Genomic DNA, 55,671 nt, shown 5'->3' on the forward strand with positions numbered 1-55,671 from the left:
GGCCTCGGCGAGGTACGGGGCCAGGCCCTCGGCGACCACGAGAGCGGGCCGGTCCTTGGGCACGGCCTCCAGCCAGCCCGCCTCGACGGCGGAGGCCGCGAGCATCCGGTAGCCGTCGGTCTCGTCGTACAGCTTGCGGCGCAGCTCGATCACATCGGGCAGGTCCACGTCGAACCACAGGGCGGTGTCCGGCACGTCGAGCCGGAAGGCCCTGCTGTCCAGTCCGCAGGCCAGGTGGAGGACGACCGCGTCGGGGTGCTCGGCGAGGAACGCGTTCGCCCACTCGTCGAGCTTCTTCGCGCGGAAGGGAACCGTGCGGCGGTCACGGCCGGCGAACTTCATCTTGCGCCAGTCGTAGTCGAGCCGCCGCATCAGGCCCTCGGCCGTGGTGTCCCCGAGGACCGGCCGGGGGGAGCGGTTGTCCTGCGCCCGGACGTACAGCGGTGCGAGCAGGGTCTCCTGTACGCCGGTCAGCCGTACCGGTGCGGCCGTGCCGGGCGTCCCCTCGGCGCTCATACCGGCCGGCATTCGAGCATGGCCCAGCGGTACTCGGGCCGGTTGGTCAGCTCGAAGCCGGTGGCGGCGAAGAGCTGCTGCCATTCGGTCAGGGTGCGCTCGCGGCCGCCGAAGAGGACGAGCATGTCGGCGTCGAGGAACTTGCCGTGGTCCCAGCGGTTGTCGGGGGACATCACCACGTCGAAGACGAGCAGCGTGGCCCCGCTCGTCCCGATGGCCGCGCGCAGGCGGTGCAGCAGGTCGAGCACCTTCTCGTCCGACCAGTTGTGCAGCACGCCCTTGAGGAGGTACGCGTCGCAGCCGGCGGGGATGGGCTCGGCGAAGAAGTCGCCGGGGACGACGGTGACGCGGTCGGCCACGCCGGCCTCCGCGAGCAGGGTGCCGGCGGACGCGGCGACCCGCGGAAGGTCCATGAGCACGGCGGTCGACTCGGGCTGGCGACGCAGGACCTCGGCGAGGAACCAGCCGTCGCCGCCGCCCAGGTCGGCGATCCGGCCGAAGCGCTCGAGCCCGAGCCCGGGCAGCTCCTCGGCGACCAGTTTGCGGCTCCAGTGCATCATGAACCGCTCGAAGAACTCGCCGGCCTCCGGGTGGCTTTCGAGGTATTCGTAGAAGGACTGGCCGAAGACCTCGTCGAACGCCGGACCGCCGGTGCGGACGCTGTGCATGATCCGCTCGAACGGCCGCAGGGTCAGTTCCATGTTGTTGTACTTCACGAGCGGGAGGATGCTGCCGGGGTGACCGGGGCGCAGGCCGTCCGAGAGGGGCGTCGCCGAGAAGACCTTCTCCGGGCCCTCGGCGAAGATGCCCACGGACGCCGCGATGCGCAGGATCCGGTACAGCGACAGGGCGTGGGTGCCGGTCGCCTCGGCCAGTTCGTCGACGGCCACCGCGTCGTCGCCGATCCGTTCGGCGATGCCCAGCTCCACCAGCACGTGGACGATCCTGGCCAGCCGGCCGCCGCCGGCCAGCAGCAGCAGGCGCTGGGCGTGGAGGTCGGTCGGCAGCGCCGCGGCCGTCACCTGTTCGCGGGTCGAGGTCATGACGTCTCCTTGGCTGCGCGGGCTTCGATCGCCTGCTTGATCCGGTTCATGTTCTTGCGGCTGGCCCCGTCGATCCGGGCCACCATGGCGGCGTCGTCGAACGGCGCCTCGTCCTTGACCTCGAACTCCTGCACCCACCGCATCTCGACGCCTTCCGGGGTCTGGCGGTAGGACCAGGCGAGGTCCATGTACGTGAAGGGCCCGGTCTCGATCCGGTGGGCGGAGACCGTGAGGTTCTCGCGATCGGGCGTGCGGCGGGAGACCCAGGACCACTCACGCCCGTCGGCGTCGGGCTTGGTGGTCAGCCGGAACTCGATGGCATCGCCGTCGCGGCGCAGAATCTCCGCGGCGGCGTACTCGCCGAACAGCGTCGGCCAGGACTCGACGTCGTTGGTCATCTCCCAGACCAGGTCGAGGGGCGCGTCGATGACGATCGCGTTGTCGGTCCTGGCCATCAGGCGGCCGCCTTCCCGTTGGCGGCGGCCAGCGTGGCGCGCGGGGTCTTGAGCTCGAAGATGTCGTCGTCGGACAGCTCGATCCCGTGGTCGCGCTTCAGCGTCGCGAAGAGCTCGAGCAGGGCGAGCGAGTCGTAGCCGAGGTCGTCGTAGGTCAGGTCGAGGATGTCGCCGTCCAGGTCGGCGACGTCGGAGTCGCCCGCCGACTTACGGAGGGCCTGGACCAGTTGTTCCAGAGACAGCAAAACGGTTCACCTCAAAGGACGTACGGAAAGTAAGGGTGGTGCCGGCGTCAGACGCGGCTGAGGACGACGGCGGAATTGAATCCGCCGGTGCCGCGCGCGACGACCAGGGCGGTCGTCAGCGGCGTCTCACGAGGCTGGCCGAGCACGAGGTCGAGCTCCGGCGGGGCGCTCGCGGTGCCGGTGGTCGGCGGGATGACGCCGTGCTCCAGGGCCAGCAGGGCGGTGGCCATGTCGAGCGCGCCGCCGCCGGCGTAGAGCCGTCCGGTCATGGACTTGGGGGCGGTGACGGGCACGCCCGCCGGGCCGAAGACCCTGGCCAGCGCCTCGACCTCCGCCCGGTCCTGCTCGGGGACGCCGGCCGCGTCGGCGAAGACGACGTCGACGTCCTCCGGCGACAGCCGGGCCTCGTCGAGCGCCAGACGGATCGCCCGTGCGAGCCCCGGGGGCCGGCCGAGGCCGGGCCTGGGGTCGAAGGTCGAGGCATGGCCGGCGATACGGCCGTAGACGCGGCCCGCGCCCCGGGCCCTGGCCCGGTCGGCGTCCTCGACCACCAGGGTCGCGCCGCCCTCGCCGGGCACCCAGCCGGCCGCGTCGGGATCGAAGGGCAGATAGGCGCGCCGGGGGTCCTCCTCGGTGCTCAGCAGCCCGCTGGGAATCTGGGCGACGAGGCCCCACGGGCAGACCGAGGCCTCGAACCCCCCGGTGATCGCCGTCCGCAGCGTGCCCTTGGCCACCAGCCGGACGGCCTCGGCGGCGGCGTCGAGCCCGCCGGCCTGCTCGGCGACCATCACCGAGCTGTGACCGCGGAAGCCGTTGCGAATGGAGATCTGCCCCGTGTTCACCGCGTAGAACCAGGCGAACGACTGGTACGCGCTGACCTCGGCCGGGCCGGTCCGCCACAGCTTCTGCAGCTCCCGCTGGCCGAACTCGAAGCCGCCGGACGCGCTGGCGGTGATGACGCCGGTGGAGCAGTCGTCGAGTTCGGAGGGGGTGAGACCGGCGTCCGCCAGGGCCCAGTCGGTCGCGACCAGGGCGTGCTGGGTCATCCGGTCGGTCTGCGGCAGCAGCCGCCGGGGCAGGTGCTGCCCCGCGTCGAAGTCCAGGACCTCACCGGCGACGCGCACGGGGTAGCCGCCGGCGTCGAAGGAGCTGATGGTCCGCAGGCCGCTGCGCCCTTCGAGGACCGACTCCCAATACGCCTTCTTGCCCGAGGCGTTGGCCGCGATGACGCCGAGGCCGGTGATCCAGGGCGAGGCGGTGCCGGTCATCGCCGCCCCTGTTCCGGCCGGGTGAGCAGCGCGGCGCTCTGGAACCCCCCGAATCCGCTGCCGACACTGAGGACCGTGTCCAGCGTGGCGGTGCGGGCCGTGTTCGGCACATAGTCGAGGTCGCACTCGGGGTCGGGCTCGGCGTAGTTCGCCGTCGGCGGGATCACTCCGTGCTCCATGGCCAGTACACAGGCGGCGAGTTCGACGGAACCGATGGCCCCCAGGGAGTGCCCGATCATCGACTTGATCGAGCTGATCGGCACGTCGTGGGCGCGGGCGCCGAAGCTGCGCTTGAACGCGGCGGTCTCGTGCCGGTCGTTCTGCCGGGTGCCCGAGCCGTGGGCGTTGATGTAGTCGACGTCCGCCGGGGCGCGGCGGGCCTGGTCCAGCGCGGCGTCGATGGCCGCCGCCATCTCCCTGCCGTCCGGGCGCAGTCCGGTCATGTGGTACGCGTTGCAGAAGGTGGCGAAGCCGGACAGCTCCGCGTAGACGCGGGCACCACGGCGCAGTGCGGCCTCGCGCTCCTCCAGCACGAACACCGCGGCGCCCTCGCCGAGGACGAACCCGTCCCGGCGGCGGTCGAAGGGGCGGGAGGCGTGGGCGGGATCGTCGTTGTTCGCCGACGTCGCCTTGATCGCGTCGAAGCAGGCGACGGTGATCGGTGAGATCGGGGCGTCGGTGGCGCCGGCCAGCACCACCTCGGCGCGGCCGTCGCGGATGAGCTCCGCGCCGTGGCCGACGGCGTCGAGCCCCGAGGTGCATCCGGTCGACACCAGCTTCACCGGGCCCTCGGCCCCCACCTCCCATGCGACTTCGCGCGGTATGGAGGTGGGCGAGAAGTAGTCGAAGAGCTGGTCGACGCCGAGCGTGTGGTCGACGAGCCAGTCGGCCCCGCCGTGGCTGACCCGGGCGTACTCGGTGTCCAGGCTCGTCGTGCAGCCGACCGCGCTGCCGATGCTCACGCCCAGCTTCTCCGGGGCCAGCGCGGCCGTCTCCAGGCCGCTGTCCTCGATGGCCTCGCGGACGGAGGCGACGGCGAGGAGGGTGGCCCGGTCCCAGCGCTCGACCTCCCGCGGGGTGAAGCCCTCGGCCAGGGGGTCGAAGTCGATCTCACCGGCGATCCGGGAGCGGAAGGGCGCCGGGTCGAAGGAGGAGATGGTCCGGGTCGCGGTCCGGCCCGAGCTCAGCAGGTCCCAGAACTCCTTGACGCCACGCCCTCCGGGGGCCCGGACGCCGACCCCCGTGATGACCGCCCGGCGGCCGGTCATTCGACGCCCCCGACCTTGGGCGGGGCTTCGCCGGGGTTCGGCACGGGCTCGGTGTCGACGTGGCCCAGCTCCGGCCGGGGGGCCAGCGGGCTGATCTGGAAGACGAAGCGGGCGGGGACCTCGCCCCGGTTCTCGATCCGGTTGCGCTGGCCCCGGGTGATGAGCACCGCCTGGTGTTCCTCCAGGGCGGCCTCGTGGCCGTTGATGGTCACGACCACCGAACCGGTGACGACGTAGAGGTACTTGTCGGAGTACGGGTGGTAGTGCTCGCTGACCCACTCCCCCGGCTCCAGGTCGGTCGTGCCCAGGAAACCGGAGGTGGCGCCCGCCGACTTGGGGGTGAGCAGTGCCCGGGTCCGGCCGCCCTGCCGTGAGCTGGGCGTGACGTCCGCGACCCCGATGATGGGTGGTGGTACCGGCGCGATCATGTCGTTCCTTTCTCAGGCTTCCCAGGTGTAGATGACTTCGGCCTTCGAGTCGGTGAGCTGCTGCCACTGGGACGAGTAGGGCGTCAGGTACTTGCCGACCTCGCTGTTCACGGCCTGGAACCGGGGGTCCGAGCGGGCCTCGAGGAGCTTGGGCATGATGTCCTCGTCGGCCTCGATGAGGTGCATGTACAGATCGTGGAAGCGGAACAGCACCCGGCGGCTGAGCCCGATCTCCTCGGGCAGTCCGGTGCCGTCGTGCTCGGCGAAGGCCGCGGCGACGTGTTCGGCGTCGTCGGGGTCCATGCGGAGCACCATCAGCGCGCGGTAGGCCATGTCAGCGCCCTCCGGTCGGTGCGGCCACGTACGAGAGCGTGCAGGGGATCGACTTGGGCGAGGAGATCCCCCGGCAGAAGGCGAAGTGCTCCTGGAGCCCGGGGTCCGCGTGCATGGCGCGGAAGCTCTCCTCGCTCTCCCACTGCGCGTAGTTGACGACCTGGGTGCCGTCGTGGCTCAGGTGGAAGTTGGCCGAGACGAAGCCGGGCATGTGCCGGATCTTCTCCTCGGTGACCCCGGTCAGGTGCCGGTAGAGCTTTTCCTGGTCGGCGGGTGCGACGGTGAAGACGTTGACCAGTGTGTAGAAGCCGTCGTCGGTGGAGAGGCGGGTCATTTCGGTTACCTCCTACTGCGCGGTGGCCGGCCGGCCCGGGCGGGCCAGGATGCGGTCGAGGACCTCGGTCAGGGCGGCCTGGGGATCGTCGGCCGCCTCGTCGGAGCGCCAGGCGACGAAGCCGTCGGGACGGATGAGCAGGGCGCCGCCGGAACCCAGCCCGGTGGCCTCGGTCAGCGAGTCCTCGGGGTCCGTCAGCGTCGTGCCGAGCACGTGCGCCGTCAGGGGGATGCCGGCCGTCGCCGCCGCGCGCTCCGCGGCGGTCGCCCAGGCGGCGCCGTCCTGGCGCGTCAGCAGCACGAATCCGTCGACCGCGAGGTCGACCGAGGAGACGCGCTCACCCTCCTTGTCGAACCACAGGTGCGGTACGCGATAGCCCGGCTCGCCCTTGAGCGTGAGCTCACGGGGGATCGCGGTGGGGTACCCCGGTCCGGCCACGGCGTCGGAGGAGTACCGGTGGCCGACGGCGACGACCTTGGTGTCGATGAGCTTGGCGCCGAGCTCGCCGTCGTCGTTCAGCCGGAAGGTGTGGCGCATCCACGCCTGGTCGGCGATCTCGGCGCCGACCGCGTGCCGTTCCTGCTGGTAGGTGTCGAGCAGTTCCTCTCCCGCCCAGCCCTTGAGCACGGCGGCGAGCTTCCAGGCCAGGTTGTGTCCGTCCTGGATGCCGCCGTTGGCGCCGAACGCCCCGGCCGGCGGGTGGACATGAGCGGCGTCGCCGGCCAGGAACACCCGGCCGCTTCGATAGGCGTCCGCGACGTTGTGCGACATCTCCCAGGGCTGGGTGAGCTGGATGTCGAGGGGGACGTCGGGGATGTCCAGGGCGGTGCGGACGATCTGTTCACAGCGCTCGGGGCCGAAGTCGTCGCCCCCGGCGCGGTGGGCGTCGCAGAAGAAGCCGAAGATCCACCGGTCCTCGTCGAACGTCTGCAGCACCCCCGGGGCGGCGGGGTTCGCGATGTAGCTGATGACGAACCGGCGACCCTGCAGCACAGGGTCGAAGTCGGCCTTGAACAGGACGCTCATGGCCTTGCCCAGCGAACCGTGCCCGGTGCTGGTGATGTCCAGGGCCTGCCGGATACGGCTGCGGACACCGTCGGCGCCGATGACGTAGGCGGCCCGGACGGTCGTCTGCTCACCCGTCGTACGGTTGGTGATCAGCGCTTCCACATGGTCCGCGTGCTGGGTGAACGACTCGAGCTGGGTGTGGAAGCGGATGTCGGCGCCCCGGCGGACGGCCTCGTCCCGCAGGATGGGCTCCAGCTTGTCCTGGCCGCACCACTGGGAGCGGGTGGGGCTGACATCGGACATGTCGAGGGAGGGCTCCTCGACGATCATGGCCTGTTTGATGTCGGCGAGGTTGCGGGCGCGCAGGACGACCCACGGGATCTGGTCGGTGGGCTGGCCGAGTTCACGCCAGCGCTTGCCTTCGATGAGCTGGAGACTGCGGCCCACCACGGTCTCCTCGAGACCCGCGTTGCGCAGCAGCTCCATCGTGCGCGAGTTGATGCCCGACGCGCGGGTCAGGAACGTCGTGTCCCGGTGCCGCTCCACCAGCAGGCAGTCAACGCCCTGTTGACGCAGGAAGAGCGCGGCGGACAGGCCGGTCAGGCCGCCGCCGACGATGAGAACGGGAACTTCCAGGTGGTCCATCCATCACTCCGGCTCGGTAGGACATCGGTGGTGGCACCTGTGGATACCGCGACGGGAGCACGAGGAGGACGGCGGACGTACGACATACGCGACCAATGACCTGTTCATGGCATCACCCCCCGTATCGCAGATCACTTCAGACTGCTTGGTGCGCTGAGGCCACTTAGGTATCACCCATCACATGAGCCGGGACAGCGCGAATTTCCGGAAGTTGGCTTGTTCCCGCCCTCCCCGCCGACCGCCGCCACTGGGCCGTTGACCTGATTTGACGGACCGGGCCGCACCCTCGCCGCTTATGACAAGGCGGCTGATTTTCGTATGCGGCGAACCGAGCAGTTGATCACTTAGATCCGGCACATCACGGCAGTTCGGACCGCCTTCGTGAAAGGGACGCATAGGTACGTGGCATGGAAATCACGCACCTTTTCCCCTTTCCACCGCATCAAGACGGGGAGACGAGTGCATGCATGTTCAAATAAACGTGCTTCGCGACAATTCACGTCATGCGGCGGGATGACGGGACGAGAAACCCCGAGGGGGCGAACCGCTGTCGCGGTTCGCCCCCTCGGGGTGTCGGTGTCCGGTGGGAAGGCGCTGTGCTCAGCGGAGTCCCAGGCGCCAGAGCGAGGTGACCTCGGCGGATCGGGCGGCGTGCAGGGGGTCGTCCGGGTCGCTCGCCCGTGAGTGCCGCGGCGCGATGTCCAGTCGGCCCAGGACCTGCAGCCCGGAGCGGTCGATGAGCTCCAGCAGGTCCTCACGGGTCCGCAGGCCGAGGTGCTCGGCGAGGTCCGAGAGGATCAGCCAGCCCTCGCCGCCCGGCTCGAGGTGCCGGGGCAGCAGCCGGAGGAACTCGCGCAGCATGCGGCCACCCGGGTCGTACACCGCCGATTCCAGCGCGGAGGTGGGCTTGGCCGGCAGCCACGGCGGGTTGCACACCACGAGCGAGGCGCGGCCCGACGCGGGGAACAGGTCCGCCTCGACCACCCGTACCCGGTCGGCCAGGCCCAGCCGGGCGATGTTGTCCTCCGCGCAGGCCAGGGCGCGCGGGTTCTGGTCCGTGGCGACGACGCTGCCGACCCCGCGCCGGGCGAGCACCGCCGCGAGGACGCCCGAGCCCGTACCGATGTCGAACGCCACCGACCGCGCGGGGTCCCCGGGCGGCAGGGGCGCCTGCGCCACCAGGTCGACGTACTCCCCGCGCACCGGGGAGAAGACGCCGTAGTACGGGTGGATCCTCGCGCCGAGGGCGGGCACCTCGACGCCCTTGCGCCGCCACTCGTGCGCTCCGATCATGCCCAGCAGGGACACCAGCGAGCAGACGAACGGCCGGTCGAGAGGGCAGCCGGCCCCGGCGCAGGCCTCGCGGACGTCCGGGGCGCGCCGCAGGTCGGCCACGGCGCCCGCGTCCAGCCGGATCAGGAGGCTGCCGAGGATGCGGGCGCGCAGCGCGCGGGCCTGGCGGTGCTGGTTGAAGGCGATGGCGGGGTCGTCCGCGAACCGGCGTCGCTTGCGGTCGGCCCGGCGGCCCATCGCCGACAGCAGCTGGCGGGCGTTCTGGAAGTCACCGGTCCACAGGATCGCGGTGCCTTCGGAGGCCATGCGGTAGGCGGTGTCCGCCTTGAGCCGGTCGTCGGCGACGACGACGGTGCGCGGCGGCGGGGCGGCGTTCTCCGCGTACCACAGCGCGGAGTGGGCGAGACCCTTGGCGTCAGTCCAGGTGATCTCGTGCTCAACGTTCGTCATCAGGCCCTGTTTTCCCCTCGCCACCGACCGATCCACCCTACCTGACCTGCCCGGACGTTCCCGGGTCGGCGGCCGGGCGCCGGGGTCGGCGGAGCCGTACGGGGCACGGCTCCGCCGCCGTTCCTCTCCTCAGTGCCCGCCCGGTCCCCGTGCCCCGGGCGGCTGCCGGAACAGGAAGAAGGCGGGCACCAGGCACACCACCATGAGCGCCAGGGAGCAGGTGAACGTCGTGGTGTAGGTGTCCGAGACGAGCTCGAGCGCCGCGCCCCGCCGGAGGGGGTCGGCGAGGGCCTCGGTGGCGACCAGCTGGCCCTGGCTGACCGGCACGTCGAACTGGTCGGCCAGCCCGGCGGCCAGCACGATCGAGACGACCGCGGACCCGATGGCGCCGAACGCCTGCTGAATGATGTTGGCCGTGGTCGAGCCCCGCGCCACGGCGGGCCCCTCCAGCAGCTGCAGGGCGGAGGAGATGACCGGCATCATGGTGCCGCCGACGCCCAGTCCGACGACGAAGAGCCCCGGTGCCAGCACCGTCCAGTACCCGCTGCCGGGGCCGACCCGGGTGAAGACGGCGAGCCCGCTCGCGATCAGGACCAGCCCGGGGACGACCACCTTGCCCGGCCCGATCCGGTCGGCCAGCTTGCCCGCCAGCGGCATCGTCACGACGGCGCCGAGCCCCAGCGGCAGCAGTTGCACACCCGCCTCCAGCGCCGTGAGCCCGCGCACCATCAGGAAGTACGTGGGCAGCACGATCATGACGCCGAAGAAGGAGACGCTGAAGACGGACAGGGTCGAGATGGCGATCGTGAACCGCTTGTTGCGGAACAGCCCCAGGTCCAGCAGGGGGTTCTCGACGCGGGCCGCCCGGACCGTGAATCCCGCGACCAGGGCCAGACCCAGCAGGGCGGGAATCCAGACTCCGGGGGTCACACCGCCGGCCCGAGGGATGTTCGAAATGCCGTAGAGCAGCAGCGCCACCCCCGGGGAGAGCATGAGCATGCCCAGGACGTCGAAGGCGCGGCGGGTCGGCTCGGCGTCACGGGGCAGGTACCGCAGGGTCAGCAGCAGGGCCACCAGGCCGATGGGAACGTTGAGGTAGAAGATCCAGCGCCAGCTGACGGAGTCGACGAGCCAGCCACCGAGGATGGGACCGGCCAGCGGGCCCAGCAGCATCGGCACACCGAGCAGGGACATCACCCGGCCGACCCGGCCCGGGCCCGCGGCCTTCGTCAGGATGGTCATGCCGGCGGGGGTGAGGATGCCGCCGCCGAGCCCCTGGAGGACCCGGAAGACGATCATCGAACCCACGTTCCAGGCCAGCCCGGCCAGGACGGAGCCGGCCAGGAACAGGACGAGCGCGAAGGCGTACAGCCGCTTGGTGCCGAAGCGTTCCGCCGCCCAGCCGGTCACCGGGATGACGGTGGCCAGGGCGAGCATGTAGGCGGTGGTCACCCACTGGATCGTGTCGAAGGACGTCTTGAATTCGACGATCAGGGTCTGGAGGGCGATGGTGACGACCGTGGTGTCCAGGATCGCCATGATCGATCCGGCGATCACCGCGGCGGCCACCTTGAGCAGTGCCCTGTCGATCTTCGTCGGATGCCCGGCCTCGCTCGCGGGCGATGATCCGACGTCGGGTTGTGTTGCTGCCATGTACGGGAAGACTCCTGCGTAGATATCCCCCTCACGGGGGATGCGCGTATGCCCCAGAAGCAACCTGTGGCCGAAGCCGGGAAACTCGTGGGGAAAGGCCGCCGGGCACGCGCCGGGACGCCGAAAGCGTCGGGCCGCATGCGGGAGAAAGCTGCCTAGCGGGCGTACAGCGCATGTGCAGGAGTGACCATGGCGGCAATGTACCACCAGAGGGAGTGTGGAACCACGCCGTCTTCGGACGGAAAAGTCCCACACCCTGAATCGAATGAATTCGGCCGGTCAGCCGTGCGTGAATTCGCCGGCTACGGTCGAATTCCGGCCGCCGGGGTCAATCGAGCGAGGAGCCCTGGTCCATCGCGGCGCGGCAGGCCCGGTAGTCGGGGAGCAGGCCGGCCGCGCGCGCCTCGGCCAGGGAGGGGGCGGCCTCGTCGCGCGGGGACAGCACGGGTGCCACGGCGCCCCAGTCGACGGCCAGTTCGGGGTCGAAGGGGTGGACGGTGTGCTCGCGAGCCGGGTCGTACGGCTCCGAGCAGAGGTAGGACACCGTCGCGTCGTCGGTGAGCGCGCGGAAGCCGTGGCCCAGCCCCTCGGCGAGGTAGACCGCCCGGCGGTCGGTGTCGTCCAGCCGGGTGCTCTCCCAGTGGCCGTAGGTCGGCGACCCCACACGCAGGTCGACGACGACGTCCAGGACCGCGCCGCGCACGCAGGTCACGTACTTGGCCTGACCCGGTGGCACATCGGCGAAATGGATGCCGCGCACCACATCGCGGCGGGAGACGGACAGATTGGCCTGCGCCAGGCGCAAGGGGTGGCCGACCGCCTCGGCGAGCCGGTCGAAGCGGTACCACTCGGTGAACATGCCGCGGTCGTCGGTGTGGAGACGCGGCGTCACCTCCCAGGCGCCCTCGATCGTCATCCGGCGTGTCCTCATGGGCTTCACCGCTCCTGGTGTGCGTCGTCGAGCAGATCGAGCAGGTACCGGCCGTACCCGCTCTTGAGCAGGGGGCGGCTCAGTTCGCGCAGTTGGTGGTCGTCGATGAGGCCGCACCGCCACGCGACCTCCTCCACGCAACCGATCTTGTAGCCCTGGCGCTCCTCTATCACCCGTACGTACTCGGAGGCCTGGACGAGCGCGGGGAACGTCCCGGTGTCCAGCCAGACGGTGCCCCGGTCGAGCACGGTCGCGCTCAGCGCACCACGGTGCAGGTACTCCTCGTTGACCGCCGTGATCTCCAGCTCTCCCCGGGCGCTCGGGCGCAGGGCCGCCGCGATCTCCACGACGTCGTTGTCGTAGAAGTACAGCCCGGCGGCGGCGTACCGGGATCTCGGCCTGGCCGGCTTCTCCTCGATGGAGACGACCGAGCCCTCGTCGTCGAACTCGACGACGCCGTACGCCGTGGGATCGGACACCGGATAGGCGAAGATCCGGCCACCCTTGATGTCGGTGTACCGGCGGAGCCGGGTGCCCAGCCCCCCGCCGTGGAAGATGTTGTCACCGAGGATCAGGGCCACCGGTCCGTCACCGATGAAGTCGGCTCCGAGCACGAAGGCCTGGGCGATCCCCTCGGGGCGCTCCTGGGCCGTGTAGCTCAGCCGCAGGCCGAGGTGCGAACCGTCACCGAGCAGGCGCCGGAACTGCTCCTGCTCCTCCGGGGTGGTGATCACCAGGATCTCGCTGATCCCCGCCATCATCAGCGTGGTCAACGGGTAGTAGATCATGGGTTTGTCGAACACCGGCATGAGTTGTTTGGACACCGCTCGGGTGACCGGCCAGAGCCGGGAGCCGGTCCCGCCGGCCAGAAGGATGCCGCGCATCGATGTCTGCGGACCGGCGGCTCGCGCCTCGGCCCGCTGCCCCCCTTCGACTGAGCTTGAGTTCCCCTCACCTCCGTGACCGGGCACGGGGGCACAAGGCAACTTTCACTTGCATCACTCCAGTCATATCACTATCGCAAGTCACAGCAGCCCCAGTACGGTTGGCGATCATGCGCCTACTCGTCACCGGCGGAGCCGGCTTCATCGGGTCGGAATTCGTCCGGTCCTCGCTCTTGACACATGACGCCGATATGCGGGACGTGCGGATCACCGTCCTGGACAAACTGACCTACGCCGGTGTGCGGGCCAACCTCGCCCCCGTGGCGGACCACCCCCACCACTCCTTCGTCCACGGCGACATCTGCGACACCGACCTGGTCGAGCAGGTGATGCCCGGTCACGACGCCGTCGTCCACTTCGCCGCCGAGTCCCACGTCGACCGGTCCATAGCGGGCTCCGGACCGTTCGTGACGACCAATGTGCAGGGCACCCAGGTGCTGCTGGACGCGGCCGCCCGGCACGGTGTCGGCCGTTTCCTGCACGTCTCGACGGACGAGGTGTACGGCTCGATCCCGTCCGGCTCATGGACGGAGGAGTCCCCCCTCGCGCCCAACTCGCCCTACGCGGCCTCCAAGGCCGCCTCCGACCTGCTCGCCCTCGCCTACCACCGGACCCATGGCATGGACGTCGTGGTGACCCGCTGCTCCAACAACTACGGCCCGTACCAGTTCCCCGAGAAGGCCGTCCCGCTCTTCCTGTCCAACCTGCTGAACGGAAAGAAGGTCCCGCTGTACGGCGACGGGCGCAACGTCCGCGACTGGCTGCACGTGTCGGACCACTGCCACGGCATCCGGCTGGCCCTGCGCCACGGCCGGGCCGGCGAGGTCTACCACATCGGCGGCGGCACCGAGCTGACGAACTGGGAACTGGTGGACATGCTCTTGCTGGCGACGGGGGCGGGTTGGGACATGGTCGAGCACGTCCCGGACCGCCTGGGGCACGACCTGCGGTACTCCCTGGCCTGCGACAAGGCCCGCCGGGAACTGGGCTACGCCCCGCGCGTGCCCTTCGAGCAGGGGCTGAAGGACACCATCGCCTGGTACCTGGACCACCGTGACTGGTGGGAGGCGCTCACGGCGAAGGCGGCGGTCCGGTCATGACTCCCGAAGAGCGCACCCCGCACACGCGCCGCGTCAGGTGGCTCGTGACCGGAGCGGCGGGCAAGCTCGGGCAGGACCTCCTCGCGGTCCTCGGCACGGACCCCACCGCCGAGGTGACCGGACTGCGCCGCACGGAACTCGACATCACCGACGCCGCCGCCGTGCGCGAGGCCGTCGCCGGCCACGACATCGTGGTCAACGCCGCCGCGTGGACCGACGTCGACGGCGCGGAAGCCTCGGAAGCCGCCGCGACAGCGGTGAACGGCACCGGCGTTCGTCATCTCGCCGACGCCTGCGGGAGGGTGGGGGCCCGGCTGCTCCAGGTGTCGACCGACTACGTCTTCTCCGGCGAGGCCCGGACCCCGTACGGCGAGGACGCCGCCACCGCGCCGGTGAACGCCTACGGTCGCGGCAAGCTGGCCGGAGAGCGCGCGGTCGTCGGGCTCCTGCCCGACGCCGGTTACGTCGTCCGCACGTCCTGGCTCTACGGGGAGCACGGCCGCGACTTCGTCACCACCGTCCTGGAGCTCGCCGAAACGAGGGACACCCTGGACGTGGTCGACGACCAGCACGGTCAGCCGACCTGGTCCTACGCGGTGGCCGAGCGGCTCGCCCTCCTGGGCGGCGCCGCGCTGGCGGGCACCGCCCCGCCCGGGATCTACCACGCCACCGCGGGGGGCCGGACCACCTGGATGGGCCTCGCCCGGACCGTCTTCGAGCTGGCCGGCCTCGACCCGCGGCGCGTCCGCCCCACCACCTCGGCCGCCTACGCGCGACCCGCTCCCCGTCCCGCCTTCAGCGTGCTCGGCCACGAACGATGGGCGGCGGCCGGCCTTCCGCCCATGCCGCACTGGCGGACCTCGCTCGAGGAAGCCCTGCGCCGGCCCGCCTTCAGAGCGCTCACGACACCTGGTCAGTAGTGGCGCCCCGCACGTCACACTGACAAAAGTCACGGCCGCTCGAGGACGCTTCGCTCTGCTGCCGGGGCGGGTCCTCCCGTGAGTCTGTACCCATGCAGACACTCACCCCCGCCCCCGCCCCCGCCGCCCCCGCGCCCGCCGGGGAGGGCCGGGCCCTGGCGCAGAGCCTGACGCCGCTGGTCGTGGACGCCGTGGTGCCCATGGCCGGGTACTACGTCCTGACCGACGGTTTCGGCATGGGCACCGTCGCCGCCCTCGCCTGGACGAGCGTCCTCCCGGCGGCGCGCTCGCTCTGGTCGGTCGTCAAGGACCGCCGGCTCAACGCGCTCGCCACCCTGATGCTCGTCGTCAACGCCATCGGCCTGGCGATGAGCGCTGTCACGGGCGACGCCCGGCTGATGCTCGCCAAGGACAGCGCCGGCAGCGGGATGATCGGGGCGGGCGTGCTGGTCTCCGTGCTCGCCGGGCGTCCGATGATGACCGCGGGCCTCAAGCCGTGGATCACCAAGGGCGGCGACCCCGCGAAGACCGCCGCGTGGGAGCGGCTCTCGCGTGAATCCGCGCGCTTCCGCCGCGCCGAGCGCCGCTTCTCCCTCGTGTGGGGCACCGCCCTGCTGGCCGAGTCGGTCTCCCGGGTGGTCGCGGCGTACACCCTGCCCGCGCACACGGTGGTGTGGCTGGGCAACGTGCTCGCGGGGGCGGCGGTGGTCCTCGCGATCGTGATGACGGGATGGCTGGCCGTGGACCCGATGGAGAAGATGGTGGAGGCGGAGGTCCGGTCCCGCTAGGGGCAACGGTGCATCCCCGCGACGCGTGCCGTTCAAGTACGCGACGCCGCCCCGCCACCGGCCGTCGTGAGCATGCCACGCATGAGCGAAACGATCACGGCCCGCCGAGCCGCCGCGACCGTCGTGGCCGCCGTCGCGCTGGTCATGGCGGGTACGGCCGCCACCCCCGCCGAGGCGGCCACCGCGCGGACGTCCGGCACCGCCGGCCTCAAGGGCATCGACCACGACGCGTGGATCCGCGACGTCCGGGCGGTCGTCGACCGGGCCGAGCCCTACGTCGCCGAGCGCGCCGCGCACGCGGACGGGCGGAAGCAGGCCGTCGTCCTCGACATCGACAACACCTCGCTGGAGACGGACTTCCACTGGGCCACCGTGCCCACGCCCGCCGTCGCGCCCGTCCTGGAGCTCGCGCGCTTCGCGCACGAGCGCGGGGCGGCCGTCTTCTTCGTCACCGCGCGCCCCGGCGTGCTCACCCCGGCCACGGAGTGGAACCTGCGCAAGGTCGGCTACCCCGTCGACGGCCTGTACGTGCGGCACCTCCCGGACCTCTTCCAGGACGTGAGCACGTACAAGACCGCCAAGCGGGCGGAGATCGAGGCCAAGGGCTACACGATCGTCGCCAACATCGGGAACAACACCACCGACCTCGTCGGCGGGCACGCGGAGCGGACCTTCAAGCTGCCGGACTACGACGGCAAGCTCTCCTGAAGCCCCACGGGAACGCGGGCGCCCTCAGCGCCGCTTCCGGCGGTCGTACCAGGCGATGCCCAGGGCCGCCAGGACGATCTGGACCACCCAGACGAGCCAGGTGATGCCCTTGGTGTCGTAGAGACCGAGCGGATGAGAGATGAGGGCGCCCACGAAGGCCGCCACGATGCCGATGACGACCGTCATCACGACGCCCACGTGCTGACGGCCCGGAACGACCAGCCGGCCCAGGACACCGATGAACGCGCCGATCACGATCGCACTGACGATTCCCGAGATTTCCATGTCCTCCCCCTTGTGACCGGTTCCTGTCGGTACCACCCTGCCCATCCCACGACGGGTGCATGTCGGACCGCCCACCCGGCGCGATGCCTAGACTGGGGCCTTCCGGGCGTGCGGACCGCCGGGGGAAATCACGGGGATGGGAGAGCGACAGTGACGGCAGGCGTCGGGAGCTTCGGGAGTCTCGAAGGGTCCCTCGACGGCACGTGCGACCCGTCGGCCGAGGTGCTGGCCGAGGCGGCCGCCGCCTTCGGTCTGCTCGCCTCCTCCGCCCGGCTGCACCTGGTCTGGGCGCTGGCCCAGGGCGAGAGCGACGTCAGCGGGCTGGCCGAGCGGGTCGGCGGCGCGCTGCCCGCCATCAGCCAGCACCTGGCGAAGCTGAAGCTCGCCGGCCTGGTGCGCTCCCGGCGCGAGGGCCGCCGGGTCGTCTACCTGGTGGACGACCCCGACGTGGTGACCATCGTCCGGCTCATGGTCGGCCAGCTCGCCGAGCGCAGGGCCGAGACCGCCGACACCGGGGTGAACGCCGGCGCCGGACGCCTCCGTGGCCTGGGCGCCTGAGGCCCGTACGGCCCCCGGCCGGGACACGGGCGGCACCTCGCTGGAGGTGCTGCGCGCCCTGGAGAGCGGGCCCCGAGGGCTGACCGAGGCGGAGGCCGACGCACGCCTCGCGCGCCACGGCGAGAACGTCTTCCCCGGCCGCCGCCCGGCCTCCTGGCCGCGCCGCTTCGCGCGCAGCCTGCGCGACCCCTTCACCGCCGTCCTGCTCTTCCTCGGCCTGGTCTCCTCGGTCATGGCCTCCTGGGGCACGGCCTGCGTCATCGCCGTCCTGGTCACGGTCAGCTGCGTGCTGCGGGCGACCGGCGAGCACCGCGCCGACCGCTCGGCGGCCTCCTTGCGCGAACTGGTCGCCACCACCGCCACCGTCCGCCGCCGGGCCACCGAGTCCGCGCCCCCGGCCACCCGGGAACTGCCCGTCGAACAGCTCGTCCCGGGCGACCTGGTCCTCCTCGGCCCCGGCGACCTCGTCCCCGCCGACCTGCGCCTGCTGCGCGCCACGGGACTGACCGTCCACGAGGCGGCGCTGACGGGCGAGTCGGCGCCGGCCGACAAGTCCGCCCCCGGCGCCACCACCGCGACCGCGCCGGGCCACCTGTGCCTCCAGGGCAGCAGCGTCGTCTCGGGCACCGGCAGCGGCGTCGTCGTCGCCACCGGACGCGACACCGTCCTCTCCGGCGCCCTCCCGGCCGACGGCCGGGACACGGGCCCCGGACCCGGCCGGCGCGGGCGCCTCCCCCGCCCCTTCGACCGGTCGGTCAACGGCATCGCCTGGACCCTCATCCGGTTCATGCTGCTCACCGCGCCCCTCGTCCTCCTCGCCGACGCCCTCGTGCGCGGCCGGGGGCTCGCCACCCTGCCGTTCGCCGTCGCCGTCGCCGTCGGGCTGACGCCCGAGATGCTGCCCGTGATCGTCACCTCCGCGCTGGCACGCGGCGCCGCGCTGCTCGCCCGCGACGGCGAGGTGATCGTCCGCCGGCTGCCCGCCCTCCACGACCTGGGCGCGGTCGACGTGCTGTGCGTGGACAAGACCGGCACCCTCACCGAGGACCGGCCCGTCCTCGCCCTCGCCGAGGACGCCGCCGGCCACGCCGACCAGGACGTCCTGCGCTGGGCCGCCGTCAACGCCCTGTGGACCCTCCACCTGGCCGAGCTGCCCGTGCCCGACGCCCTCGACGAGGCCGTCCTCGAAGCGGCGGACGACGACCCCCGGTTCGCCCTCTTCGAGGGCGTCGACGCGCTGCCCTGCGGGCCCGGCCGCCGGCTGTCCACCGCCGTCGTCCGTCTCCCCGGCGACCCCCGCTTCGCCCTCGCCGGCACCCACACGCTCGTCGTCAAGGGCGCCCCCGAGGACGTCCTGGACCGCTGCGCCCTCGACCCCGCCGAACGGGCCCGGCTCACCCGCCGCGCGAACGACCTGGCCGCCGAGGGCCTGCGCGTCCTGGCCGTCGCCCGCGCCGAGCGCCCCGCGCGCGACCGCCCGTACACCGAGGCCGACGAACGCGACCTGACCTTCACCGGCTTCGTGGGCCTCGCCGACGCCCCCGCGCCCACCGCCGCCGAGGCCCTCGCCGCCCTCGCCCGGAACGGCGTCACCGTCAAGGTCCTCACCGGCGACCACCCGGGCACCGCCGCCCGGGTCTGCCGCGAACTGGGGCTGGATCCCGGCACCCCCATCACCGGCGAGCGCATCGACGAACTCGACGACGCGGAGCTCGCCCGCCTCGCCGCCGGCACCACCGTCTTCGCCCGCTGCGCCCCCGCCCACAAGGCCCGCGTCGTCCGCGCCCTGCGCGGCGCGGGCCACGCCACGGGCTTCCTCGGCGACGGCGTCAACGACCTGGCCGCCCTCCACGCCGCCGACGTCGGCGTCTGCCCGCGCGACGGCGTGGACGTGGCCCGGGAGGCGGCCGACGTCGTCCTCGCCTCGAAGGACCTCACCTCCCTCGACCGGGCCATCGTCGCCGGCCGGGGCGCCACCGCGAACATCTCCGCCTACCTGCGGATCACCCTGTCGTCGAACTTCGGCAACGTGATCGCGATGCTGGTGGCCGGGCTGATGCTGCCGTTCCTGCCGATGCTGCCGGCGCAGGTGCTCGTCCAGAACCTCTTCTTCGACGCGGCCCAGCTCGCCCTCGCCTTCGACCGCCAGGACGACCGCGCCCACACCCGCCCGGCGGTGCTGCGCCCCCGCGCCCTGCTCCGCTTCGTGACCGGCTTCGGCCTGCTCAACGCCACGGCCGACCTCGCGACGTTCGCGGTGCTCGCGCTGGCGGTGCGGTCGCTGGGGGCGGAGGCGGGGCAGGACGCGTTCCACGCGGGCTGGTTCACGGAGAACCTGCTGACGCAGGCGATGGTGATGGCGCTGCTGCGGTCGGGACGACTGCGGGCGCCGCGGCCCGTGCGGGTGGCTGTCGCGGGGCTGGCGGTGGTGGGACTGCTGCTGCCGCTGTCGCCGCTGGGGGCGATGCTGTCGATGTCACCGTTGCCGACGCTGTACTACGGGCTGCTCGGGGTGGTGCTGGCGGTGTACGGCGGGGTGCTGTGGCTGGCCCGGTCACGCGCCGACGCGGAACGGGGGTTCCAGGGGGCGGAGCCCCCTGGGAAACGGTGAAAGGGCGGGGCTGGGGCGTCACCAACCCCCGCCGCCGAAGTCGCCCCCGCCGCCTCCGAAGTCCCCGCCGCCCCCGCCATCTCCCCAACCGCCGCCCCCGAAGTCGTCGGGGTTGAAGTCGGCGCCGGTGTCGTCCCCGCCCTCCGGACCGGAGTAGTCCGCACCGGGGGCCGCGTAGGCCGGGCCCGTCATCAGCCCGCCCAGCATCGTCCCCACCAACAGCCCCGGCAGCAGGCCGCCCCCGAAGTAGCCGCCCGCCCAGGGGCCGTACGCGGGGCCCGCGTTCCAGTAGGGCTGGGGACCGGCCTCGGTCTGGACCTGGCGGGTCATGGGCTCCTGCCCGTCCGCGAGCCGCGCCGCGTCCGCCGCGCAGGCCGGTACGGTGCGGAGCGCGCCGCCGGGCGGCGCCCACTGGACGTCCTGGACGGACGGCCCGTGGCGCGGGTCGAAGAAGCAGGGCAGCCGGCGCTCCGGCAGCGGCGCCCCCGCGCGGCGCGCGGCCAGCGTCGCCAGGGCGAAGCGGCCGTTGTCGAGGGTCTCGGTGACCCCTTGGACCTCCTCCGGCCTCCCCGCCGCCGCCATCCGGGACTTGGCGTCCTCGTACGCGTCCAGCGCCCGCGCGTAGTCCGCGCGCATCTCGTCCGTGACGCCCGCCTCGGAGGGCGAGAAGTCCAGCCGGTCGAGCTCCTCGCCGAACGCGGTGATGTCCTCGTCGACGACCACGCGCAGCTTGTCCAGCTCGGCGCGCTCGCGCTCCTCGCGCCTGCGCTTGTTGCGCCGGTAGAGGGCGTACGCCCCGGCGCCGCCCGCGACGACGACCGCGCCGCCGGTGATCAGGCCCGTGGCGCCGATGCCCTTGGTGCCGCCGCCCCAGGAGCCGGGGGCGTGGCCCCTGGCCGTCCGGTCGGCCTGGTCGACGAAGGCGTTCAGCTGCGTCTTGGCGTCGCCGCCGGACCGCTGGACCGACCCGACGAGGTTGCTCACGGCGTTGCGGGAGACCACCGAGCGGTCGGCGGCCGCGTTGAACTTGTCGCCGAGGTGGACGGCGTAGACGCCCGCGATCCCTACCTTGGTGCGCAGGTCGCGCAGCACCGTGCTCTGCGGGAACTCGGGGGCGTTGGGCAGCACGGCGACGAAGACCGGCTTGTCCGCGTCCTTGATCTTCTTCGCCAGGGCTTCGGCGTCGGCGGCGGGCAGTTGTGCCGCGGCCCTGGGGTCGACGTAGACGGGGCCCTTGCGCAGCGCCTGGGCCGCGGCGTCCAGGCCGGTGTCGGCGGCGTGCGCGGCGGGGGCGTACAGCAGCGCGCCGGCGCAGGTCAGCAAGGCTGCGATCAAGGGGACGAGCCAGGTCCGGAACGGCCTGGCGGGCACCCGGGGGACAGCGACGGCGGACATGGCATGGCTCCTCGGCGTCTTCACGGTCTACTGTGCACCTAACACCAAAACGGATCAATCAGGCATATCGTTTCCCCTGTGTCTCGGACGTCTCGTCCCAGCTCGCCTCAGCTCGTCTCAGCCGTAGGAGAGGTTGGCACAAGGGTCGTCGTCGGCCGAGCGGGCGCCGCCGGGGGCCCCGGACGGCGAGGAGGAAGGCGACGAGGGGGATGAGGAGGGCGCGGGCGCGGCCGAAGGCGCCTCCGCGTAGTCCCGCCCGAGCGTGATCACGACACCGCTGATGTCGGCGCCGCGCACGAACGCCCCGGGGAAGAGCCGGGCGACGGTCCGCGCGTCGCCCGCCGCGCCCGGCCCGAACTCGATCACCGTGCCCGTCGCGTCCTGCGAACCGGCCGTGGAGGTGTCCGTGACCTCGAAGCCGCTGCTCTTGAGGGAGGCGGCGGCGCGGGCGGCGAGCCCGTCGACGGTGGTGCCGTTGCGGACGGAGACCTTCACCCCGGCACCGGAGACGGACTCCGAGGACGAGGGGCCGCCCCCGGCCCCCTTCCGGCCCGCGCCCTTGCCGCCCGCGTCCTTGCCGTCGATCGTCCGGTCCGCCCGGATCGAGGCCCACAGGGCGTCCGCGTCGGGCTGGACGACCGCCACGCGGTTGCCGTCGTAGCGCCAGGGCAAGGTCATGAACTTCATGTCGTGGAGGTCGATGTTCTTCAGCGACATCGCGAACGACAGCATCTTGTCGGCCGAGCCCAGCCCCGGGTCCACGGTCATCGACTTGGTGGCCGCGTCGGCGAGCGGGAGCAGGGTGCCGGGCTTGAAGCCCTGGGAGCGGACCTTCTTGATCATCGAGGAGAGGAAGGCCTGCTGCCGCTGGATGCGCCCTATGTCGGAGCCGTCGCCGATGCCGTGCCGCACCCGTACGTAGTCCAGCGCCTTCTGGCCGGAGACGGTCTGCCGGCCCTGATGGAAGAGGAGTTCGCCGCGCGAGCCGAGGTTGGGGTTGAGGTCGCCCCGGTAGACGTCCTTGGGGACGCACACGTCGACGCCGCCCACGGCGGACGTCATCGCGGAGAAGCCCGCGAAGTCGACGACGATCGTGTGGTCGACGCGCAGCCCGGTGAGGCGCTCGACGGTGTTCTGGGTGCAGGCGGGGTTGCCCTTGGCCGAGCCGCCCACGGTGAAGGCGGAGTTGAACATCACGTGCCGCTGCTCGGCCGTCCAACTGCCGTCGGGGAGCAGGCAGGGCGGGATGTCCACGAGGGTGTCCCGGGGGATGGAGACGGCCACGGCGTGCTCGCCGTCGCCGTAGACGTGCAGCAGGAAGGCGGTGTCCGAGCGACCGACGTCGCCCTCGCCGCCGCCCAGCTCGGCATTGCCGCCGGCCCGTGAATCCGAGCCGATCACCAGGACGTTCCGGCCGGACGCCCCCGCGCCGGGGCGGTTCTTGGACAGGCCGTCGGCGTCGAACGTGCTGATGTTGCCGTCGATCCGCAGGTACACCCATCCGGCGCCGGCGACGAGCAGCAGGAGGAACGACACCGCGGCCACGGTGACGACCCGCATCCGATGCCTCGGCCTGCCTCGCGCGCCCGTCATGTCCGTACCCTCATCGCTCCCCCGGTTCGTGCCGTTCTGCCCGGTAGGACGGGCTGTCACGAACTTTGGTTGTCCAGTTGCGCAATCTAGCAAGTATTGTGTGGACAGCCATCAGGTCGGAACGTCACAAGAGCCGGTAGAGATCGGTAGAGAGGCGGTGGAGCCGTCATGCTGCGGAACGCACTGGAGCCCTGGCATCTCCTCGTGGTCGTGCTCGTCATGGTCGTCCTGTTCGGGTCGAAGAAACTGCCCGACACGGCACGGGCCCTCGGTAAATCCATGCGCATTCTCAAGAGCGAGACGAAGGCGATGAAGGACGACGCCGCCGGAGCGCCCGCCCCCGCCTCCACCACCGCTCCCGACAGCGCCCGGTGACCTCCAGGTCACCTGTACGACCCCCGCGGTACACCCGCCCCTGGTGTCCTTCGTGCGTCCGAGCACCCCGCCCGGACCTCCAGGAAGGAATATCCCATGGGTTCTCGTCCGTACCGACGCCGTCTCGCGTGGGGCGCCGCCGCGCTGCTCGTCGCCGGGATCGCGGTGCCCGCCGCGGCCTCGGCGGCCGAGCACCACGGCCCGTCGGACGTCGCGGGCCGCACCCCGAAGAACGCCAAGAACGTCATCCTGCTGATCGGTGACGGCATGGGCGACTCGGAGATCACCCTGGCCCGCGACTACACCGTGGGGGCGGGCGGCCGGCTCAACATGGACAAGTTCCCGATGACGGGCGCCTACACGACGTACTCCGTCGACAAGGACGGCAAGCCCGACTACGTCACCGACTCCGCCGCCAGCGGCACCGGCTGGGCGACCGGCCGCAAGACGGTCAACGGCCGGATATCCAAGACGCCCGGCACCGACAAGCCGATGACCACCATCCTGGAGCTGGCCCAGCGGAACGGCCTGGCCACCGGCAGCGTCACCACCGCCGAGCTGACCGACGCCACCCCGGCCGTCCTCGCCTCGCACGCCACCGACCGCAGCTGCCAGGGCCCGGCCGACATGAAGGCATGCCCGAACGACACGATCGCCAAGGGCGGCCCGGGCTCGATCGCCGAGCAGAGCGTCAACCACAAGGTCGACGTCCTCCTGGGCGGCGGCAGGAACCGCTTCGACCAGAAGATCACCGAGGGCCGCTACCAGGGTCTGACCGTCACCCAGCAGGCCGAGAAGCTGGGCTACCAGATCGTGACCGACACCAAGGGCCTCTCGTCGGCAAAGGCCGGCAAGCCGGTGCTGGGCCTCTTCGCCCCCGGCAACGTCCCCGTCGAGTGGACCGGCAAGAACGCCGCCGTCGGCGGCACCGCCGCCCAGCGCTGTGTGACGAGCAACCCCGAGCGCAAGGCCGGCACCCCGGACCTGGAGAGCCAGACCCGCAAGGCGCTGGAGCTGCTGAACACCGGCAAGGGCAAGAAGAACGGCTTCTTCCTCCAGGTCGAGGGCGCCTCCATCGACAAGCGCGACCACGCCGCCGACCCCTGCGGCCAGATCGGCGAGACCGCCGCCTTCGACCGCGCGGTCAAGGCCGCCCGCGAGTACGCCGCCAAGCACCCCGACACCCTGGTCGTCACCACCGCCGACCACGGCCACAGCAGCCAGATCGTGCCGCTGGAGGCCAACCCGCCCGGCCTGTCCTCGACCCTGGTCACCAACGAGGGCCAGCAGCTGAAGGTGAACTACTCCACCAACACGCCGGGCCAGTCCCAGGAGCACACCGGCACCGAGGTCCGGATCGCCGCCCAGGGCCCGCAGTCCCAGCGCGTCCTCGGCGTCACCGACCAGACCGAGCTGTTCACGACGATCCGCACGGCGCTGTCGCTGCGCTGACCCACCGTTGGGTGACCGACCCGTAGGGTCAGGGCCCGGCCGCCCCGGCGGCCGGGCCCTGTGCGTTTCTCACCACTTACCCGCCGGAACATTGGCGGATCGCGTACCCCTCCGCCGCCGTGCGGCGTTGAAACTGGGAGATCCCGATTCCGCGCCCGCAGGAGGAACGCCGATGACCGGGTCCCGTGTACTGGCCCTCGGCCACTACCAGCCGGCCAGGGTGCTCACCAACGACGAGCTGGCCGCCATGGTCGACACCAGCGACGAGTGGATCCGCACCCGCGTCGGCATCCGCACCCGCCGGGTCGCCGAGCCCACCGAGACGGTCGCCGACATGGCCGTCCAGGCCGCCGCCAAGGCCCTGGCCAACAGTGGGCTGACCCCCGCCGACATCGACCTCGTCCTCGTCGCGACCTGCACCGCCGTCGACCGCAGCCCCAACACGGCCGCCCGCGTCGCCGCCGCGCTGGGCCTGCCCTCCCCGGCCGTCATGGACATCAACGTCGTCTGCGCCGGCTTCACCCACGCCCTCGCCACCGCCGACCACGCCATCCGCGCCGGGTCGGCGACGAACGCGCTGGTCGTCGGCGTGGAGAAGTTCACGGACGTCGCGGACTGGACCGACCGCACCACCTGCGTCCTGGTCGGCGACGGCGCCGGCGCGGCCGTGGTCACGGCCTCGGCCGAGCCGGAGATCGGCCCGGTCGTCTGGGGCTCGGTGCCGGAGATGGGCCACGCCGTACGGATCGAGGGCACGCCGTCGCGCTTCGCGCAGGAGGGCCAGAGCGTCTACCGCTGGGCCACGACGCAGCTGCCGCCGATCGCCCGCACGGTCTGCGAGCGGGCCGGAGTCGCCCCGGAGGAGCTGGCGGCGGTCGTCCTCCACCAGGCGAACCTGCGCATCATCGAGCCGGTGGCCCGGAAGCTGGGCGCGGTGGACGCGATCGTCGCCAGCGACGTCACCGAGTCCGGCAACACGTCGGCGGCGAGCATCCCGCTGGCGCTGTCGAAGCTCGTGGCCTCCGGCCGGGTGGCGCCGGGCGCGCCGATCCTGCTGTTCGGCTTCGGCGGCAACCTGTCGTACGCGGGTCAGGTCATCCGCTGCCCGTAGGAGGGGTACGGGCTCTCAGGGCTGCTCACGCAGGTAGAGCGCCCCGCAGGAGTGGCACATCGGCACGTCCGGGCGGCCCCAGTCGTCCGTCGACCGCGCGGCGGCGGCGCCCTCCAGCTCCCGTCCGCACATCGCGGTCGTCGCGCCGTCCTCCCGGACCACGTGCCAGATCTTGATCTCGGCCCGGGGGTCGGCGGCGGCCCTGCCGTCGATGTACTCAGCGCGCAGCTCATGCTCCATGGCACCCACGATGCCCGGCGAGGCGCCGCCCCGCGAGTCAGCCCCATCCCCCGGGGGCACCCCGCGTCAGAAAACAGACCACCCGGTAAGAGTCGTGAAGTGGTCCAGCGCCGCGACGCCCGCGACCGAGTTCCCCCGGGCGTCGAGCCCCGGGCTCCACACACACAGCGTGCAGCGTCCCGGTATCACGGCGACGATGCCGCCGCCCACGCCGCTCTTGCCCGGCAGTCCCACGCGGTAGGCGAAGTCGCCGGCCGCGTCGTACGTGCCGCACGTCAGCATCACGGCGTTGATCTGCTTGGCCTCGCGGCGCGGCAGCAGCCGCGTCCCGTCGGCCCGCAGCCCGTGCCGGGCCAGGAAGCCGCTCGCCAGCGCCAGGTCCCGGCAGCTCATCTCGACGGAGCACTGCCAGAAGTAGTGCTCCAGAACCGTCGGCACGGGGTTGTCGAGATTGCCGTAGCTGGCCATGAAGTGGGCCAGCGCCGCGTTGCGGTCGCCGTGCTCGGACTCGGACCTGGCCACCGCCGCGTCGAAGGAGACGTCCGGGTTGCCGCTCTCCGCCCGCAGGAACTCCAGCATCGTCGTGCTGGCGTCCCCGGTCAGCGTCTGCAGCCGGTCGGTGACGACCAGCGCACCGGCGTTGATGAACGGATTGCGCGGAATGCCGTGCTCGTACTCGAGCTGCACCAGCGAGTTGAAGGGGTTGCCGGAGGGCTCGGTGCCCACCCGCTCCCAGATCCGGTCGCCGCCCTCGGCCAGCACCAGCGCGAGGCTGAACGCCTTCGAGATGGACTGCACCGAGAAGGGCCGCTCCCAGTCCCCCACGCCGTACACCTGACCGTCGACATCCGCGACGGCGATGCCGAACTGCCCGGTGTCCACCTCGGCGAGGGCGGGGATGTAGTCGGCGACCTGCCCGCGACCGATCAGCGGCCGGGCGAATTCGGCGACCTCTTCAAGGACGGCCTGGTAGTCCAATGGTGCTCTGCGCTTTCCTGGCGGTGTCACCGACGTCGTCGTCGGCGACCGCAAGAGTACAAAATGGACTGCGTGACCAGCGACAATCCCCCCGCCACGGCCGGTCTCGCGGCGCTGCGGCCGTGCCTGCCCTCCCCGCTCACGGAGCTCGCGGACGACCGCTTCGCCGAGCGGGGCCTGCGGCTGCTGCTCAAGCGGGACGACCTGATACACCCGGACCTGCCGGGCAACAAGTGGCGCAAGCTGGAGCCCAATCTGCGGGCGGCGGCCGCGTCCGGCGCCCGGACGCTGCTCACGTTCGGAGGGGCGTACTCCAACCACCTCCGGGCCACGGCGGCGGCCGGCCGCCTGCTGGGCTTCGGCACGATCGGCGTCGTCCGGGGCGACGAACTGGCCGGCCGGCCCCTCAACCCGTCCCTGGCCCGCTGCGCGGCGGACGGCATGCGGCTGCGCTTCGTCGACCGCGCGACGTACCGCCGCAAGGCGGAACCGGAGGTCCTGGCGTCCCTGGCCCCGCCGGACGCGTTCGTCATCCCCGAGGGCGGCAGCAACGCGGCGGCCGCCCTCGGCTGCACCGAGCTCGGCCGCGAGCTGCGCGGCGTCGCGGACGTGGTGGGCGTGGCCTGCGGCACGGGCGGGACGCTCGCGGGTCTGGCGGCGGGGCTGTCCGCCGGACAGCGGGCGATCGGCTTCCCGGTCCTGAAGGGGGGCTTCCTGGAGGCGGAGATACGCGACCTCCAGGAAGGGGCCTTCGGGGGCCGGCGCGGCGACTGGATCCTGGACGACCGCTTCCACGGCGGCGGCTATGCGAAGAGCACGCCCGAGCTGGACGAATTCACAAGGGACTTCACCGACCGGCACGGCATCGCGCTGGAACGCGTGTATGTGGCGAAGATGCTGTACGGGCTGACGACGCTCGCCCGCGAGGGCGCGTTCGCACCCGGCACACGGGTGGTGGCCGTCATCACGGGGGCGCCGTAAGGGCCTCAGCCCTCGCCCTCCCCCTCCCGGTACGCCGCCGCCTCCTCCAGGTCCAGCCGCCGCAGCAGCGTCCGCAGCATCTCGTCGTCGATGCGGCGCGCGTCCCGCAGCGCCACGAAGACCTCCCGCTCCGCCCCGATCACCTCGCGCGCCAGCCGCCGGTACGTGTCGTCCACGGACTCCCCCGTCCGCTCGTCGACCGCGCCCAGCCGCTCCCACACCGCGTTGCGACGCCGCTCCAGCACCGCCCGCAACCGCTCGGCCAACGGCTGCGGCAGCGCGTTCCGCTCGCCGTCGGCGAGGAGCTCCGCCAGGCGCCGCTCCGCCGCCGCCGACGCCTCGCTCTGCGCCTGCGCCTCCACCAGCGTCTCCGCGCCCACGTCCCGCGCGGGCAGCCGCAGCCGCCGGATGAGCGGGGGCAGGGTGAGCCCCTGCACCACCAGCGTCCCGATCACCGTCGTGAACGTCAGAAAGAGGATCAGGCTCCGAGCGGGAAACGGCGACCCGTCGTCGGCGGCGACGGGAATGGAGAAGGCGATGGCCAGCGAAACCACCCCCCGCATCCCGGCCCACCCGACCACCACCGGCGCCTTCCAGTCCGTGTCGGGCTCCCGCTCCCGGATCCGCGGGAACAGCATCCGCGGCACGAACGTCCCCGGAAAGACCCACACGTACCGCGCGACGACGACCGCGGCGAACACCACCGCCGCGTACCCCAGCGCCTCCCCCACCCCGTACGCCCCCAGGTCCCGCAGCACGATCCGCAACTGGAGCCCGATGAGGGCGAAGACGGCCGACTCCAGCAGGAACGAGACGACCTTCCACACGGCCGCCTCCTGCAGCCGCGTGGCGAAGTCGACCTGCCAGGACCGGTGCCCCAGGTACAGCGCGACCACCACCACCGCGAGCACCCCGGACGCGTGCACCTGCTCTGCCGCGGCGTAGGCGACGAAGGGGATGAGCAGCGAGAGGGTGTTCTGCAGCAGCGGGTCCCGCAGGTGGGTGCGCAGCCAGTGGATGGGCACCATGAGGATCAGGCCGACGCCGATGCCCCCGACGGAGGCGAGGACGAACTCCCGGATGCCGTCGGCCCAGGTCGCGCCGGTGCCGACGGCGGCGGCGAGGGCGACCTTGTAGGCGGTGATGGCGGTCGCGTCGTTCACCAGGGACTCGCCCTGGAGGATCGTGGTGATCCGGGACGGCAGCCCCAGCCGCCGGGCGATGGCGGTGGCGGCCACCGCGTCCGGCGGGGCCACCACCGCGCCCAGGACGAGCGCGGCGGCGGGCGGCAGCCCGGGCACCGCGCGGGAGGCCACATAGCCGACGGCGAGGGTGGCGAAGAGGACGTACCCGACGCTGAGCAGCGCCACGGGCCGCAGGTTGGCCCGCAGATCGAGGTAGGAGCTCTCCAGGGCGGCGGTGTGCAGCAGGGGCGGCAGCACCAGCGGCAGCACGATGTGGGGGTCGAGGGTGTAGTCCGGTACGCCCGGGAGGTACGAGGCGACGAGGCCGGCCGCGACGAGCAGCAGCGGCGCGGGCACGGGGGTCCTGCGGGCGGCTCCCGCGACCGCGGCGCCGCCCGCGATCAGCGTCAGCAGCGGCATGACGTCCATGGCTCCTCCACCCTCTCCGCCCGGCGCTCCGCGCGCGCTCTAACCTGGCCATCATGATCGAGTGTTCGCATGTGGACGAGATGCCGCGCCCCGAGCCGGCGCCGCTGACCTTGACCTGCCCGGAGTGCGAGGCGGCGGGCAGCCACCCGGTGCAGCTGCGGCTGTGCCTGGTGTGCGGGCACGTGGGCTGCTGCGACTCGTCCCCGTACCGCCACGCCACCGCGCACTTCCAGGAGACGGGGCACGCGGTGATGCGGAGCTTCGAGCCGGGCCAGAGCTGGCGCTGGTGCTACGTGGACGAACACATCGTCTGAGATCATGCCCGCATGATCCGACCCGCGACTCCGGCCGACGTCCCCCACATCCACGCGATGGTCCGCGAACTGGCGGAGTACGAAAGGGCGCTGGACGAGGCGCGGGCGACCGAGGAACAGCTGCGCGACGCCCTCTTCGGCGCGGACCCGGCGGTCTTCGCGCTGATAGCGGAGAGTGACGCGGACCGTCGGGAAACGGTGGGCTTCGCCCTGTGGTTCCGCAACTTCTCGACCTGGACGGGTACGCACGGTATCTACCTGGAGGACCTCTACGTGCGCCCGCACGCCCGCGGCGGCGGCCACGGCAGGGCGCTCCTGGCGGAGCTCGCCCGGATCTGCGTGGAGCGGGGCTATCAGCGTTTCGAATGGTCAGTGCTGGACTGGAACGCGCCGTCGATCGCCTTCTACGAATCGCTGGGCGCGGAGGCGATGGACGAGTGGACGGTCCGCAGGTTGTCAGGAGAACCGCTCCAGGCCCTTGCGGCGCTCGCACAGAGTGACGAAAATCCCAACAGGCCGACCTCGCTTTCGATTTGAGGCCGCACAGCCCTACCCACCGTCTGTGCTTACGGGTTTACCATGAGTGACAGTCGTGGGCCTGCGGCGCGGAACCGCAGATCGCGATAGCGTCTCAGCCGGACCATGTGCCGCACCGGCCCGCGCCGCCCTCGTCCGGGGGCCGTGGGACCGGCGCTCCCGACAGCTCAATGAGCTTGTGCCACCTTGGAGGTGAGGGTGTCCCCAATCGCTGGCGAGCCTGGGACGACCCAGGACTTCGTGGAAGTCCGGCTGCCCGCTGCGGGTGCCTACCTGTCGGTGCTGCGGACGGCGACAGCCGGACTCGCGGCCCGGCTGGACTTCACCCTCGACGAGATCGAGGACCTGCGCATCGCCGTGGACGAGGCCTGCGCCATCCTGTTGCAACAGGCCGTTCCCGGTTCCGTGCTCAGCTGCGTCTTCCGCCTCGTCGGGGACGCGTTGCGGGTGACCGTCTCGGCGCCGACGACGGACGGCCGCGCCCCCGAGCGCGACACCTTCGCCTGGACGGTGCTCTCCGCCCTGGCCGGCGAGGTCGACTCCACCGTCGCGGAGGACCGGACGGTGAGCATCAGCCTGCACAAGAAGCGCGGCGCCGGCCCCGGGCAGCCGTGACGGAAGAGGGGGCTCCGTGAGTACTGCGTCATCGCGGGGAGTGCGCGCTCCGGCCATCCCGCAGCAGCCTGCCCGGCCCGATCCGGAAGACCTCGATCCGGCCACCGCGCCGGACCCGGCCGCTCCTGTGGATCCGGCCGTCCCGGCGCCGGAGCAGGTGGCCGAGCGGGTGAGCGACCCATCGGAACGGGCGGACCACCGGGCGGACCACATGGATCAGCACCAGCGCCGGCAGCGCCACCAGCACGGGGATCCGCACGACCGCAGCGGCGCCCGCGCCCTGTTCATCGAGTTGCGGCAGCTCCCCGACGGCTCCGTGGAGCGGGCCGAGCTGCGCAACCACCTGGTGCGGATGCATCTGCCCCTCGTGGAGCACCTGGCCCGGCGCTTCCGCAACCGCGGCGAGCCGCTCGACGACCTCACCCAGGTCGCCACGATCGGCCTGATCAAATCCGTGGACCGCTTCGACCCGGACCGCGGGGTGGAGTTCTCCACCTACGCCACCCCCACGGTGGTCGGCGAGATCAAGCGGCACTTCCGCGACAAGGGCTGGGCGGTGCGGGTCCCGCGCCGGCTCCAGGAGCTGCGGCTGTCGCTGACGACGGCCACGGCCGAGCTCTCCCAGCGGCACGGCCGCGCCCCCACCGTCCACGAGCTGGCGGAGCACCTGGGGATCTCCGAGGAGGAGGTGCTGGAGGGCCTGGAGTCCGCCAACGCCTACTCGACGCTCTCGCTGGACGTCCCCGACACGGACGACGAGTCCCCGGCCGTCGCGGACACCCTGGGCGCGGAGGACGAGGCGCTGGAGGGCGTGGAGTACCGGGAGTCCCTCAAGCCGCTGCTGGAGGACCTGCCGCCGCGCGAGAAGAAGATCCTGCTGCTGCGCTTCTTCGGCAACATGACGCAGTCGCAGATCGCCCAGGAGGTGGGCATCTCCCAGATGCACGTCTCCCGGCTGCTGGCCCGCACGCTCGCCCAGCTCCGGGACCGCCTGCTGATCGAGGAGTAGTCGAGGAGCGGTAGGGGAACAGGCTCAGGACTCGCGCGGGCCGACGCCGAGCGCCTCGGTCGCGGTGGGGTTCACCAGCAGGACGAGCGTGGCCACGGCGGTCAGCGCGAGCGCCACCGCGCCGGCGATCAGCGCGCCGGCGCCGCCGTTGTAGAGCGTCCAGGCGACCGGCAGCGCCATGATCTGCGTGATCATGGCGGGGCCGCGGCTCCAGCGCCGCAGCAGCCACAGGCCGCGCGCGGCGAGGAGCGGCAGCGCGGCCAGCGCGAGGACGGTCAGCCCGCCCGTCTCGGCCTGCTGCGGGCTGTCCGGCTTGCCCAGCAGCCCCATGATCAGCAGATAGAGGCCCGAGCCGGCCAGGGCCAGCCCCTCCAGGGCGACGAGGGCGGCGGCCGCCGTCAGCCGGGCGGGCCGGAGCCGGGGCGCGACCGGGGCCGGGGAGGCTCCCTCGGACGCCCCCTTGGACGCACCCTTCCGGGCGGATTTCGACGCGGACTGCTTGCTGCTCACCCCTGCAGGGTATCGGTACGCAAATCCTTCGAAGCCGGGCCTGGGACGGGCCGTGTACCCACAGGTAGGTAGGCTGGCGCGCATGCGTGCGCTTCTTGTGGTCAATCCTTCGGCCACCACCACCAGTGCCCGTACTCGCGATGTCCTGGCGCACGCCCTGGCCAGCGACCTGAAGCTGGACGTCGCCACGACCGAGTACCGGGGTCACGCACGCGACCTGGCGCGCCGGGCGGCCGAGAGCGGCAACGTCGAGCTGGTCGTCGCGCTCGGCGGGGACGGCACGGTCAACGAGGTCGTCAACGGACTGCTCCACTCCGGGCCCGACCCGGAGGGCCTGCCGCGGCTCGCGGTGGTGCCGGGCGGCTCCACCAACGTCTTCGCCCGCGCGCTGGGCCTGCCCAATGACGTGGTGGAGGCGACGGGCGCCCTGCTGGACGCGCTGCGGGAGGGCTCGGAGCGGACCGTGGGGCTCGGCCTCGCGGCCGGGACGCCGGGCTCGGAGGACGAGGCGGTGCCGGCCCGCTGGTTCACGTTCTGCGCGGGCTTCGGGTTCGACGCGGGCGTCGTCGGCCGGGTGGAGCAGCAGCGGGAGCGCGGCAAGCGTTCGACGCACTCCCTGTACGTGCGACAGGTGATGCGCCAGTTCTTCGGAGAAACGAACCGGCGGCACGGCACGATCACCCTCGAACGGCCTGGCGAGCAGCCACTCGAGAATCTCGTCATGTCGATAATCTGCAACACGGCCCCGTGGACGTACTTCGGCAACCGGCCGATGTACGCGCTGCCGCAGGCGTCCTTCGACACGGCGCTTGACGTGCTGGGATTCACCAAGCTGTCCACTCTGGCGGCCACCCGCTACGGCACCCAGCTGCTGACGTCGACGCCGGAGCGCGGCCCGCAGGGCAAACACGCTGTGTCACTGCATGACCAGGACTCGTTCACCTTGCATTCCCAGGCCCCCCTGCCCTTCCAGATGGACGGCGACCACCTCGGACTGCGCACGAGCGTGACGTTCACAGGCGTTCGCCGTGCACTGCGTGTGATTGTGTGAGTGCTAGGGCCTAAAGTCCTTCCACTCGAACGTTTAGACTGGGTTCCACCCCCTGGAATGACGGCTGTGACCTAGCCGACACCGAGGAATCAAAAAAAACTTTCCAGAAGGGGTTGTATCCGTCGCCGAGGTTTGCGAGTCTTTTCGTGGCGATCGGGACAGCCCGCCATCAAGGCTTCCCCGAAGAGCCCGAACCCCCTCCTTTAACTCCCTGGACCGCACCAGTCTGCCTGGCTGGAGGTCGGCCCTTCCCTTGCGGGGGGATTCGTGAAAGCGTTCACATTCACAAGCCACGTAGCCGTAACACGAGGAGATGGAGCAGCCATGGACTGGCGTCACAACGCCGTTTGCCGCGAGGAAGACCCCGAGCTGTTCTTCCCCATCGGCAACACCGGTCCTGCGCTGCTGCAGATCGAGGAAGCCAAGGCCGTCTGCCGCCGCTGCCCCGTCATGGAGCAGTGCCTGCAGTGGGCGCTCGAGTCCGGCCAGGACTCCGGCGTCTGGGGTGGCCTCAGCGAGGACGAGCGCCGCGCCATGAAGCGCCGTGCCGCTCGCAACCGGGCGCGTAACGCGACCGCCTGACACCCCTCGGCCCCCGAGCCGCAGCGCGCAGCACCCCCCACCCGTGCGCTAAGCACAACAAAGCTTTGAGCCCCGGCCCCCTCTTCCGAGAGGGGGCCGGGGCTCAGTGCTTTTCCGTACGCCGCGCGAAGGCGTTACGGCTTCTCCGCCACCACGGGAAGGTCGAGCACCACGCGCGTTCCCTGCCCGGATGCGGGCACCATGTCGAACGTTCCGCCCAACTCGCCCTCCACCAGGGTGCGTACGATCTGGAGCCCCAGATTGCCGGCGCGCTGGGGGTCGAAGCCCTCGGGGAGGCCACGCCCGTCGTCCTGGACGGAGATCAGCAGCCGGGCGTCCCGGCGGGTGCCCCCACGGACCGCGGTGACCTCGACCGAGCCCTGCTCCCCCGGCCCGAAGCCGTGCTCGAGGGCGTTCTGCAGCAGCTCGGTCAGGACCATCGACAGCGGCGTGGCGACCTCGGCGTCCAGCACCCCGAAGCGGCCCGTGCGCCGCGTCGTGACCCGGCCCGGGGAGATCTCGGCGACCATGGCGAGGACCCGGTCGGCGATCTCGTCGAATTCGACCCGTTCGTCAAGGTTCTGCGACAGCGTCTCGTGGACGATCGCGATGGAACCGACCCGGCGGACCGCCTCCTCCAGCGCCTCGCGACCCTCGGCGGAGCCGATCCGGCGCGCCTGGAGGCGCAGCAGGGCCGCCACGGTCTGGAGGTTGTTCTTCACCCGGTGGTGGATCTCCCGGATGGTGGCGTCCTTGGTGATCAACTCGCGTTCGCGCCGTCGCAGTTCGGTCACATCGCGCAACAGTACGAGCGAACCGATGTGGCTGCCCTTGGGTTTGAGCGGGATCACCCTCAGATGAATGACCCCGTCATTGGCCTCCACCTCGAACTCGCGGGGCGCCCAGCCGCTGGCGAGCTTGGCCAGGCCCTCGTCGACGGGTGCGCGCGAGGGTGCCAACTGAGCGGTGGTCTCGCCCAGATGATGCCCGACGAGATCGGCGGCGAGGCCGAGCCGGTGGTAGGCGGAGAGGGCGTTGGGGCTGGCGTACTGGACGACACCGTCGGCGTCCAGCCTGATCAGCCCGTCGCCGGCGCGGGGCGAGGCGTCCATGTCGACCTGCTGGCCGGGGAAGGGGAAGGTGCCGCCGGCGATCATCTGCGCCAGGTCCGAGGCGCTCTGGAGGTAGGTGAGCTCCAGCCGGCTGGGCGTCCGCACGGTCAGCAGATTGGTGTTCCGGGCGATGACCCCCAGCACCCGCCCGTCCCGGCGGACCGGGATGGACTCGACCCGCACGGGAACCTCCTCCCGCCACTCCGGGTCGCCCTCCCGGACGATCCGGCCCTCGTCGAGGGCGGCGTCGAGCATGGGGCGGCGGCCGCGCGGGACGAGGTGGCCGACCATGTCGTCGTGGTAGGACGTCGGCCCGGTGTTGGGCCGCATCTGGGCGATGGAGACGTACCGGGTGCCGTCCAGGGTGGGCACCCAGAGGACCAGGTCGGCGAAGGACAGGTCGGAGAGCAGCTGCCACTCCGAGACCAGCAGGTGCAACCACTCCAGATCGGAGTCGTCGAGTGCGGTGTGCTGGCGTACGAGGTCGTTCATGGAGGGCACGGTGGTGAGCCTAGTTCTTTTCCGTGGGGCGTGGGACGGGCCGGTGGGCGGAGGACACATGATGATCGGCATACCCAGGGAGTCCGTGCGGCAACAGCATGGACAGCGATGAATGGTCTAGTCCACAATGGGCGCCAAGACGTCCGCCCTCCCCGCACAGGAGGGCGGAGCGAGGCCCGGCCCGCCCCACGGCGGCCGGGGCCTCCCGTCGGCCGACCCGGCCGTGGGGCCCGCACACCCCACGAGCGCCGGTCCGGCCGATTCGCTCCGGGCTGCGGTGCCGGCTGGGTTGAGGGTCCCGGCGGGCGCCGCGGCCCGTAGTCGTTTCCGGGGACGTTTTCGGGGGTCGTTTCGGGTGGCCTCGCCCCTGCGCGCACCCACCCCCGCCGACCGGGCCAGGCGGTGCCCATTCTGCTAAATTGGTCTATACCACCACCCTCTCCAGATCGGCAGGCCCAGCGTGGAAGTTGTCATCGTCCCCGACGCCCAGGCAGGCGGCGAGCTCATCGCGGAGGCCATGGCCGCCCTGCTGCGCCGCAAGCCCGAGGCGCTGCTCGGCGTTGCCACCGGCTCGACCCCGCTGCCCGTCTACGAGGCGCTCACGGCCAAGGTCCGCGCCGGCGAGGTGGACGTCTCGCGCGCCCGCGTGTGCCAGCTCGACGAGTACGTCGGACTGCCCGCCGACCACCCCGAGTCCTACCGCTCCACGGTCCTGCGCCAGGTCGTCGAGCCGCTGGGGCTGCCGACGTCCTCCTTCATGGGCCCCGACGGCACCGCCGAGGACGTCCAGGCCGCGTGCGAGGCGTACGACCGGGCGCTGCGGGCGGCCGGCGGCGTGGACCTCCAGCTGCTCGGCATCGGCACCGACGGGCACATCGGCTTCAACGAGCCGTGCTCCTCCCTGGCCTCCCGCACCCGCATCAAGACGCTGACGGAGCAGACCCGCGTCGACAACGCGCGCTTCTTCGACGGCGACATCGACCAGGTGCCGCACCACGTCATCACCCAGGGCATCGGCACCATCCTGGAGGCCCGCCACCTGGTGCTGCTGGCCACGGGCGAGGGCAAGGCCGACGCGGTGGCCGCGTCCGTCGAGGGCCCCGTCGCCGCCCTCGTCCCCGCCTCGGCCCTCCAGCTCCACCCGCACGCGACGGTCGTCGTGGACGAGGCGGCGGCGTCCAAGCTGAAGCTGGCCGACTACTTCCGGCACACGTACGCGAACAAGCCGGTGTGGCAGGGGCTGTAGTTCTCTCCGGGGGCTCCGCCCCCGGACCCCCGCTCCTCAAACGCCGGAGGGGCTGGATCCCAGCCCCTCCGGCGTTTGGCCTACTCCCCCACGATCGCCTCGGCGGCCGCCACCCCACAAACCCGCGCCGCCCCATGCGTAGCGATATGCAGCGCACCACTCGGCGGGGCTTCGTTCAGCCCCATCTCCACGACGATCGTGTCCGGCCGGGCCGCCAGCAGGATGCCGAGCGCCCGCGCCATCCACGGGTGCCGGTGGACGTCCCGCACGACCGCGACGATCCGCCGCTCCCCCGCCGCCGCGAGCACCGCCTCCGCGCCGGCCGACTCGGGCCCGTACGTCTCGGTGAGCGTTCCCGGCCGCAGCCGGGTCAGCTCGGCGCCCACGCCCCACGGCGTCTCGTCGCCGACGGCGATGTTGGCGACGGGCGTGAACGCGGCGACGTACACGGCCCCGGCGGGCGGCTCGTACGCCGGGCCCGCGCCGGAGCGCGTGACCCGCAGCGCGCGCCGTGCCGCCACGAGCCCCACCTCGGGGTCGGTGGCCGACGCGTCCGAGCCGGCCACCGACGAGGTCCAGCCCGCCAGCGCCCGCACCCGGGCCGCCGCGTCGGCGAGCCGCTCCTCCCCCAGCTCCCCGTCGCGCACGGCGGCGACGAGCGCGTCGCGCAGCCGCAGCACCGTCCCCTCGTCGGCCAGGCCGCCCCCGACGCAGATCGCGTCGGCGCCCGCCGCGATGGCCATGACGCTGCCGCGTTCGATGCCGTACGTACCGGCGATCGCCCGCATCTCCATCCCGTCGGTGACGATCAGGCCGTCGAAGCCGAGGCCCCCGGCCGTGACGGGCGCGCGCAACAGCCCGTGGAGAGCGCGCGGGCTGAGCGTGGCGGGCAGGGCCGGGTCGAGCGCGGGCAGCAGGATGTGCGCGCTCATCACGGCCTTGGTGCCGGCCGCGACGGCCGCCCGGAAGGGCACCAGCTCGCGGGCGTGCAGCGTGGCGAGGTCCGCGTCGATGCGGGGCAGGTCGTGGTGGGAGTCGACGGCGGTGTCGCCGTGGCCGGGGAAGTGCTTGGTGCAGGCGGCGACCCCGGCGGCCTGGAGCCCCTCGACGTACGCGGCGGTGTGCCGGGCGACGAGCGCCGGGTCGGCGCCGAAGGACCGGACGCCGATGACGGGGTTGTCGGGGTCGGAGTTGACGTCCCCGGAGGGCGCCCAGTTGAGGTTGACGCCGCAGGCGGCGAGGCGGCGGCCCAGCTCGTGGGCGACGGCCCGGGTGAGCCCGGTGTCGTCGACGGTGCCGAGGGCGAGGTTGCCGGGGAAGGAGGAGCCCGTACGGACCTCCAGCCGGGTGACGTCGCCGCCCTCCTCGTCGATGGCGACGAGGACGTCCCCGCGCTCGGCGCGCAGCCGCTCGGTCAGGGCGGCGAGCTGTTCGGGGGAGGTGATGTTGCGGCCGAACAGGCCGACGGAGGAGAGGCCCTCGCCGAGCCGGCGCAGCAGCCAGTCGGGGGCGGTCGTCCCGGTGAAGCCGGGCTGGAGGACGGTCAGGGCGTCCCGGGTCAGGGTGTCCGGGTGCGGGGACCGGTGCTGGGTGAGGATGGTCATGTCGTAGCTCCTAGCCCTTCACTGCGCCGGACGTGAGGCCTCCGACCGCCTTGCGCTGGAGGATGACGAACAGGACGAGGATGGGGATCGCGAAGAGCGAGGAGGCGGCCATGGTGGCGCCCCAGTCGTCGCCGAAGGTGGTGCGGAAGCCGGTCAGCCACAGCGGGAGGGTCTGCGATCCGGGGTCCTTGTTGAGGATCAGGACCATCGGGAACTCGTTCCAGACGGTGATGAAGCCGAAGAGCGAGGTGGCCATCAGGCCGGGCGCCAGCAGCGGGAAGATGACCTTGATAAAGGCCTGGGTGCGGGTGCACCCGTCGACCATGGCGGACTCCTCCAGCTCCTTGGGCACGGCGGCGACGTAGCCGCGCAGCGTCAGGACAGTGAAGGGCAGCACCATGACGGTGTAGATGGCGATGAGCGGCGGCAGGCTGTTCAGCATGTCCACGTCGCGCACGATCATGTAGTACGCGATGACCATCACCTCCCAGGGCGCCATCTGGGCCATCATCATCACGAGGATGAAGCTCTTGCGGCCCTTGAAGCGCATGCGCGCGACGGCGAAGGACGCCAGCAGCGCGATGACGAGCGACAGGGCCACGGCCACCAGGGTCACGGTGAGGGAGTTCCCGACGAACGTCCAGAAGCCGTCGGCGCTCACCGCCTTGTCGAAGTGCTCGAAGGTGGGGCTCGTGGGGAACCAGACGGGGGTGTCACTGACGATGTCCTTGTTGGCCTTGAAGGCCGTGGCGAACATCCAGTAGACGGGGAACGCGAAGACGGCGAAGAGGGCGATCGCCGTCGCCCCCGGCCACACCCGGCTGACGGTTCTGGGCAGCGTGCGCCTCACAGCTCGTCCTCCTCTTGCTTGAGAACCAGTCGCAGGTAGTAGGCCGTCAGCGCCAGCAGGATGACGATGGTGAGGATGGAGATCGCCGCGCCCATGCCGAAGTGCTGGCTGCCCATGCCCTCCTGGAAGGCGTAGACGGGCAGGGTCTCGGTGAGCCGGTCGGGGCCGCCCTCGTTGATCGCGAAGACCTGGGTGAAGGCCTTGAAGACCCAGATGACCTCAAGGAACGTGGTGGCGAGGAAGAACGGCTTGAGGAAGGGGAAGGTCACCGAGGTGAACTGCTTCCAGGTACCCGCGCCGTCGAGCGAGGCGGCCTCGTAGAGCTCCTTGGGGATCGTGGTCGTGGCGGCGTAGAGGTTTATCGCCACGAAGGGCACAGACTGCCAGACGATCAGCACGGTGATCACGAAGAAGGTGGAGAACTGGCCGCTGGTCCAGTTGTAGCCGGCCATGGAGTGCCAGCCGAGCGCGTCGAGGAGGTAGTTGACGACGCCGAAGCGCTGGTCGAAGAGCCACTGGAAGACGGTGGTCGCGGCGACGACGGGCATGGCCCAGGCGAGGACGAGGCCGAGCGAGAGCAGCAGCCGCAGCTTCGTGCCGAGCCGGGCGAGCAGCAGGCCGATCAGACAGCCGACCGCCATGATCAGGACGACGTTGGCGGCGGTGAAGACGACCGAGCGGCCGGTGACGTGCCAGAACTCGGAACTGCGGAGGACGGTGTCGTAGTTGTCGACGCCGGTCCACTCGGTGACGCGCTGGATCAGCTGGCGCTTGTTGAGGTTCTGGAAGGACAGCAGGCCGTTCTTCACCAGCGTCCAGCCGAGCAGCAGGACGACGGCGGCGACGGTGGGGAGGATCAGCAGGTAGGGCACGCTTCCGGCCCCGCCTCCCCGGCCGCGGCGGGGCGGCGCGGCGCCGCCCTTGCCGATCCGGGGCGCCGGGCCGGTGGCCGCCGCCTCTTCGATCTGCGCTGACATCGTCGTCCGCCTTCTCCCCTGTGGAACGGTTGTGCGTGGTGCGGGGTCCCGTACGGGCCGCCCCCACGGCGGCCCGTACGGAATTCACTGCCGCTCAGGCCCTACTGCTTCTGGGCGAGCCGCTTGTTCATGTCGCCCTCGACCTGCTTGGCGGCCTCCTCCGGCGACTTGCCGCCCAGGACCGCGGTCATATAGGCCTTGATCGGGTTCGGCGCGTTCTCCACGTTGGCCCACTCGGGGATCAGCGGAGTGGTGCCACCGGTCTTGGCGGCGGGGGCGGCGGCCTCGGCGGCCGGCTGGCCCTTCAGGCTGGGCAGCAGCGCGTCCTTGTTGGGCAGCGAGCCGACCTCCTTGGCCAGCGCGCCCTCGTTCTTGTCGGACAGCGTGATCTTCAGGAACTCCTTGGCGAGGTCCTTCTTCTTGCTGCCCTCGGAGATCGCGAGGTTGGAGCCGCCGAGGAAGACGCCCTCGGGCTTGTCGGCGGTCTCACCGGGGATGGTGAAGTAGCCGATCTCCTTCTCGATCTCCGGGTTCGCCTTGACGGCGGTGGCGGCCTCCCAGCCCATGCCGATGAAGGCGCCGGTCTTCCCCTTGGCGAAGACGTCGGCCTGCTGCGGGGTGGCCTCGTCCTTGTCCTTGGGGGCCTTGCTGAAGGACTGGTACTTCTTGTAGATCTCCATGGCCTTGGCGACCTTGGGGTCGGCGAGGTTGGAGACGTACTTCTTGCCGTCCTTCTTCACCAGGTCGGCACCGGTGCCGATGGTCAGGCCGTCGAAGAAGTACCAGTTCTGGCCGGGCAGGTAGAGCGGCTCGGCGTCGCCCTTCTGCTGGATGGCCTCGAGGTCCTTGAAGAACTCGTCGCGGGTCTTCGGGGTGTCCTTGATGCCCGCGTCGGCCCAGACCTTCTTGTTGTAGATGACGACGCGGCTGGCGGCGTACCAGGGGGCCGCGTACTGCTTGCCCTCGAAGACGGACGGCTTGTTGAGGGACTCGGTCCAGTCCCCGCCGATCTCCTTCTTCAGGTCGTCCAGCTGGGCGAGGCCACCGGTCTGGGCGTAGGAGGGCGTCTGGGTGTTGCCGATCTCCACGACGTCCGGCGGGCTGGACTCGGAGAGGGCGGTGGTGAGCTTCTGCTGGATCCCGTCCCACTTCTGGACCTGGACGTTGAGCTTCGCACCGGTCTTCTGTTCGAACTCGGCCTGGACGGCCTTCGTCCAACCCGGTGGATTCGAGCCATCCATGAACCAGACCGTGAGGCTCTTGCCCTTGGAACCGCCGTCGGCCGATCCCTTGTCACTGTCGCTGGACCCACAGGCAGCAACACTCACCATCATGGCCACGACACCCGTCGCCGCTATGAGCCCACGCTTCACAGCACTCTCCCTTGAGGACCGAATGTGGTCTTTAATGGTTTAGACCAGTGCCCGCAGCTTGGCCTAGACCTTTTGGGGTGTCAAGGGTGTATAAGAGTCGCTGTCGGCTCCGTTACCGGACCGACACCTCGAGGTCGACGCGGGTATCTCCGGTCTCCTCGGGCTCTGCCCGTGCCACCATGTGACCGCTATAGACGGAGGAGCCGGTGACGGCAGCAGGATCATCGGAGTCGGGAAGGTCGGGAAGGCACGCCATGGCGACCGAGGGCGAGACGGCGGAGGGCGGCAGCACCGCGAGCGGCGGACGGACCGCGCGCGTTCCCAAGTATTACCGGCTCAAACGGCACTTGCTGGACATGACCGAAACCATGCCTCCCGGCACTCCGGTACCGCCGGAGCGCACCCTGGCCGCCGAGTTCGACACCTCCCGCACGACGGTGCGCCAGGCCCTCCAGGAACTGGTGGTCGAGGGCCGGCTGGAGCGCATCCAGGGCAAGGGCACGTTCGTCGCCAAGCCCAAGGTCTCCCAGGCCCTCCAACTCACCTCCTACACGGAGGACATGCGCGCCCAGGGCCTGGAGCCCACCTCCCAGCTCCTCGACATCGGCTACGTCACCGCCGACGACCGCCTCGCCGGGCTCCTCGACATAGTGGCCGGCGGCCGCGTCCTGCGCATCGAACGCCTGCGGCTCGCCAGCGGCGAGCCGATGGCGATCGAGACCACCCACCTGTCGGCGAAGCGCTTCCCGGCCCTGCGCCGGAGCCTGGTGAAGTACACCTCCCTCTACACCGCGCTGGCCGAGGTCTACGACGTCCGCCTCGCGGAGGCGGAGGAGACCATCGAGACCTCCCTGGCCACCCCGCGCGAGGCCGGCCTGCTGGGCACGGACGTGGGCCTGCCGATGCTGCTCCTCTCCCGCCACTCGCTGGACGCGGAGGGCAGGCCGGTGGAGTGGGTGAGGTCGGTGTACCGGGGCGACCGCTACAAGTTCGTCGCGAGACTGCGGCGGCCGGTGGCGGAGTAGGAGCCGGTGACGTAAGAGCCGGTGGCGGAGTAAGAGCGGCGTGAGGAATCACCCGTCGACTTCATGACCATTCGATGAGCGTTCCGCAAACACGACCTTGGTGCGGGCCCGTTGTCAGTGGCACCCCCTAGCCTGAGGGCATGTCATGCAACGCGACCCTGACCCCGACCCAGGAGCAGCTCAACCACGAGATACGCACGTTCCTCACGGCCCGCAGCGGCCGCACGCTGACCAGCGCCGAGCGCGGCGTCTACGAGCGGCTGCGGGCCGAATGGCTGGCCGCGGGGCGCCGGGCCCGTTACGGCACGGCGCCGGCTCCCCGGCCCGCTCGCCCCTCGGCGTGCGGGGCACGTACGGTATCCGAATGAGCCACGCCGTCGACGCGGTCGATGCCGCCGCGATCGCCCTGAACGACCGTTCCTGGACCCCCTCGCACCACGAGCTGACCCTCGCGCGCGATTTCTTCACACGTCGTGACGCCATACCTCAGCGCCTGCTGCCGGGCATGCCCCAGTCCCCCAGCCCCCAGGGCTGGGTCACCCAGCACGTCCTGTGGCTGGAAGACGTCGCCCACCTCGCCGGCGAACTGCTGACCGCCTGGCGCGCCTGGCTCCCGGACGGCCACATGATCGCCCTCCTCGGCGCCTACGGCGGCCTGGCTCGCACCGCCGTCCCCCTCGCCACCCGGCTGGGCCGCGACTGGTCCGCCGAGTGGCAGGCCCCACCCTCGAAGCAGGACACCTCCTCCTGGGAGGACTGGCACCTCCCCACCGAACAGCGCCAGCAGCTCGACGCGCTGACGGACCGGCTGGTCCTGATCGGCGCCGTCATGGTCATGGCGGTCAACCGCGGCGAGACGGGCCACTGACGGCTGCGTCCTGACGCTCACGCGGTCACGGTGAGCTCGACGTCCAAGGTGACACCGTCGGCGGCGGCGAGCCGGAGGATGTACGTACCGGGGTGCGCGTCGGCGCGGATCGCCGGGAGGGTGATCACACCGTCGGGGCCGGGCGGGGGCAGGACCAGGGTACGGATGGCCTTGCCCACCGCGTCCGTGAAATACGGCCCGAGGGTGTTCTCGGCGGCGTTGTCCTTGCTCACGACGAAGGTCGCGGTGAGCACGGTGCCGAGGGCGGCCTGCCCGTAGCGGGTGGCCTTGACCTGAAGTCTCCCGGCGAAGATACCGTCGGCCGATGCGTTCAGGGGCTGATCGCCGGCCCGTGTCAGAGCGTCGGCGGTGGCGGAGTCGGAGAGCCGGGCCTCCACCCGGAACGTCACGTCCTTGCCCGCCGCGCTCGCCATGACGACGAAGCCGCCCGGTCTGTCACCGACGCGCAGCCGAGGCGCGGCGGCGATGCCCTGGGCGTCGGTGCTGACGGTGACGGTCGTGGCGTCCCCGTACCCGGGGAAACGGGCGTCGGTGGCGGCGCCGACGATCTCGAAGGTGACGTCCGCACCGGGGACGGGATCCCCATGGGCATTGCTCGCCCGGACCCGCGCGACCTGGTCGAGGTCCTGTCCGGTCTCGGCGTCGCGGCTCTGCTCCCCGAGGGGGGTGAGCCGGGTGACGGTACGGGGACCGGGCTTGGGCCGGGGCTCGGGAGTGGGGCCGGGCTTGGGAGTGGGGCCGGGCGTGGGTTCGGGCGCGGGCTTCGGCAGGGGCTCGGGCTGTGGCTCGACGGCCGACGAGCCGGAGGCCGACGTCCGTGTGACCGCACGCGTGGGGGTGCCGGACCGCCCGTCGGCCGGATCCGGGTGGTGGGACACGGCCGGGGTGTCATCGGGGACGGCGGTGACCCTGGCACCCTGGTACGTACGCATCCACTCCAGGACGGCGTTCACGTATTCACGCGAGTTGTTGTAGCTGAGGATCGCCTTGTCGAGGTCGGCGGGATCCGTGAGGTTCCGGTCGCCGGCGCAGAGATAGCGGGCGGTGCCGAGGGCGGCGTCGTAGATGTTGTTGGGGTTCTCGACCCCGTCGCCGTTGCCGTCGGCGCCCCAGGTGACCCAGGTGGAGGGGATGAACTGGGTGGGGCCGACGGCACGGTCATACTCGGTGTCGCCGTCCCAGCGTCCGCCGTCGGTGTCGCGGATGAGCGCGAACCGCTTCCCGTCCAGCCGCGGCCCCCGGATGGGCCGCTCCGTGGACCCGTCGGAACGCAGCCCGTACCCGGAGGCGTGCACGGACTCCACCCGCCCGATCCCGGCGACGAGCTCCCATGGGATCCGGCACCCCGGCTGGCTCGTGGCCAGCGCCCGCGCGGCCTTCTTGTACGCGTCCAGGGCGGTGGCCGGAATCCCCGCTTCACCGCCGACCGACGGGCCCGGCTGTGCGGGCTTCCGCAGATCGGGGAGGACGAGATGGGGTACGCCCCGGGGCAGCACGCCCTGTGCGCTGCCCGGCCCGGGCGCGGCGGGGTCCGCCCGAGCGGTGAGCGGCCCGGCGGCCGCGGCGGTGGAGAGGGAGACCACTAGGGCGGCGCCGCACAACCCGCGTCGGGTACGGCTGGCGAGGCGGAGGGGAGGGAGCTGCACGGGGAGGCGGTTTCCTGACGTAAGTACTGCTTGCGGGCGTGGGGCCGGCGCACCGGGGCCGGCCCCACTGGGGGGATCAGCGCTTCAGGTCGCTGTTCCAGACCTTCACGGGGGCGTTGAAACCGCTGCCGTTGCTGGTGAAGGACCACAGACCGACCGACGTACGGCCGTCGGCGCCCTGCCCGTAGTCGTAGGTGACGCCCATGTCGGCCTTGCCGTCGCCGTTGAAGTCACCGACGGCGAGCTCGCTCGCGGCCCAGTTCCAGCTGTCGACCGTGGTGCCGCTCTCCCAGACCTTGCGCGGGTCGGCGAAGCCGTCCTTGGTACCGGAGAAGATCCACAGGCCGGTCTTGTTCTTGCCGGCGACCTTGCCGTAGTCGTACAGGACGGCGATGTCGGCCTTGCCGTCACCGTTGAAGTCACCGGCCGCGACCTTGCTGGCCTCCCAGCTCCAGCTGCGGCCCTCCCAGGTGAGGCTGTTCCAGACCTTGCGGTGCTCGACGAAGCCGTTGCTGTTGTCGGCGATGAGCCACAGGGCCGTCTCGTTGCGGCTGTCGGAGGTCGTGCCGTTGCCGTAGAGGACGGCGATGTCGCTCTTGCCGTCGCCGTTGAAGTCGCCGGCGACCATCTTGCTGCTGTTCCAGTTCCAGCTGGTCGACCCGCTCTCCCACGCCTTGCGGGGTTCGGCGAAGCCGTTGCCGGTGCTGGTGAAGGTCAGCAGGCCGCTCTCGTTGCGGGATCCGCTGTTGCCGTAGTTGTAGAGGACGGCGATGTCGGCCTTGCCGTCGCCGTTGAAGTCACCGGCGGCGAGCTTGCTGGCGTCCCAGTTCCAGCTCTTCCAGGAGCTGGAGGAGCTCTCCCAGACCTTCACGGGGGCGTCGAAGCCGGTCCCGGTGCTGGTGAAGGTGAACAGACCGGTCCGGTAACGGCCGTCGGCGGTCTTGCCGTAGTTGTACAGCGCCCCGATATCGGTCCTGCCGTCACCGTTGAAGTCACCGGACGTCAGCTTGACGGCGTCCCATCGCCAGCTGTCCGAGCCGTTGTCCCACACGGCGCGCGGCTCCTTGAAGCCTTCGCCGGTGGCGGTGTGGACCCACAGCGCCACCCGGCCCCGGCCGTCCTTCGACGAGCCGTAGTCGGTGAGCATGGCGACATCGGCCTTGCCGTCGCCGTCGAAGTCGCCGGTGGTCGTCGCGTAGCGCTTGGGGAGACCGCGCACCTGCTGGACCCAGAAGCCGACGTCGTCGGTCCGGGTCGCGACGGCGCCCTTGCGGGTCTCGGTCTCGTTCCCGAAGCAGCCGCCCTGCCAGGAAGCGCTGCTGACGCCGACCAGCTCCTCCCGCCCGTCGCGCTCGCGGACCACCGGCCCTCCGGTGTCGCCCTTGCAGACGGCCCCGTCCTTGCCGGTGATGTCGAGGCTGGTGCCCTTCACGGCCTCGACACCGAAAGCGCCCGAGTGCACGCGGTCCGGCACCCACTCGTCCTTGGTACGGCCGTAGCCGGCGACCCGCAGCACGTCCCCCTTCGCGGGAGCGCCGCCGCCCAGCGCGGCGGGCTTGACGTCGGCGACGGGGGCGGCGAGCCGCGCCATGACGAGGTCGCGGTCGTCGCGCGGGACGAGCTCGACGACGTCCCGCACCTGCCCAGCCTCGGTGGCGAGATCCGCCCGGCCGACGGTCGCCCTGGTCTTCAACTGCGGCGCCCCGGCGGCGACCTCGCCACCCGGCTGCGCGCTGTCGGCGAAGCAGCTGCCGGCGGTCAGCACCCACTGCTCGTCGACGAGCGTGCCGGTGCAGGCGCGCCGGCCCTCGCCGATGTCGAGCTTGACGGTGGAGACGTACTGACCGTCCTTGGCCACGTCGCCGGTGACCGCGTGCGCGGGGGCGGTGGCGGTGGCCGTGACCAGTGCGCTGGTCGCGATGACAGTGGCGAGGAAACCGGCTGCCCACGCGGCGCGCGAACTACTGCGGTTCATGTGTCTTTCCTTGGGAGTGGTGGGCGGGCGTGGGCAGGACACGCTCAGGTCCGGCCGCCACCGTTCACTTACGGCAGCGACGGCCGGACCGTGGTTGATGTACGTCGGCCGGTTCAGCCGACGAGCTGGACCTCACCGTGCGTGCCGGCGGCGTCGACGCCGGGGTAGTAGCTGACGTTGCCGTCGTTCCAGCCGACGAGGACGTCGTTCGGCCCCTTGCCGGGGGCGGTGAAGGAGCCGACCGTCAGGGTCTGGGCGTTCTGCCACGCCGAGCCGACGGGCCGGACGGTGATCCGGCTGCCGTGGTAACCGGCGGTGTCGACACCCGGGAAGATCTGCGCCTGACCGTCGTTCCAGCGGATGAGGAGGTCGGCGGTCTTCTTGCCGGTGAACTCGCCGGCGCTGATCTGGACGGCGTTCTTCCATCCGTTGTCGGCCTTGGTCAGCTGGGTCCAGCCGCTGAGGCCCTTGGTGCCGATGTCGGAGTACATCGACGTCGAGCCGTCCTCCCAGAGGACGAGCAGGTCGTCACGGAGGGAGTTCTCCGTGAACCGGCCCGCCGTGATCAGCCGGGCGTTCTTCCAGAACGGGTTGTCGCCACCACCGGGGCGGAGCGTCTTCTCGTCGTGGACGCCGTTCTGATCGACGTGCATGTACGTCGACACCTTGCCGCTGGCCCAGCGGACGGTGATGCCGTCGGAGCCGTTCTCGGTGAACTTGCCGCCGGTGACCGCGCGGGCGTCCTGCCAGTAGCTGCCCTTGTCGGCGATCTTGTACTCGGCGGAGAAGGGCTGCTTCGGGTCGTCGTGGTCGGCACCCTGGAAGAGCGTCGCCTCGCCGTCCTTCCAGACGACGAAGAGGTCCATGCGGCGCTTGCCGTCGTTCGAGCCGCCGGTGAAGTAGCCGGACGCGGTGTAGGAGGCGTACTTCCAGCTCGAGCGCGGCAGCAGCGTGCGGGAGGACACGGACTGGATCCACCCGGCGATGTCGTCGGCCCGTGCGTCGACGGCACCCTTGCGGGTCTCGTCCTCGTTGCCGAAGCAGCCGCCCTGCCAGGAGGTGCTGTTGACACCGACCAGCTCGTAGCGGCCCCCGACCTCGCGGAAGGCGGGGCCGCCGGTGTCGCCCTTGCAGACGGCGGCGTCGGCGCTCGCTCCGTCGAGCTCGACGGAGCCGTCCCGCAGGGCACTCACGGTGAACTTCGCCGAGTGCGGCTTGTCGGGTACCCACTCGTCCTTCGTGCGGCCGTAGCCGGCGACGCGCAGCTCCTCGCCCTGGGCGAGCGGCTTGAAACCGATCCCGGCGGGGGTGATGCCGGTGACCGGCTTGGTCAGCTTGGCCATCACCAGGTCGCGGTCCTCGCGCGGGACGAGCTCGACGACATCGGTGGCACGACCGCTCAGGGTGGCAGTGGTCTTGAGCTTGGGGGCGCCGGCGGCGACCTTGCCACCCGAGGTGGAACCGTCGGCGAAACAGCTGGCCGCAGTGACGAGCCACTGCTTCTCGACGAGGGCCGCGGAGCAGCTCCGCTCTCCGCCGACGTTGAGCTTTGCCATGAACGCATACGAGCCCTCGTCGGCACTGCCGCCCGCGACAGCACTCGCCGGCGCGGCAGTCAGCAGACCGGCTCCTACAGCCGCCGTGAGAAGCCCCGCTGCCCACACAGTGTGCGAACGCCTTACAGACATGTGTATTCCTTGATCGGTATTCATGGGCGTCGTCTACTTCCCGGTGACGATTTCCACGAGTACGTGCTCGCGCCCTGCCGGGTCCGTGGTCTCGCCGATGCCCTTCCATGCGTTCTTGGCGACGTCGTAGGACTTGGTCTTACCGTCGACGGTCATCGCAACGTGTGCCGTGTGGTCCTTGGTCTGCACTCCCGTCACGGCAGGCACCTCAAGACTGAGGTATCCCTTGGCACCCTTGACACGGAAACAGAAGTCGTCCCGGTCCCGGCCGATGAACTGCAGCAGGTCGGGCGAGCTGCCGCATTCGGCCAGCGTGATATTGCCGTCTCCGCGCTTGAGCTTCAGATTCTTCTCGGCGAGGATTTTTTCCGCGTTGGGGTACGAGAAGTCCTCGACGGCGTAGGGCATTTGGGCAGCGTCGCCGGACGCGCCGGCCTTCGCGCCCGCAGACGCCGCCGATGTCCGGGTGTCGACCGCGTAGGCCGCTCCTGCCAGGGCCAGGGTGCAGCCGGCCAGGGCCAGGGCCAGCAGGCGTGAAGAGGTCTTCATCAATAGCTCTTTCATCCAGGTACAGCCCACCTGTCATCAGTTCACGGTGAAGATGGGCAAGCAGTCACGGAACCGGTCCGCCGAGGGCGCGCCGGGCACTCCAGGCCCTACCGGCAGGGCTAACTGACTACCACCGGGCTTGCCGTGGCGACAATTTCCGGAAGGTGCCGAAGATCACATCGCAGGCATCCCCGCATTCGCACCGGGCGCCGCTCGGGACCAAAGTCACACGCCCAACTCGGCTCCACACGGCAGGCATTCCCCACTCATCGAACAGAGCACATGAGGGGGCGTCGGGACTTTAGTCCTCTTTTACCTTGACTTTAACTTCGCTTGACCGCATGTGATCATCGAATTCGGCGTCGAATGCGCCCACGGGAAGATCGTTCAGCAGAATCCGGTTAGCGAATACTTGACATGAATCAGACAGAGTCGATACGCCATCAAGTGGGTCGGTCCAGACGCCGACTCACGTCACTCACAGCACTGACGGTCTCTGCGCTTGTCCTGGGAACCGCTGTCGCTCAGGCGGCCCCTCCGGAGCAGGCCGCGTCCACAGTCAATTCCCGGGCCCAGGCCGTCGACGCCTGGATGCGCGGTGATGCGGGAGTGAAGCGTGCCGCTGCCAAGGCTCTCACCGGAAGCGATGCCGACCTGCAGGAATTTCTTGCGCGAGGGCTCCGCCGAGCCACGGTCGACGACGCGCGCATCGCGATCCTGCAGATGCTTCCCACCGCCGGTAAGGGGGTGAGCGAGGCGGGTCAGAAGGCGTTGTCCGGAAGCGACCAGGACGTTCTCGACTTCGTGAAGTCCGGGTTCGAGAAGCCTTTGTACGACGACCGGCGCGTCGACGTGCTGCGGACGATGAGTCAGGGTGGTCGAGGCGTCAACCGAGAGGGTCAGAAGGCTCTCAACGACGGCTCGGCGAAGGCTCTGGAAGAGTTCTTCGAGAAGCGCTTGCCCAAAGCCGAGGACGAGGACAACCGGGTCCGGGTACTGGCCCTGATGGAGTCCGGCGGCGGCGCGATGAAGCAGGCCGCCACGCGGGCGATGAACGGAACGCCACAGGACAGGATCCAGTTCCTGGAGACCGGGCAGCACCTGGCTCGCGCCCGGGACCAGGAACTGATGACCGTGACCCAACTCGCGGAAGCGGCCACAGCGGCGGGTAAGCGCGCCCAGGCCGAGACCGAGGAGGCCAAGGCGGCGGCCGGCCGTGCCGACAAAGCGGCCTCCTTGGCCAAGGAGGCTGCACAGAAGGCGGCGGAAGAGAGCCGGGCGGCGAAGGGTGACGCGGACAGAGCCGGGCGAGCCGCCACCCGCGCCGCCCAGGCCGCCGAGGGGGCGGCGACCGCTGCCCGTACGGCGATCCAGGCTTCGAACACTGCGGTAGCCGCGTCCCGCACTGCCGCACAAGCCGCCGCCAACGCCGCGTATGCCGCTACCGCGGCCGGACAGGCGGCCGCCAGGGCATACCGGTCGGCGAATGCCGCCATCAGTGACCGCAACCAGGCGGCGAACGCGCGAAAGGACGCCCAGACAGCCCGTGATGCGGCCGCCGGCGCCCGCACCGCGGCTCAAGCCGCCTCCCATGCCGCAGACGCGAGTGCCGCAGCCGGGGACTCCGCTGCCGCCGCAGCCCGCGCCGGGCAGAACGCGGCCGCCGCTGCCGAGGCCGCAGCCGTTGCAAGCGAGCAGTCCGGGGTCGCCGCCGGCGAAGCCGCGCGGGCGCGACGGGCAGCAGCCCAGGCCCGCTCAGCGGCAACACAGGCCACTCAAGCCTCTGATCGCTCCCAGCGGCTTGCCAACCAGGCCGCCGCGGCGGCCCGGGAGGCCCGTCAGGCCGCCGAGTCCTCGGTCGGTCATGCCGAGGCAGCCGCGAAGGCGGCAGAGGACGCCGCTCAGCATGCCGGCGAGGCCGACGCCGAGGCGAAGAAGGCCACCGCGCACGCGAACGCCGCCCTCAAGGCGGCGGAGCAAGCCGCGTCCGCGACCGCTCAGGCTCAGCAGGTCGAGAAGGTGGCCCGCGAGGCCGAGAAGTACCTCCTTGAGCAGGAGGGGGCGAAAGCGGTCGCGGATGCCGAACTGCTGAAGTCTCTGGACGACGAGGCCGCGGCCACCAACCAGTACGTGCGGACACAGGCCGCCCGCATGGACGAAGAGACGAAGAAGCTCCTCGCGGAGGGAGCGGACAAGGTCACGTCAGCCCCTGCGACGGCAGCCGCCCTTGCCCGCAAGGCCGCGGTCAATCTCCTCAGCGGTAACGGCGTCTGGACCAGTGAGGCTGCTGGCCAGGCACTGTCCGGCACCGATGCCGACATGCTCGCCTGGCTCACGACCGACCGTCTCACCGCGCAGCGGGAAGACGATCGCGAGACCGCCCTCCACCTTGCCCGGATCGGCACCCCGAAGACGGCTGACGCGGCAGAAGCCGCACTCGCCCGGGGCCCCGAGGCAGTCGAAGCGTTCTTGACCGACGGAGTGGTGGAGAGCCAGCGCGACGAGTACCGCATCCAGACCCTGCAGGCGATGGAAGACGCGGGCAAGGCCGTCACCGCAGCAGGCGGCGCGGCCATGAACGACGGCTCGGCCAAGGCCCTCAACGCCTTCCTCCTCAGCGGATACCCGAAGGCCCAGGCCGAGGACGACCGGGTCGAGACCCTGCGGATCATGGAAAAGGGCGGCCCGCACGTCAAGGCCGCCGCCCGGACGGCCATGGCCGGACCCCGTTGGATGCCGGGCGTCTTCGTGACACGCCTCCAGTACAAGGCCGCGCAGGCCGACCAGGACACCGCCGCCCACGTCGCGGCTGTCAGTGCGCAGATCAGCATCGCCGCCAAGGCCGCAGCCGATGCCTACAAGGACGCCGGCACCGCCGCCGAGGCAGCCGCCCACGCCAGGGGCAAGGCCGATGAGGCGAACGGCTACGCCAAGCAGGCGGAGCAGGCTGCGCGCGAAGCGGGCGACCACGCCGCACGGGCACGCGAGAGCTCCCAGGCCGCGGACAAGTCCGCCGCAGCGGCCGCGGACTCCGCCGCACGCGCGAAATCCGCAGCTGCTACCGCACGCAAGGCCAGCCGGGCCGCGAACTACTCGGCCAGCCAGGCCACGGACTCCGCTGCCCAAGCCAGCGTTTCGGCCGGCAACGCGGCCGCGTCCGCCCGCCGAGCCCGGGAGGCTGCCCTGGACGCGGGCCGGGATGCCGCCACGGCCGGGCAGGCCGCACGCGACGCATACGCCATCGCCACGGAGAAGCGCCATCAGGAACAGCAGGCAGCGGCGAAGGCAGCCCGGGAAAAGGCGCACAAGGACGCGGAAAGCAAGTACCGCCCCCAGGACGACCCCAAGAATGACAACGTCGTCTTCGAAAAGCACAGCAACGCCGGAGTTCCCGACGGCGTACGCAATACTGTCGGATTCTTCAGCCTACGAGGGGCATTCGACGGTGTCGCACTCACCGTGCTGGGCCGCACCGACGAGGCCAAGGAATCCTTCAAGGGATTCATCGGCCCCTTCTTCGCGGGGCAACTCGGAGGGTATGTCAGCAGCTCTGCCGCCGAGATGGGAAAGGGGGCAGTTCTGGGTAGACTCGGCGTCAGGGCGTTCGGGTGGCCGGTGGCCTTCGGCGCAACGGTCGTCGACTACCTGCTGCCCGAGGGCGGTCCGGTACGTTATGTCGCACCCAGTCCTTTCGAGCGACGCCCCATCGCTCCCATCGCATGAGTGGTGAAGTACATGGTCAACAAGGAAAGCCGACTGGACTCGCGAAAAGGCGGGGGTTTCAAGAAAGGTCCCGCCGCCGGACTCGGTGAAATGCTCGGCAACGTTCTCCTCGGCTGGCGCTCTCTATTCCTCGGCTGCGCGGGAACCGTGGCCGGTTTCGTCGGTGCCGTCACCAACAGCGGGCTCGCCACAAGGGCAGTCCTCTTGGCCATCGGCGTCGCTTCCCTCGCACTTGCATGGGTGACGTTGCACCACATGAAGCACCGGCGGAACACGCGCAACGGTCCTCAATAGCTTTTTATGATCTCCTAGTCAAAAGTGGATGTGTACCCGTGAAGTTGACCCGCGTTTCCACGGCCGTCGTGGCCGCCGCGCTGGCCCCGGCCGTGCTGTTCTCCTCGCCGGCGGTCGCCGCCGATGGCGTCAAGGCGGCTGAGGTCGCCGCGCCGGAGAAGGCCGCTGAGGTGAAGCCGGAGGAAGGCGCCGGCAAAAAGCAGGCCGAAGAGGACAAGGCCGCGATTCTGAAGATCCTCGGCGAGGGGAACATCGGCCGCGGTCTCAAGACGCGCGCGGAGAAAGCGCTCAACGGCACCCCCGAGGAGATGCGCGCGTTCCTCACCACCGGCCAGTACGCGGCCCGTGACGAGGACAACCGCATCGCGATCCTGCGGATCCTCGGGCTGGGCAAGGACGTCGGTCCGGGCGTCACCGAAGCCGCGAACAAGGCGCTCAACGGTACGCCCGAGGACCGGGTGAAGTTCCTGGAGAGCGGTTATAAGGCGGCTCGGACCGCGGATGACCGCGTCCGTACCGTGCAGATCCTGAGCGTCGGCGGGCCCGCCGTGCGGGAAGCCGCGAAGAAGGCGCTCAAGGGCACGCCCGAGGACATCCGGCACTTCCTTGAGGTGGGCCAGTTCGAGGCGCGGGCCAAGGATGAGGCCGCCGAGAAGGCCGCCAAGGAGGTCAAGGAGAAGGAGCAGAAGGAAAAGAAGGAGAAGGAGGGGAAGGACGGCGCCGGCAGCGACAAGGGCGGCAAGGACGACAAGCCGTCCACCGGCGACCGCGCCAAGCCGGAGAACGGCGGCGGCAGCGGCAGCGGCAGCGGCAGCGGTGCCAAGTCGACGGCCGACATCGCCGGGAAGCCCGTCGCGAAGGACACGGACCAGGGCGGGCAGATGGCCGCCACCGGCGCCGACGCCGCGCTCCCCTGGGCCGTGGGCGGCAGCGCACTCGCCCTCGCCGCCGGTGCGGGCATGGTCCTGACGGCACGGCGACGCCGCGCCGCGAACTGACGCACGGCGCCCCCAACGGAAAGGGGGGAGGGGCGGAGCGCCGCCCCTCCCCCCTTTTTTCCGCTACTGCCGGACCCGTACCGCCTCCGTCCCCTCCGCGTTGTGGCGTTCCGCCCATCCCTCGAGGGCCGTGCGGCACGCGTGGTCCAGGTGGCGGGCCTCCGACAGGTCGAGTTCGACCGGGCGGTCCTGCGGGAGGGCCTCCAGGGTTTCCAGCAGGCGCGGGAGGCGCAGGAACGTGGCGTGGCCCGTGATCGTCACGATCAGGCGGCCGCCGGTGAGTTCACGGGTCTCGACGTGGACCTTCGAGACCTCCCACGCCGTCTTGACCACCGCCAGCAGCAGGCCCAGCATCACGCCCTCGAACATGCTGGTCGTCACGATCGCGATCGCCGTGGCCGCCAGCACCAGCGCCTCGCCGCGGTGCTCCCGCCACAGCGGGCCGATCTCCTTGACCGGCACCAGCTTGCAGCCCGCGTGCACCAGGACGCCCGCCAGTGCGGCCAGCGGGATGACGCCGATCGCTGCGGGCAGTGCGACAGCGAAAATCAGCAGCCACACACCGTGCAGCACTCGGGAAAGCGATGTCTTGGCACCCGCCTGGACGTTGGCCGCGCTGCGGACGATGACGGCGGTCATGGGGAGGGCGCCCAGGGCGCCGCAGATCGTGTTGCCCACGCCCTGGGCCAGGAGCTCCTTGTCGTAGTGGGTGCGTGGGCCCTGGTGCATCCGGTCGACCGCGGCGGCGCTGAAGAGGGACTCCGCGGAGGCGATGAGGGTGAAGGCCAGGATCGTGCCGAGGACGGCGACACTGCCGAGCGAGGTGAGGTCGTTGAGGCCCGGGGGCTGGATGGCGTCGGTGAGACCCTTGACCTCTACATGGGCGATGTCCAGGCCGGCGGCCGCGGTGACCGCCGTGGCCGCGGCGACGGCCACCAGCGGGGCGGGCACGAGCCGGGCCTTCCCGGGGAGCTTCTTCCACAGGACGAGGACGGCGATCGTGCCCGCGCCCACCGCACACGCGGCGATGGAGTCGCGGTCGGTCACCGCGTCCACCACCAGGCCCGGCAGCCCGGCGATC

Annotated in this window: 54 protein-coding genes (2 of these 54 only partly in view); 23 read left to right on the top strand and 31 right to left on the bottom strand. The window is 71.2% G+C overall.

What is annotated here, in order from left to right:
* The 14 genes from IE096_RS12315 to rfbA form a co-directional block, all read right to left on the bottom strand.
* Positions 1–516, bottom strand: the 5' portion of a protein-coding gene (locus IE096_RS12315) for a class I SAM-dependent methyltransferase (protein ID WP_189451465.1). 321 nt of this gene lie to the left of the window's left edge; only the first 516 of its 837 coding nucleotides appear in the window; its start codon is at positions 514–516; its stop codon lies off the left edge, out of view.
* The gene (locus tag IE096_RS12320) at positions 513–1,559 is read right to left on the bottom strand and encodes a methyltransferase (RefSeq protein WP_189451466.1); all 1,047 of its coding nucleotides are present in this window, start codon (positions 1,557–1,559) and stop codon (positions 513–515) included. Before IE096_RS12320 ends, IE096_RS12315 begins: the two co-directional genes overlap by 4 nt.
* The gene (locus IE096_RS12325; protein ID WP_189451770.1) at positions 1,556–2,017 is read right to left on the bottom strand and encodes an SRPBCC family protein; all 462 of its coding nucleotides are present in this window, start codon (positions 2,015–2,017) and stop codon (positions 1,556–1,558) included. Before IE096_RS12325 ends, IE096_RS12320 begins: the two co-directional genes overlap by 4 nt.
* Positions 2,014–2,259, bottom strand: coding sequence for an acyl carrier protein (locus IE096_RS12330; RefSeq protein ID WP_229820124.1), 246 nt, complete (start codon positions 2,257–2,259; stop codon positions 2,014–2,016). Before IE096_RS12330 ends, IE096_RS12325 begins: the two co-directional genes overlap by 4 nt.
* A gap of 47 nt (positions 2,260–2,306) precedes the next feature.
* Positions 2,307–3,527, bottom strand: coding sequence for a ketosynthase chain-length factor (locus IE096_RS12335; RefSeq protein WP_189451467.1), 1,221 nt, complete (start codon positions 3,525–3,527; stop codon positions 2,307–2,309).
* A complete protein-coding gene (locus tag IE096_RS12340) occupies positions 3,524–4,795 on the bottom strand; it encodes a beta-ketoacyl-[acyl-carrier-protein] synthase family protein (protein ID WP_189451468.1) in 1,272 nt (423 codons plus the stop codon). The genes IE096_RS12335 and IE096_RS12340 overlap by 4 nt, the downstream gene beginning before the upstream one ends.
* Positions 4,792–5,223 carry a cupin domain-containing protein gene (locus tag IE096_RS12345; RefSeq protein WP_189451469.1) on the bottom strand — a complete coding sequence of 144 codons (432 nt, stop codon included), beginning with the start codon at positions 5,221–5,223 and terminating at the stop codon, positions 4,792–4,794. The genes IE096_RS12340 and IE096_RS12345 overlap by 4 nt, the downstream gene beginning before the upstream one ends.
* Before the next feature lie 12 nt (positions 5,224–5,235).
* Positions 5,236–5,556, bottom strand: coding sequence for a TcmI family type II polyketide cyclase (locus tag IE096_RS12350; RefSeq protein ID WP_189451470.1), 321 nt, complete (start codon positions 5,554–5,556; stop codon positions 5,236–5,238).
* A 1-nt stretch (position 5,557) separates the two neighbouring features.
* Positions 5,558–5,890 (bottom strand): antibiotic biosynthesis monooxygenase family protein, encoded by a 333-nt coding sequence (locus tag IE096_RS12355; RefSeq protein ID WP_189451471.1) that lies wholly within the window; start codon positions 5,888–5,890, stop codon positions 5,558–5,560.
* 12 nt (positions 5,891–5,902) lie between these two features.
* A complete protein-coding gene (locus tag IE096_RS12360; RefSeq protein ID WP_189451472.1) occupies positions 5,903–7,543 on the bottom strand; it encodes an FAD-dependent oxidoreductase in 1,641 nt (546 codons plus the stop codon).
* A gap of 600 nt (positions 7,544–8,143) precedes the next feature.
* Positions 8,144–9,286, bottom strand: coding sequence for a methyltransferase (locus IE096_RS12365; RefSeq protein ID WP_189451473.1), 1,143 nt, complete (start codon positions 9,284–9,286; stop codon positions 8,144–8,146).
* Positions 9,287–9,415: 129 nt separating this feature from the next.
* Positions 9,416–10,939 carry a DHA2 family efflux MFS transporter permease subunit gene (locus IE096_RS12370; protein ID WP_189451474.1) on the bottom strand — a complete coding sequence of 508 codons (1,524 nt, stop codon included), beginning with the start codon at positions 10,937–10,939 and terminating at the stop codon, positions 9,416–9,418.
* Positions 10,940–11,267: 328 nt separating this feature from the next.
* A complete protein-coding gene (locus IE096_RS12375; protein WP_189451475.1) occupies positions 11,268–11,870 on the bottom strand; it encodes a dTDP-4-dehydrorhamnose 3,5-epimerase family protein in 603 nt (200 codons plus the stop codon).
* Positions 11,871–11,875: 5 nt separating this feature from the next.
* Complete coding sequence (gene rfbA, locus IE096_RS12380; RefSeq protein ID WP_189451476.1) at positions 11,876–12,754, bottom strand: glucose-1-phosphate thymidylyltransferase RfbA; 879 nt, start codon at positions 12,752–12,754, stop codon at positions 11,876–11,878.
* A gap of 170 nt (positions 12,755–12,924) precedes the next feature.
* On the opposite strand from rfbA, the gene rfbB reads away from it, so the two are divergent.
* The 4 genes from rfbB to IE096_RS12400 all read left to right on the top strand — a co-directional run bounded on the left by rfbB (position 12,925) and on the right by IE096_RS12400 (position 16,330).
* Entirely contained in the window at positions 12,925–13,914 is a 990-nt protein-coding gene (gene rfbB / locus IE096_RS12385) for a dTDP-glucose 4,6-dehydratase (protein ID WP_189451477.1), read from the top strand.
* A complete protein-coding gene (rfbD, locus tag IE096_RS12390) occupies positions 13,911–14,834 on the top strand; it encodes a dTDP-4-dehydrorhamnose reductase (RefSeq protein ID WP_189451478.1) in 924 nt (307 codons plus the stop codon). Before rfbB ends, rfbD begins: the two co-directional genes overlap by 4 nt.
* A 92-nt stretch (positions 14,835–14,926) precedes the next feature.
* Positions 14,927–15,622: a VC0807 family protein gene (locus tag IE096_RS12395; protein WP_189451479.1), complete on the top strand. Its 696-nt coding sequence runs from the start codon at positions 14,927–14,929 to the stop codon at positions 15,620–15,622.
* An 81-nt stretch (positions 15,623–15,703) separates the two neighbouring features.
* A complete protein-coding gene (locus IE096_RS12400; RefSeq protein ID WP_189451480.1) occupies positions 15,704–16,330 on the top strand; it encodes an HAD family acid phosphatase in 627 nt (208 codons plus the stop codon).
* A 24-nt stretch (positions 16,331–16,354) separates the two neighbouring features.
* On the opposite strand, the gene IE096_RS12405 is transcribed toward IE096_RS12400, so the two are convergent.
* Positions 16,355–16,615, bottom strand: coding sequence for a GlsB/YeaQ/YmgE family stress response membrane protein (locus IE096_RS12405; protein ID WP_126915997.1), 261 nt, complete (start codon positions 16,613–16,615; stop codon positions 16,355–16,357).
* Between the two features lie 150 nt (positions 16,616–16,765).
* On the opposite strand from IE096_RS12405, the gene IE096_RS12410 reads away from it, so the two are divergent.
* On the top strand, positions 16,766–17,173 hold the full coding sequence (locus tag IE096_RS12410; RefSeq protein WP_189451481.1) for an ArsR/SmtB family transcription factor: 408 nt from the start codon (positions 16,766–16,768) through the stop codon (positions 17,171–17,173).
* Complete coding sequence (gene mgtA, locus IE096_RS12415; RefSeq protein ID WP_189451482.1) at positions 17,157–19,784, top strand: magnesium-translocating P-type ATPase; 2,628 nt, start codon at positions 17,157–17,159, stop codon at positions 19,782–19,784. The genes IE096_RS12410 and mgtA overlap by 17 nt, the downstream gene beginning before the upstream one ends.
* Before the next feature lie 18 nt (positions 19,785–19,802).
* On the opposite strand, the gene IE096_RS12420 is transcribed toward mgtA, so the two are convergent.
* A complete protein-coding gene (locus IE096_RS12420) occupies positions 19,803–21,179 on the bottom strand; it encodes a hypothetical protein (RefSeq protein WP_189451483.1) in 1,377 nt (458 codons plus the stop codon).
* Positions 21,180–21,296: 117 nt separating this feature from the next.
* Positions 21,297–22,772, bottom strand: coding sequence for an LCP family protein (locus IE096_RS12425; protein ID WP_189451484.1), 1,476 nt, complete (start codon positions 22,770–22,772; stop codon positions 21,297–21,299).
* Between the two features lie 168 nt (positions 22,773–22,940).
* Between IE096_RS12425 and tatA the strand changes: the two genes are divergently transcribed.
* The 3 genes from tatA (at position 22,941) to IE096_RS12440 (ending at position 25,710) form a co-directional block, all read left to right on the top strand.
* Complete coding sequence (gene tatA, locus IE096_RS12430; protein WP_189451485.1) at positions 22,941–23,147, top strand: Sec-independent protein translocase subunit TatA; 207 nt, start codon at positions 22,941–22,943, stop codon at positions 23,145–23,147.
* Between the two features lie 96 nt (positions 23,148–23,243).
* A complete protein-coding gene (locus IE096_RS12435; RefSeq protein WP_189451486.1) occupies positions 23,244–24,599 on the top strand; it encodes an alkaline phosphatase in 1,356 nt (451 codons plus the stop codon).
* A gap of 172 nt (positions 24,600–24,771) precedes the next feature.
* Positions 24,772–25,710: a beta-ketoacyl-ACP synthase III gene (locus tag IE096_RS12440; RefSeq protein WP_189451487.1), complete on the top strand. Its 939-nt coding sequence runs from the start codon at positions 24,772–24,774 to the stop codon at positions 25,708–25,710.
* 15 nt (positions 25,711–25,725) lie between these two features.
* On the opposite strand, the gene IE096_RS12445 is transcribed toward IE096_RS12440, so the two are convergent.
* Positions 25,726–25,950: a hypothetical protein gene (locus IE096_RS12445; RefSeq protein ID WP_189451488.1), complete on the bottom strand. Its 225-nt coding sequence runs from the start codon at positions 25,948–25,950 to the stop codon at positions 25,726–25,728.
* Positions 25,951–26,016: 66 nt separating this feature from the next.
* Entirely contained in the window at positions 26,017–26,928 is a 912-nt protein-coding gene (locus IE096_RS12450) for a glutaminase (protein ID WP_126915988.1), read from the bottom strand.
* A gap of 63 nt (positions 26,929–26,991) precedes the next feature.
* Here IE096_RS12450 and IE096_RS12455 point away from each other — a divergent pair, with 63 nt between their 5' ends.
* Complete coding sequence (locus IE096_RS12455; protein WP_189451489.1) at positions 26,992–27,909, top strand: 1-aminocyclopropane-1-carboxylate deaminase/D-cysteine desulfhydrase; 918 nt, start codon at positions 26,992–26,994, stop codon at positions 27,907–27,909.
* 5 nt (positions 27,910–27,914) lie between these two features.
* Here the strand turns inward: IE096_RS12455 and IE096_RS12460 are convergent, their stop codons facing one another.
* Positions 27,915–29,522: a Na+/H+ antiporter gene (locus IE096_RS12460; protein WP_189451490.1), complete on the bottom strand. Its 1,608-nt coding sequence runs from the start codon at positions 29,520–29,522 to the stop codon at positions 27,915–27,917.
* A 53-nt stretch (positions 29,523–29,575) separates the two neighbouring features.
* Here IE096_RS12460 and IE096_RS12465 point away from each other — a divergent pair, with 53 nt between their 5' ends.
* The 4 genes from IE096_RS12465 to IE096_RS12480 all read left to right on the top strand — a co-directional run bounded on the left by IE096_RS12465 (position 29,576) and on the right by IE096_RS12480 (position 31,997).
* Positions 29,576–29,836 carry a UBP-type zinc finger domain-containing protein gene (locus IE096_RS12465; RefSeq protein WP_189451491.1) on the top strand — a complete coding sequence of 87 codons (261 nt, stop codon included), beginning with the start codon at positions 29,576–29,578 and terminating at the stop codon, positions 29,834–29,836.
* A gap of 12 nt (positions 29,837–29,848) precedes the next feature.
* The gene (locus tag IE096_RS12470; RefSeq protein WP_189451492.1) at positions 29,849–30,373 is read left to right on the top strand and encodes a GNAT family N-acetyltransferase; all 525 of its coding nucleotides are present in this window, start codon (positions 29,849–29,851) and stop codon (positions 30,371–30,373) included.
* A 198-nt stretch (positions 30,374–30,571) separates the two neighbouring features.
* Positions 30,572–30,988, top strand: a complete 417-nt coding sequence (locus IE096_RS12475; protein ID WP_126915983.1) for an ATP-binding protein — start codon at positions 30,572–30,574, stop codon at positions 30,986–30,988.
* A 16-nt stretch (positions 30,989–31,004) separates the two neighbouring features.
* Entirely contained in the window at positions 31,005–31,997 is a 993-nt protein-coding gene (locus tag IE096_RS12480) for an RNA polymerase sigma factor SigF (protein WP_229820126.1), read from the top strand.
* A gap of 24 nt (positions 31,998–32,021) precedes the next feature.
* Here the strand turns inward: IE096_RS12480 and IE096_RS12485 are convergent, their stop codons facing one another.
* On the bottom strand, positions 32,022–32,507 hold the full coding sequence (locus IE096_RS12485) for a hypothetical protein (RefSeq protein WP_189451493.1): 486 nt from the start codon (positions 32,505–32,507) through the stop codon (positions 32,022–32,024).
* Between the two features lie 82 nt (positions 32,508–32,589).
* Here IE096_RS12485 and IE096_RS12490 point away from each other — a divergent pair, with 82 nt between their 5' ends.
* A complete protein-coding gene (locus tag IE096_RS12490; RefSeq protein WP_189451494.1) occupies positions 32,590–33,558 on the top strand; it encodes a diacylglycerol/lipid kinase family protein in 969 nt (322 codons plus the stop codon).
* A gap of 324 nt (positions 33,559–33,882) precedes the next feature.
* Entirely contained in the window at positions 33,883–34,140 is a 258-nt protein-coding gene (locus tag IE096_RS12495; RefSeq protein WP_004937597.1) for a WhiB family transcriptional regulator, read from the top strand.
* A gap of 134 nt (positions 34,141–34,274) precedes the next feature.
* Here the strand turns inward: IE096_RS12495 and IE096_RS12500 are convergent, their stop codons facing one another.
* A complete protein-coding gene (locus IE096_RS12500; RefSeq protein WP_189451495.1) occupies positions 34,275–35,744 on the bottom strand; it encodes a sensor histidine kinase in 1,470 nt (489 codons plus the stop codon).
* 469 nt (positions 35,745–36,213) lie between these two features.
* Between IE096_RS12500 and nagB the strand changes: the two genes are divergently transcribed.
* A complete protein-coding gene (gene nagB / locus IE096_RS12505) occupies positions 36,214–36,999 on the top strand; it encodes a glucosamine-6-phosphate deaminase (RefSeq protein WP_189451496.1) in 786 nt (261 codons plus the stop codon).
* A gap of 80 nt (positions 37,000–37,079) precedes the next feature.
* Here the strand turns inward: nagB and IE096_RS12510 are convergent, their stop codons facing one another.
* The 4 genes from IE096_RS12510 to IE096_RS12525 all read right to left on the bottom strand — a co-directional run bounded on the left by IE096_RS12510 (position 37,080) and on the right by IE096_RS12525 (position 41,803).
* A complete protein-coding gene (locus IE096_RS12510) occupies positions 37,080–38,603 on the bottom strand; it encodes a glycoside hydrolase family 3 protein (RefSeq protein ID WP_189451497.1) in 1,524 nt (507 codons plus the stop codon).
* 10 nt (positions 38,604–38,613) lie between these two features.
* Positions 38,614–39,453: a carbohydrate ABC transporter permease gene (locus IE096_RS12515; RefSeq protein WP_189451498.1), complete on the bottom strand. Its 840-nt coding sequence runs from the start codon at positions 39,451–39,453 to the stop codon at positions 38,614–38,616.
* Entirely contained in the window at positions 39,450–40,430 is a 981-nt protein-coding gene (locus IE096_RS12520) for a carbohydrate ABC transporter permease (RefSeq protein WP_189451499.1), read from the bottom strand. Before IE096_RS12520 ends, IE096_RS12515 begins: the two co-directional genes overlap by 4 nt.
* A gap of 101 nt (positions 40,431–40,531) precedes the next feature.
* Positions 40,532–41,803, bottom strand: coding sequence for an extracellular solute-binding protein (locus IE096_RS12525; protein ID WP_189451500.1), 1,272 nt, complete (start codon positions 41,801–41,803; stop codon positions 40,532–40,534).
* A gap of 254 nt (positions 41,804–42,057) precedes the next feature.
* Between IE096_RS12525 and IE096_RS12530 the strand changes: the two genes are divergently transcribed.
* The 3 genes from IE096_RS12530 to IE096_RS12540 all read left to right on the top strand — a co-directional run bounded on the left by IE096_RS12530 (position 42,058) and on the right by IE096_RS12540 (position 43,696).
* Complete coding sequence (locus tag IE096_RS12530) at positions 42,058–42,828, top strand: GntR family transcriptional regulator (protein ID WP_189451501.1); 771 nt, start codon at positions 42,058–42,060, stop codon at positions 42,826–42,828.
* 140 nt (positions 42,829–42,968) lie between these two features.
* A complete protein-coding gene (locus tag IE096_RS12535) occupies positions 42,969–43,196 on the top strand; it encodes a hypothetical protein (RefSeq protein WP_189451502.1) in 228 nt (75 codons plus the stop codon).
* Positions 43,193–43,696 carry a hypothetical protein gene (locus IE096_RS12540; RefSeq protein ID WP_189451503.1) on the top strand — a complete coding sequence of 168 codons (504 nt, stop codon included), beginning with the start codon at positions 43,193–43,195 and terminating at the stop codon, positions 43,694–43,696. Before IE096_RS12535 ends, IE096_RS12540 begins: the two co-directional genes overlap by 4 nt.
* A 17-nt stretch (positions 43,697–43,713) precedes the next feature.
* Here the strand turns inward: IE096_RS12540 and IE096_RS31840 are convergent, their stop codons facing one another.
* The 4 genes from IE096_RS31840 to IE096_RS12560 form a co-directional block, all read right to left on the bottom strand.
* Complete coding sequence (locus IE096_RS31840; RefSeq protein WP_189451504.1) at positions 43,714–45,363, bottom strand: lytic transglycosylase domain-containing protein; 1,650 nt, start codon at positions 45,361–45,363, stop codon at positions 43,714–43,716.
* 76 nt (positions 45,364–45,439) lie between these two features.
* On the bottom strand, positions 45,440–47,338 hold the full coding sequence (locus tag IE096_RS12550) for an FG-GAP-like repeat-containing protein (RefSeq protein WP_189451505.1): 1,899 nt from the start codon (positions 47,336–47,338) through the stop codon (positions 45,440–45,442).
* Positions 47,339–47,451: 113 nt separating this feature from the next.
* The gene (locus IE096_RS12555) at positions 47,452–49,050 is read right to left on the bottom strand and encodes a S1 family peptidase (protein ID WP_308430338.1); all 1,599 of its coding nucleotides are present in this window, start codon (positions 49,048–49,050) and stop codon (positions 47,452–47,454) included.
* Positions 49,051–49,059: 9 nt separating this feature from the next.
* Positions 49,060–49,575, bottom strand: a complete 516-nt coding sequence (locus IE096_RS12560; RefSeq protein WP_189451507.1) for a hypothetical protein — start codon at positions 49,573–49,575, stop codon at positions 49,060–49,062.
* Between the two features lie 417 nt (positions 49,576–49,992).
* On the opposite strand from IE096_RS12560, the gene IE096_RS12565 reads away from it, so the two are divergent.
* Genes IE096_RS12565 through IE096_RS12575 form a run of 3 tightly spaced genes read left to right on the top strand, consistent with a single transcriptional unit; the run spans position 49,993 to position 54,590 of the window.
* On the top strand, positions 49,993–53,298 hold the full coding sequence (locus tag IE096_RS12565) for an ALF repeat-containing protein (protein WP_268248304.1): 3,306 nt from the start codon (positions 49,993–49,995) through the stop codon (positions 53,296–53,298).
* Positions 53,299–53,592, top strand: a complete 294-nt coding sequence (locus IE096_RS12570; protein WP_189451509.1) for a hypothetical protein — start codon at positions 53,299–53,301, stop codon at positions 53,590–53,592. It begins immediately after the preceding gene.
* 38 nt (positions 53,593–53,630) lie between these two features.
* Positions 53,631–54,590, top strand: coding sequence for an ALF repeat-containing protein (locus IE096_RS12575; RefSeq protein WP_189451510.1), 960 nt, complete (start codon positions 53,631–53,633; stop codon positions 54,588–54,590).
* Positions 54,591–54,653: 63 nt separating this feature from the next.
* Here the strand turns inward: IE096_RS12575 and IE096_RS12580 are convergent, their stop codons facing one another.
* Positions 54,654–55,671 carry the 3' portion of a SulP family inorganic anion transporter gene (locus tag IE096_RS12580; RefSeq protein ID WP_189451511.1) on the bottom strand. Its footprint extends 476 nt past the window's final position, so 1,018 of the gene's 1,494 nt are visible here — the last part of the coding sequence; the start codon falls outside the window, past its right edge — the gene reads right to left on this strand; its stop codon occupies positions 54,654–54,656.

The sequence above is a fragment of the Streptomyces abikoensis genome, from assembly GCF_014648775.1.
Taxonomy (GTDB): Bacteria; Actinomycetota; Actinomycetes; order Streptomycetales; family Streptomycetaceae; genus Streptomyces; species Streptomyces abikoensis.

What these genes read in the sequence shown, in the direction of transcription:
- IE096_RS12320 (WP_189451466.1), bottom strand. Translation starts at nt 1,559, where the DNA reads ATGACCTCGACCCGCGAACAGGTGACGGCCGCGGCGCTGCCGACCGAC.
- IE096_RS12335 (WP_189451467.1), bottom strand. Translation starts at nt 3,527, where the DNA reads ATGACCGGCACCGCCTCGCCCTGGATCACCGGCCTCGGCGTCATCGCG.
- IE096_RS12340 (WP_189451468.1), bottom strand. Translation starts at nt 4,795, where the DNA reads ATGACCGGCCGCCGGGCGGTCATCACGGGGGTCGGCGTCCGGGCCCCC.
- IE096_RS12345 (WP_189451469.1), bottom strand. Translation starts at nt 5,223, where the DNA reads ATGATCGCGCCGGTACCACCACCCATCATCGGGGTCGCGGACGTCACG.
- IE096_RS12350 (WP_189451470.1), bottom strand. Translation starts at nt 5,556, where the DNA reads ATGGCCTACCGCGCGCTGATGGTGCTCCGCATGGACCCCGACGACGCC.
- IE096_RS12355 (WP_189451471.1), bottom strand. Translation starts at nt 5,890, where the DNA reads ATGACCCGCCTCTCCACCGACGACGGCTTCTACACACTGGTCAACGTC.
- IE096_RS12360 (WP_189451472.1), bottom strand. Translation starts at nt 7,543, where the DNA reads ATGGACCACCTGGAAGTTCCCGTTCTCATCGTCGGCGGCGGCCTGACC.
- IE096_RS12365 (WP_189451473.1), bottom strand. Translation starts at nt 9,286, where the DNA reads ATGACGAACGTTGAGCACGAGATCACCTGGACTGACGCCAAGGGTCTC.
- IE096_RS12370 (WP_189451474.1), bottom strand. Translation starts at nt 10,939, where the DNA reads ATGGCAGCAACACAACCCGACGTCGGATCATCGCCCGCGAGCGAGGCC.
- IE096_RS12375 (WP_189451475.1), bottom strand. Translation starts at nt 11,870, where the DNA reads ATGAGGACACGCCGGATGACGATCGAGGGCGCCTGGGAGGTGACGCCG.
- rfbA (WP_189451476.1), bottom strand. Translation starts at nt 12,754, where the DNA reads ATGCGCGGCATCCTTCTGGCCGGCGGGACCGGCTCCCGGCTCTGGCCG.
- rfbB (WP_189451477.1), top strand. Translation starts at nt 12,925, where the DNA reads ATGCGCCTACTCGTCACCGGCGGAGCCGGCTTCATCGGGTCGGAATTC.
- rfbD (WP_189451478.1), top strand. Translation starts at nt 13,911, where the DNA reads ATGACTCCCGAAGAGCGCACCCCGCACACGCGCCGCGTCAGGTGGCTC.
- IE096_RS12395 (WP_189451479.1), top strand. Translation starts at nt 14,927, where the DNA reads ATGCAGACACTCACCCCCGCCCCCGCCCCCGCCGCCCCCGCGCCCGCC.
- IE096_RS12400 (WP_189451480.1), top strand. Translation starts at nt 15,704, where the DNA reads ATGAGCGAAACGATCACGGCCCGCCGAGCCGCCGCGACCGTCGTGGCC.
- IE096_RS12405 (WP_126915997.1), bottom strand. Translation starts at nt 16,615, where the DNA reads ATGGAAATCTCGGGAATCGTCAGTGCGATCGTGATCGGCGCGTTCATC.
- IE096_RS12420 (WP_189451483.1), bottom strand. Translation starts at nt 21,179, where the DNA reads ATGTCCGCCGTCGCTGTCCCCCGGGTGCCCGCCAGGCCGTTCCGGACC.
- IE096_RS12425 (WP_189451484.1), bottom strand. Translation starts at nt 22,772, where the DNA reads ATGACGGGCGCGCGAGGCAGGCCGAGGCATCGGATGCGGGTCGTCACC.
- tatA (WP_189451485.1), top strand. Translation starts at nt 22,941, where the DNA reads ATGCTGCGGAACGCACTGGAGCCCTGGCATCTCCTCGTGGTCGTGCTC.
- IE096_RS12435 (WP_189451486.1), top strand. Translation starts at nt 23,244, where the DNA reads ATGGGTTCTCGTCCGTACCGACGCCGTCTCGCGTGGGGCGCCGCCGCG.
- IE096_RS12440 (WP_189451487.1), top strand. Translation starts at nt 24,772, where the DNA reads ATGACCGGGTCCCGTGTACTGGCCCTCGGCCACTACCAGCCGGCCAGG.
- IE096_RS12445 (WP_189451488.1), bottom strand. Translation starts at nt 25,950, where the DNA reads ATGGAGCATGAGCTGCGCGCTGAGTACATCGACGGCAGGGCCGCCGCC.
- IE096_RS12455 (WP_189451489.1), top strand. Translation starts at nt 26,992, where the DNA reads ATGGACTGCGTGACCAGCGACAATCCCCCCGCCACGGCCGGTCTCGCG.
- IE096_RS12460 (WP_189451490.1), bottom strand. Translation starts at nt 29,522, where the DNA reads ATGGACGTCATGCCGCTGCTGACGCTGATCGCGGGCGGCGCCGCGGTC.
- IE096_RS12465 (WP_189451491.1), top strand. Translation starts at nt 29,576, where the DNA reads ATGATCGAGTGTTCGCATGTGGACGAGATGCCGCGCCCCGAGCCGGCG.
- IE096_RS12470 (WP_189451492.1), top strand. Translation starts at nt 29,849, where the DNA reads ATGATCCGACCCGCGACTCCGGCCGACGTCCCCCACATCCACGCGATG.
- IE096_RS12490 (WP_189451494.1), top strand. Translation starts at nt 32,590, where the DNA reads ATGCGTGCGCTTCTTGTGGTCAATCCTTCGGCCACCACCACCAGTGCC.
- IE096_RS12495 (WP_004937597.1), top strand. Translation starts at nt 33,883, where the DNA reads ATGGACTGGCGTCACAACGCCGTTTGCCGCGAGGAAGACCCCGAGCTG.
- IE096_RS12500 (WP_189451495.1), bottom strand. Translation starts at nt 35,744, where the DNA reads ATGAACGACCTCGTACGCCAGCACACCGCACTCGACGACTCCGATCTG.
- IE096_RS12510 (WP_189451497.1), bottom strand. Translation starts at nt 38,603, where the DNA reads ATGACCATCCTCACCCAGCACCGGTCCCCGCACCCGGACACCCTGACC.
- IE096_RS12520 (WP_189451499.1), bottom strand. Translation starts at nt 40,430, where the DNA reads ATGTCAGCGCAGATCGAAGAGGCGGCGGCCACCGGCCCGGCGCCCCGG.
- IE096_RS12530 (WP_189451501.1), top strand. Translation starts at nt 42,058, where the DNA reads ATGGCGACCGAGGGCGAGACGGCGGAGGGCGGCAGCACCGCGAGCGGC.
- IE096_RS12535 (WP_189451502.1), top strand. Translation starts at nt 42,969, where the DNA reads ATGTCATGCAACGCGACCCTGACCCCGACCCAGGAGCAGCTCAACCAC.
- IE096_RS12540 (WP_189451503.1), top strand. Translation starts at nt 43,193, where the DNA reads ATGAGCCACGCCGTCGACGCGGTCGATGCCGCCGCGATCGCCCTGAAC.
- IE096_RS12550 (WP_189451505.1), bottom strand. Translation starts at nt 47,338, where the DNA reads ATGAACCGCAGTAGTTCGCGCGCCGCGTGGGCAGCCGGTTTCCTCGCC.
- IE096_RS12555 (WP_308430338.1), bottom strand. Translation starts at nt 49,050, where the DNA reads ATGAATACCGATCAAGGAATACACATGTCTGTAAGGCGTTCGCACACT.
- IE096_RS12560 (WP_189451507.1), bottom strand. Translation starts at nt 49,575, where the DNA reads ATGAAGACCTCTTCACGCCTGCTGGCCCTGGCCCTGGCCGGCTGCACC.
- IE096_RS12565 (WP_268248304.1), top strand. Translation starts at nt 49,993, where the DNA reads ATGAATCAGACAGAGTCGATACGCCATCAAGTGGGTCGGTCCAGACGC.